This is a genomic window from Dermacoccus sp. GAS27A (assembly GCF_044909235.1).
In the GTDB taxonomy this organism is placed as follows: domain Bacteria; phylum Actinomycetota; class Actinomycetes; order Actinomycetales; family Dermatophilaceae; genus Dermacoccus; species Dermacoccus nishinomiyaensis.
The window spans coordinates 345,715-402,631 of the sequence record NZ_JBIYDW010000001.1; the positions used below are offsets into that span (position 1 = coordinate 345,715).

The following is a 56,917-nucleotide window of genomic DNA, read 5'->3' on the forward strand; positions in this document are numbered from 1 at the left end:
CGGCCCCGTGCTGACGCGACGCACCTACGGGCGACGACCCTCATGCCGTGCTTGACTGTTGCCATGACACCGACGATCGTCCGCGCGCGCCGCGAAGACGCGTTCGCCTGCGCGGCGCTGCGTCTGCAGATGGACCTCGAGGCGGGGGAGAGCAACCGCCCCGGCTTCATCGCCCAGTACGCCGATCACTGGCTCGCGCACTACGACGATCTGCCGACGTGGCTCGCCTCGAGTGCTGACGGGACGGCTCTCGGCATGGTGCAGACGTCGCTCGTGCACCGGCCCCCCGCGCTGGCGCGGCCGGCGCAGCCGTCGCTCTACATCGCGGTCGTCTTCGTCACGCCGTCGGCGCGCGGCCAGGGCCTGGCCGAGCGGATGCTGCGGATCGTCGACGCCTGGGCCGACGCGCACGACGTCGCGCGAATGATGCTCAACGCCCGTCCGCGTGCCCGCAGGCTGTACGAACGAGCCGGCTTCGGCCCGCCGGACGAACGTCACATGCAGCGTGTGGCGCCGTTCGGCCTCGACGCCCGCCGCGATGCGGAGCGTGCGTCATGAGCGACGACGTCATCTGGGCGCTCGATCAGCGAGAGCGCTGCATCGCCTGCCCGTCCAAGCCGGTCGCGAACGCCGTCGTCCTGCACCTCGGTGCTGACGGCGCCCTCGCGCGCGACGCTGTCGAGCAGTGGGCTCGTGACGGCGTCATGGCCGCCTCGGTCGCATGGCCGGGGGCGGCAGCCGCCCTCGATGACGACGACTGGCTCGACCTCGAGGACGCCGTCACGGGCCTCGCCGGGCTCGCGAGCATCGTCGCCGTCGTCGGTGACGGCGACGCGGCCGAGGTCGCGCGGACGTTGGCGGGCCGTGTCGGCGACGTCGCGCACGCGGGGGAAGCCGATCGAACCATTGTCCCGGCGCGTCTGCGCGAGATCGCGGCGGTCTGAGACCGCTCACCCGGGGGTGCGTGGTGCGCGCGAACCCACCCGCGGCCGCTGCGTCGAGGCAGGCGGGGCTCTAGGATCGGGCCATGGTCGACGAGTTCAACGCTAATTCGCAGGACGACATCCTCATCGAGCAAGGCGGCGCCTTCGCGGGTGAGGCCGACGGGTTCGGGCGGCTGTGGACGCCGCACCGCATGGCGTACATCGAGGGTGAGCGTCCGACGAAGGACGCCGGCCACGGCTGCCCGTTCTGCGCGTCGCCGACGAAGACCGACGCCGACGGCCTCATCGTCCACCGTGGTGAGCACTGTTTCGTCGTGATGAACCTGTTCCCGTACAACCCGGGCCACCTGCTCGTGTGCCCGTACCGTCACGTCGCCTCCTACATCGACCTCACCGACGACGAGACCGAGGAGTTCACGAAGCTGACGAAGGCCGGGGTGCGTGCCCTGAAGGCCGCGTCGAACCCGGGCGGGTTCAACCTCGGGATGAACCAGGGTGACGTCGCAGGTGCCGGCGTCGCCGCGCACCTGCATCAGCACATCGTGCCGCGCTGGGGTGGCGACATGAACTTCATGCCGATCATCGGGCGCACCAAGGCGCTGCCGGTGCTGCTCGAGGACAGCCGTCAGCGCATCGTCGCGAACTGGCCGAACGACTGACATCGGGCACCACGGGCAGTGCGCTGCCTCGAACGGGTATATCGAACCGCTACAGTTGAACCACCATGCTCAACAAGTACGCGCGCGCGTTTTTCTCCGCCATCTTCCGGCCCATCGCCCAGCTCCTGCTGCGTCTCGGCATCAGCCCCGACGTCGTGACGATCGTGGGCACCGCCGGTGTCGCGTTCGGTGCGCTGTGGTTCTATCCGCGCGGCGACTTCCTCGTCGGCACGTTGTTCATCACCGTCTTCGTCTTCTCGGACATGCTCGACGGCAACATGGCGCGCCTGTCGGGCCGCTCGTCGACGTGGGGTGCCTACCTCGACTCGACGCTCGACCGCGTCGGTGACGCCGCGATCTTCGGGGGCCTCGTCCTGTACTACGCGGGCAAGGGCGACAACTTCCTCATGGCGTGCCTCGCGCTCGCGTGCCTCGTGCTCGGCTCGGTCGTCTCGTACGCCAAGGCGCGCGCGGAGGGCCTCGGCATGCAGGCCAACGTCGGCATCGCCGAGCGCGCCGACCGTCTCGTCGCCGTGCTCGTCACGACCGGCCTCGTCGGCTGGTTCCTGCCCGAGATCGTGCTGACCGTCGTGCTCACGCTGCTCGCCGTCGCATCGTTCATCACGGTCGTGCAGCGCATGCTCATGGTGCGGAAGCAGGCCCTCGCCAAGCCGTTCGAGGGCTGAGCGCGTGGCCGCCGAGGGGTTGACGACGCGCGCCCGCGACGCCGTCACCGTCGCAGCGTTCAAGGGCGCCTGGTGGGGCGTGCGGGCGCTGCCCGAGCGCGCCGCCCACCGCCTCTTCGACGTCATCGCGGACGTCACGACGCGCCGCGGCGGCCCGAGCGTCGCGCGGATGCGCTCCAACTACGCGATCGCGCGCCCCGAACTCGACGACGCAGCCCTCGACGCGCTCGTCGCCGCCGGCGTGCGCTCGTACCTGCGCTACTGGTGCGAGGCGTTCCGACTGCCGTCGCTGACACGCGAGCAGATCGCCGAGAGGGTGACCACCTCGGGTGAACTCGAGGCGACCCGCAGCATGCTCGCCGATGGACGCAGCGTCGTCGCCTACCTCGGCCACCTCGGCAACTGGGATCTCGCGGGCGCCTGGTCGGCGACACAGCTCGCGCACGTGACGACGGTCGCCGAGCGACTCGAGCCCGACGCTCTCTTCCGCGCGTTCCTGCACTTCCGCGAAGAGCTGGGCATGACGATCATCCCGCTGACCAAGGGCGAGAACGTCCTCGGCCAGGTCGAGACGCTCGTGCGCGAACCGGGTGCGTTCGCGCCGCTGCTGTCGGATCGCGACCTCACGAGCCGCGGCGTCACGGTCGACCTGTGCGGCGAGCCGGCCCGCCTCGCTGCCGGCCCCGCCGTCATCGCCCGACGCACCGGTGCGGCACTCGTGCCGATCACGATCACCTACCGCCGGCGCGACGGCGGCAGCGGCTGGGGCATCGACATCCGCTTCCACCCGGCGGTCGACATCGCCCACACCGATGATGCCCGCGCCGACGTGCAGACCGCCGTCCAGGCGTGCGCCGACGCGCTCGGTGGCGCCATCCGCGAGCACACGCAGGACTGGCACATGATGCAGCGCGTGTTCGTCCGCGACCTCGACGCGCGCCGGGGCTGAGCGGTGCGGATCGGCCTCGTCAGCCCGTACTCGTTCGACGTGCCCGGCGGTGTGCAGCTGCACGTGCGCGACCTCGCGACGTACCTGCTCGCAGAAGGGCACGAGGTCAGCGTCCTCGCGCCGAGCGACGGTGACGACGCGGGTGCGCCGTACGTGACGAGTGCCGGGGGAGCGATGCCCATCCGCTACAACGGTTCCGTCGCGCGCCTGGCGTTCGGTCCGGTCGCGGCGAGCCGGACGGCGCGCTGGGTGGAGCGCGGCGACTTCGACGTCCTGCACGTCCACGAACCGATGACGCCGAGCGTGTCGCTGCTCGCGCTGCGCACGTACGACGGGCCGGTCGTCGCGACGTTCCACACCTCGATCGAGCGTTCGCGCGCGCTGCAGCTCGCCCAACCGTTCCTGCGCCCGGCGCTGGAGAAGATCACCGGGCGCATCGCCGTCTCGCGCGCCGCGCGGGACACCGTCGCGCGCCATCTCGGCGGTGACGCCGCGCTCGTGCCGAACGGCGTCTACGTCGACCGGTTCGCGACGGCTCGCCCCGAGGCGCGCTGGCAGGATGGGGGCGAGCGCCCGACGATCGCCTTTCTCGGACGCATGGGGGAGCCGCGCAAGGGCCTGCGCGTTCTGCTCGACGCCGTCCCGCTCATCGCCCGGGCGCACCCCGGGGTGCGCGTCCTCGTCGCGGGGCCGGGTGACGTCGACGCGGCGCGGCGGGAGGTGCCCGCCTCGGCTGAGGGTCACGTCGAGTTCCTCGGGCTGCTCAGCGACGCCGAGAAGGCGTCGTTGCTGGCGTCGTGCGACGCGTATGTCGCGCCCAACATCGGTGGCGAGAGCTTCGGGATCATCCTCATCGAGGCGATGAGCGCCGGCGCCCCCGTCGTCGCCAGCGATCTGGAGGCCTTCGCGCGCGTGCTCGACGACGGCCGCTGCGGCGTCCTCTTCGACACCGGCGACGCGGCGGCGCTGGCGCATGCGGTGACGGGGGTGCTCGCTGACCGCGGTGCGCGTGACGCCCTGTCCCGGGCCGGGAGAGAGCGCGCGCGGCTCTACGATTGGTCGGCCGTCGGGCAGCAGGTCATCTCCGCGTACGAGACGGTCCGCAGTTCGCATGCCGCGGCCGCCGCGGTGGCGGGACGCCGATCATGAGCGGCGTGTGGGCCGACGTCGCCGTCGTCGTCGCGCTGTTGCTCGCGCTCGCCTGGTATCTCAGCTACACCGCAGCGCGCCTCGACCGGCTGCACGCTCGCGTCGAGGGGTCGCTGGCCTCGCTCGACGCGCAGCTCGTGCGCCGCGCCGAGGCCGCGGCCGAGTACGCGCAGGCCACCGCTCTCGACCCGGCGAGCGCGCTGCTGCTCGCCTCGTCGGCGGCCGATTCGCTGCAGGCCGCCGACGGCGCCCTCATCACGGACGACGTGCAACAGGTCGGCGTACCCGTCGAGCGTGCGCAGGCCGAGACGGCGTTGACGCAGACGCTTGCGCTCGTCGTGGGTGACGCGTCGGCGACGGACGGCGCCGCGTCGCGGGCGGAAGCAGCTGGGCGCCGCCCGATCAGCACCGTGCCTGACGTCCCAGGCAGCGCGCTCGCGGAGGGTGACGACGGGGCCCGTCAGCGTCTCGCGGACGCATGCGATCGCGTCGAACTCGCCTACCGATTCCACAACGAGGCCGTACGCGACGTACGTCGCGTACGCGCCAAGGCGATCGTCCGGGCGTTGCACCTGGCTGGACGCACGCAGCTGCCGGAAGAAGTCACGTTTGCCACCCGCGTCCACGGCCTCGGTCGCACCGACGCGTGGCGCTGATTTCTGCCGGAGCAGCCGTGTTCGGGCTGGCGTCGTCGGCCCCATCATGCCGTGGCCGGTAGCTGCCATCGACGATCATCTGTCTCCTTCATGCCCGTCTCGGGGCTAGCGTGGGCTCTCGCGTCGCATCCGCGGCGCCCATCAGAAAGAGGGACGAACACATGAGCGCTGCAGGCTCCGAACAGAACACCGCCGTGGCGACCGACCGCGTCAAGCGCGGCATGGCCGACATGCTCAAGGGCGGCGTCATCATGGACGTCGTCACCCCCGATCAGGCGAAGATCGCCGAGGACGCAGGAGCCGTCGCCGTCATGGCCCTCGAACGTGTGCCCGCCGACATCCGCGCGCAGGGCGGCGTCTCGCGCATGAGTGATCCCGACATGATCGACGGCATCATCGAGGCCGTGTCGATCCCCGTCATGGCGAAGGCGCGCATCGGGCACTTCGTCGAAGCGCAGGTGCTGCAGGCGCTCGGCGTCGACTACATCGACGAATCGGAGGTGCTCTCGCCCGCCGACTACGCCAACCACATCGACAAGTGGGCCTTCGACGTGCCGTTCGTGTGCGGCGCGACCAACCTCGGTGAGGCGCTGCGACGCATCAACGAGGGCGCCGCGATGATCCGCTCCAAGGGTGAAGCGGGCACCGGCGACGTGTCGAACGCGACGACGCACATGCGCAAGATCCGCGGCGAGATCCGCCGTCTGACGTCGATGGCCGAGGACGAACTCTACGTCGCGGCCAAGGAGATGCAGGCTCCCTACGCCCTCGTGCGTGAGGTCGCCGAGAAGGGCAAGCTGCCCGTCGTCCTGTTCACCGCAGGCGGCATCGCGACGCCCGCCGACGCAGCCATGATGATGCAGCTCGGCGCTGAAGGCGTCTTCGTCGGCTCCGGCATCTTCAAGAGCGGCAACCCCGCCCAACGCGCCGAAGCGATCGTCAAGGCCACCACCTTCTACGACGACCCCGACACCCTCGCCAAGGTCTCCCGCGGCCTCGGCGAAGCCATGGTCGGCCTCAACGTCGACGAGATCCCCGAACCCCACCGCCTGTCCGAACGGGGTTGGTGATAATTCCTCGGCTCTCTTCCGGTTCGCCGTGTCCGGGGCTCGCAAGCTCGCCCCGGACACGTGCTCATTCGGTGCGATAGCACGCGGGACAACGGCTCAGATCCTTCTTTGATCCGCTCGCGGATCAGAGAAGGATCTGAGCCCCCATCATCACCGTCCGTTCCTTGGGGAGGCGGAAGTAGTCGGCGGGGACGGCGGCGTTGTGGCTCATCGCCATGAACAGCAGTTTGCGGAGCTTGGACATGCCGGGGCGGCCTGCGTCGATGAGGCCGATCTCGGAGACGAAGTAGTAGGCGGTGTCGGGGTCGATGTCGACGCCTTGGTCGGCGGCGATGCGCAGGGCGGCGGGCACGTCCTGGTCGTCCTGGAAGCCGTAGCGCAGCGTCAGGTGCGTGATGCGGTCGTAGTCGTTGCCGAGGTGGTCCAGTACGACGGTGTCCTCCGGTGCGATGTGCGGCACGTTGGCGCTCTTCGTCGTCACGATGAAGACGTTCTCGTGGATGGCGTGGTTGAAGTTGGCGTTCTCACGCATGGCGAGCGGCGTCGTCGTCCGGTCGGGGTGGAGGAACACGGCGGTGCCGGGGACCTCGCGCAGGTCACCGCAGCGGGCGGAGCGCACGAAGTCGTCGAGGGGGCCTTCGATGTCGTGGCGGCGGCGCGCGACGATGTCGCGGCCCTTCTGCCACGTCAGCATCGACAGGCCGATGCCACAGGCGATGACGACGGGCAGCCAACCGCCGTGGAACAGTTTCGCGACGTTGGCGGTGAAGAAGATCCCCTCGAACAGGTAGAGGAAGAAGCCAAGGACGGCGAGGCGCCACTTGGGCCACTTGAGCGTGCTCTGCGCGTAGACGAGGAACAGTGTCGTCGTCATGAGGAACGTGCCCGTCACGGCGAGGCCGTAGGCGACGGCGAGTTTCTCGGAGCTGCGGAACGCGAGCAGCAGCGTTATGACGCCGATGAACAGCACCCAGTTGACGCCGGGGATGTAGATCTGGCCCTCTTCCTCCTCGCCGGTGTGACGCACCGTCATGCGCGGCAGGTAGCCGGAGCGCTCCGCTTGGCGGGCGACGGAGAACGCGCCGGAGATGACGGCCTGCGAGGCGATGACGGTGGCCGCGGTCGCGAGGATGACGAGAGGGAGCTTGGCCCATTCGGGGGCGAGCAGGAAGAACGGGTTGGAGATGTTCTTCGGGTCGCTGAGGATGAGCGAGCCCTGCCCCATGTAGTTGAGGATGAGGGCGGGGAAGACGAGCACGAACCAGGCGCGCGTGATCGGCGCGCGACCGAAGTGGCCCATGTCGGCGTACAGTGCCTCGGCGCCCGTCACGCACAGGACGATCGAGCCGGCCGCGACGAACGCGATGAAGGGGTGGCCGATGACGAAGCTGCCCGCGTACGTCGGCAGCAGTGCTCGGAAGATCTCCGGGTCGCGGACGATCTGGTTGACGCCGAGCGCGGCGAGGGTGACGAACCAGACGATCATGACTGGGCCGAAGAACTTGCCGACGGCGTCCGTGCCCTTCTGCTGGATGAAGAACAGCGCCGTGATGACGATCGCGCCGATGGGGACGACGTACTCGGTGAGCCCTTCATGCACCGTCTCGAGACCTTCGATGGCCGACATGACGGAGATCGCCGGCGTGATGACGCTGTCGCCGAAGAACAGGGACGCGCCGATGACACCGAGGATCATGACGATGCCCCAGCGTTTGCCGCCCTTGGGCACGCCCTGTCGCACGAGCGCGGCGAGCGCCATGATGCCGCCCTCGCCGTCGTTGTCGGCGCGCAGGACGAACAGGACGTACTTGATCGTCACGATGATGGTGAGTGCCCAGAACATCCAGGAGATGACGCCGTAGATGTCGCTCTCGTTGGCGACGACGGCGTTGTGGTCGACGTTGAAGACGCTCTGCACCGAGTACAGCGGGCTGGTGCCGATATCACCGAAGACGACGCCCAGGGCGCCGAGCATGAGCGCGGCCATGCCCTTCTTGGCATGGCCGCCGGGGTTCGACTCGGGGGTGGACGCGCCCTCGCTCGTCACGCTCGCTTCAGTACTCACCCGGAAAGTATGGGGCAACCGCCCCTGCGCGCGCCACACGGGTACCAGATACGCCTGTGTCATAGGGTCGCGGGCATGGAATCAACGCCACGGACCGTCATCGGGGTGCTCGCGGTGCAGGGCGACGTCGTCGAGCACGTCCGCATGCTGGAGGACGTCGGCGCGCATGCCGTGCGCGTTCGTCGTGCCGCGGATCTTGCGAACGTCGACGCACTCGTCATCCCCGGCGGGGAGTCGACGGTCATGATGCGCCTCATCGCTCAGGGAGACCTCCTCGAACCGCTGCGCGAACGCATCGCCGCGGGGATGCCGGCCTACGGCTCGTGCGCCGGCATGATCCTGCTCGCCGGTCGGATCCTCGACGGGGCGGCGGGTCAGCAGACGCTCGGCGGGCTCGACGTCACGGTGCGGCGCAACGCGTTCGGTCGTCAGGTCGCCTCGTTCGAGGCGGACGTCACCGTCGACGGCGTGGACGGCGGCCCGGTCCGGGCGGTGTTCATCCGCGCGCCCTGGGTCGAGGAGGTCGGCGCCGGCGTCGAGGTGCTCTCCAGCGTCGCGCTGCCGACGGGCGGTGAGGCCGTCGTCGCCGTGCGTCAGGGCAATCTGCTCGCCACGTCGTTCCACCCGGAGGTGACGAACGACGCGCGCGTCCACGCCCTGTTCGTGCGCATGGTCGAGCACGCTCGCGGATGACGACTGGGGCCGCGGCTCGCGACGGCGCTAGACTTGCCCGCGATCCGAGCGAGCGCGCCCATCTGCCGTCGCGTTCGCCCCGCGCCCCGCATCGGGCGTGTTCGAGCACGGCAGCACGAGCATCCGAGAGGCAGACATGAGCGGTCACTCCAAGTGGGCGACGACGAAGCACAAGAAGGCTGCGATCGACGCCAAGCGCGGCAAGCTGTTCGCGAAGCTGATCAAGAACATCGAGGTCGCGGCCCGCGCCGGCGGCGGTGACCCGACGGGCAACCCGACGCTGTACGACGCCATCCAGAAGGCGAAGAAGTCGTCGGTGCCCAACGACAACATCGACCGCGCCGTCAAGCGCGGCTCCGGCGCCGAGGCCGGTGGCGCCGAGTACCAGGCCCTCACGTACGAGGGCTACGCGCCCGGTGGCGTCGCGCTGCTCATCGAGTGCCTGACGGACAACAAGAACCGCGCCGTCGCCGAGGTCCGCACCGCGTTGCAGAAGAACGGTGGCTCGATGGCGGACTCCGGTTCGGTCGCCTACCTGTTCAACCGCAAGGGCATCGTCATCGTCCCGAAGGCGCAGGGCGACAAGCCCGACACGACGGAGGACGCGCTGCTCGAGATCGTGCTCGAAGCGGGCGCGGAGGACGTCAACGACCTCGGCGAATCCTTCGAGATCGTGTCCGAGGCGGGTGACTTCGTCGGCGTGCGTGAGGCGCTGCAGGCCGCTGGCATCGACTACGACTCGGCCGAGGCATCGTTCGTGCCGTCGATGGAGGTGCCGCTCGACAAGGACGGCGCGAAGAAGATGTTCCGCGTCATCGAGGCCCTCGAGGACTCGGACGACGTGCAGAACGTCTTTGCCAACGGCCAGGTCTCTGATGAGGTTCTCGCCGAACTGGACGCCGAGGACTGATCCCGGTCGTTCCGTGAGTGATCGACGGCCGTGCCCCGCGGGGCACGGCCGTCGCGTGCATCGGGTACGGTGGATGCGAACAAGTGTTCTATCGGGTGCGTCGTTCGCACCCGTCGAGGCCGGAGGTGTGACGTGCGGGTGCTCGCTGTCGACCCCGGTCTGACGCGCTGCGGCGTGGGCGTCGTCGCGACGGGCCAGGGCTCCAAGTTGCAGATCGTGACGGTGGGGGTCATCCGTACCTCGGCAGACCTGCCGTTGCACGAACGCCTCCACGAGTTGCGCGTCGAACTGGACGCCGTGTTCGAGCGCACCCAACCCGATGCGGTCGCCGTCGAGCGGATGTTCGCGCGCCACGACGTCTCGACGATCATGGGCACCGCGCAGGCGTCGGCCGTCCCGATGCTCGCCGCGGCTGAACGCGGCCTGCCGCTCGGGCTGCACACGCCCTCGGAGGTCAAGGCGGCGGTGACGGGCAACGGGCGCGCCGACAAGGCGCAGGTGACGATGATGGTGACGCGCATCCTCGGCCTCGAGGTTGCTCCCAGACCGGCCGACGCCGCCGACGCGCTCGCCCTCGCCATCTGTCATCACTGGCGCGGTGGCGGGTTGGCACGCCGGGGTGCGAGCGCTGACGGAGCGTCGGCAGCGCCGGCCGCCGTCGCGTACCGGCAGGCTGCGGCTGCCGCGGCGCGACGTTCCCGCTCGGCCAGCAAGACATACCGTGACGCCCTCGGCGCCGCGTCCCAGAGCGCGCCTGCCACTCGACCCGCCAACAGGGGAGTTCGCCCATGATCGCCAGCCTCACCGGTGAGGTGCTCACCGCCCGTCTCGACAGCGTCGTCGTCGAGGTCGGTGGCGTGGGTCTGCTCGTCCACACGACGCCGGCAACCGCCGCCGCGGCACGCCCGGGGGAGTCGACGCGCCTCGCGACGTCCCTGGTCGTGCGTGAGGATTCGCTGACACTCTTCGGCTTCGCCGACGACGACGAACGGGCCCTGTTCGAGCAGGTCCAGACGGTCAGTGGCGTGGGGCCGCGTCTCGCCCTCGCGATGCTCGCCGTGCACCCGCCGCGGCAGCTCGCCACCGCGATCGCGGGCGGCGACGTCAAGGCGCTGACGAAGGTGCCCGGCATCGGCAAGAAGGGCGCCGAGCGCATCGTCCTCGAACTGCGGGACAAGGTCGTCTCCGCCAGTGGTGACGGCGGGCAGGCGGCGCCCCAGGCCGTCGTCCCGGCCACTGCGGGTGGCGACCAGGTCGCCGAGGCGCTCATCGGGCTCGGCTGGAGCGCGAAACAGGCCGAGGACGCCGTCGCCAAGGTGGCTTCCCGTCCTGAGGCCGAGGGTGCGAACACGCCCACCCTGCTCCGGCTGGCGCTGCGCGAGCTGGGCCGATGAGCCCGTCGCACTTCGAGGACCACAGCGCCGACGTCTCGCCGCGCCTCGTCGACCCCAACGGCACCGAGGACGAGCAGCAGCTCGAAGCGGCCCTGCGACCGAAGAAGCTGGCCGATTTCCCCGGGCAGCCACGCGTGCGCGAGCAGTTGAGCCTCGTCATCGAGGCGGCCCGGCGCCGAGCGACGCCGCCCGACCACATCCTGTTCTCCGGCCCGCCCGGCCTGGGCAAGACGTCGCTTGCGATGATCGTCGCGAGTGAGCTCGAGGCGCCCATCCGCATCACGAGCGGCCCTGCCATCCAGCACGCCGGTGACCTGGCCGCCATCCTGAGCTCGCTCAACGAGGGGGAGGTGCTCTTCCTCGACGAGATCCACCGCATGGCCCGCCCCGCGGAGGAGATGCTCTACCTCGCGATGGAGGACTTCCGGGTCGACGTCATCGTCGGCAAGGGCCCAGGGGCCACCGCGATCCCCCTCGAACTGCCGCGCTTCACCGTCGTCGGTGCGACGACGCGCGCCGGTCTGCTGCCGGCGCCACTGCGCGACCGCTTCGGCTTCACCGGCCATCTCGACTACTACGACGCGGCCGACCTCGCCGACATCCTCGCCCGCAACGCCGACCTGCTCGGCGTACCCGCGACGCGTGAGGGCATCACCGAGATCGCCGGCCGCTCCCGCGGCACGCCGCGCATCGCCAACCGGCTGCTGCGCCGGGTGCGTGACTACGCGCAGGTGCACGGGCGCCAAGTCGTCGACCTGACGTCCGCGCGTGCCGCGCTCGAGCTGTTCGACGTCGACGACGACGGCCTCGATCGCCTCGACCGCGCGGTGCTCGAAGCCCTGTGCCGACGCTTCGGGGGTGGGCCGGTCGGGCTGTCGACGTTGGCCGTCGCTGTCGGTGAAGAACCCGACACGGTCGAGACGGTGGCCGAGCCGTATCTCGTGCGCGAGGGCTACATGATCCGCACGCCGCGTGGGCGCGCCGCGTCACCGCGGGCGTGGACGCACCTCGGGCTGCGCCCGCCGGACGGGCACTTCACCGAGACATTTCAGCGCGACACCGACGACGGGGGCGGACGTTTCACCGGGTAGGGTGGTGCGGCCACCGCTCGAGTCCGCGCACCGCGCACCGGTGAGAGCGCGCGAGGCGCTTCGAGATCTGACGTGAGGACCCACATGCCGTACCTGGTCGCCGAGTCGCAGGCGGGAAGCTCGGGCTTCCCGATCCTGCTCGTGCTGCTGCCCTTCCTCCTGCTCGCGCTGATGTTCTTCACGCAGCGTCGGCGCTCCCAGGCGACGATGCGCGCGCAGGCCGCGCTTCGCGTCGGTGACGAGGTGCGCACGACGAGTGGGCTGTTCGGCACGCTGCGCGAACTCGACGACGTCAGTGGACACCTCGAGATCGCCCCCGGCACCGTGGTGAGGTTCGATCGTCGGGCCCTGCTGCCCGCAGCCCCCGACGAGATGGAGAAGGGTCGATGAGCACGCCCGCAGGCGCCGAGCGCGCCGACGAGAACCGTTATGCGGTCGATTCGAACCGCCCCGCGGCGCGCAAGAAGCCGAAGCACACCAACCCCAAGCGTGGTTTGGCCGTGCTTCTCGCCCTGTTCCTCGTCCTCGTCGGTGGCATCGCTGCGACGGGACATTGGACACCGAAGCTGGGGCTCGACCTCGAAGGTGGGCGCACCGTCGTCCTCGAACCGGTCGTCACAGGCGGCAAGAGCGTCAACTCGAGCCAGGTCAAGCAAGCCGTCGACATCATCCGCAACCGCGTCGACGCCACCGGCACGTCCGAGGCGGAGGTGACGACGCTGGGGGAGAAGGACATCGTCGTCTCCATCCCCGGAAACCCCAGCCAGCAGGTGCTCGACTCGCTCTCGCGCAGCTCGCAGCTCAACTTCCGCGCAGTCATCGCCGCCGCGCAGGGCAGCACGACGGGTACCTCGCCGTATCGCCTGCCCGAGGTCGTCAACCCCAAGAACGGCGCCTCCGGCTCGGCGTCCGCGTCGCCGTCTTCATCGGCATCCGCTTCGGGTTCTGCGTCGAGCTCGGCCTCGTCGTCACCGTCGTCCAGTTCGAAGGGCCGACTGCCGGCCGCATTCAAGACCGCCGGCCCGGCCAACGCGAGCGACCCGGCGTGGGGCAACGAGAAGGTCGACTCGGTCTGGGTCAAGGCCGGTATCGCGACCCCGTCGACGACGTACAACCAGCTGCTGCAGCTCTACGCCTGCACCCCGGCCTACCAGGAGGTGGCCGCGGCCGCCCCTGACAACAAGCCGACCGTCATGTGCGCGAAGGAGGGCAACGAGAAGCTGCTCCTCGGCCCGGTCGAGATCAAGGGTTCGCAGCTGACGGACGCGAGCAGCGGCCTCGACACGAACCAGCAGGGCAACCAGACCGGCGAGGTCGCGGTCAACCTGTCGCTCAACGGCTCGGGCAAGACGGCCCTGGCGAACGTGACGCGTCGCGTCGCCCCGCTCGAGCAGCCGCGCAACCGCTTTGCCATCGTCGTCGACGGTCAGTCGATCTCGGCGCCGACCGTGCAGGCCCCGCTGACGGACGGTCAGGCGAAGATCACCGGTGGCTTCACCGAGTCGAGCGGCAAGCTGCTCGCAGACTCGCTGAAGTTCGGTGCGCTGCCGATGTCCTTCAAGGAACTCACCTCCGACCAGGTCAGCCCCCAGCTCGGCTCCGACCAGCTGACGAAGGGCCTCATCGCGGGCGCCATCGGCTTCGGCCTCGTCGTGCTGTACTCGCTCATCCAATACCGCGCGCTCGGCCTCGTCACCGTCGCGAGCCTGCTCGTCGCCGCGGCGATGACGTACCTCGCCGTCACGCTGCTCGGCTCGCTCAACAACTTCCGCCTGTCGATGGCGGGTGTCACCGGCCTCATCGTCGCCATCGGCATCACGGCCGACTCGTTCATCGTGTACTTCGAACGCGTCAGGGACGAAGTGCGCGCCGGACGGCCATTGCGGGCCGCCGTCGAGACGGGATGGACGCGCGCGAAGCGCACCATCATCATCTCGGACGCGGTGAACTTCCTCGCCGCCGCCGTGCTGTACGTGCTGTCGGAGAGCACCGTCAAGGCGTTCGCGTTCACCCTCGGCCTCACGACGATCATCGACATCGTCGTCGTCATGTTCTTCACCCACCCGGTGCTGGCCCTGCTCGCCCGCACGAAGTTCTTCGGTGGCGGCCACCCCGCCTCCGGTCTCGACCCCGCGCGTCTGGGCGCCCGTCAGGCCGCGTACGCGGGCCGCGGTCGCGTGACGATCGCCGATCGCCGCCGCGCCGCTGCACAGGAGGAGACAGCCTGATGGCCAGCCTCGCAACATTCGGCAACGACCTGTTCACCGGTCGTCGCCAGATCGACTTCATCGGCAAGCGCAAGCGCTGGTACGCCCTGACGGCGCTGCTGCTCGCGCTCGCCGCCGTCGGTCTGTTCGGTCGGGGGCTCAACTTCGGCCTCGAGTTCACCGGTGGTTCGGAACTGCGCGTGCCCGGCGTCTCGAGCACACACGACTACGACACGCGCGCTGAGAAGGCCGTCCAGTCGGCGACCGGCTCGAACGCCGACATCGTCGTGACCAAGCTCGGCTCCGACACGATCCGCGTGCAGAGCGAGAAGCTCGGCAACGGCACCGCCGACGCGACGGACGCCGTCAAGACGTCCCTCGCGAAGGAGTTCGGCGTGTCGCCGAGCAACGTCACGTCCTCGTTCATCGGCCCCTCGTGGGGTGAGACGGTGACGCACAAGGCGATCGTCGCGCTGTTCGTCTTCCTCGCGTTCGTCTCCGTCCTGCTCGCGTTGTACTTCCGCACCTGGACGATGGCCGCCGCCGCGCTCATCGCCCTGCTGCACGACCTGTTCTTCACGGTCGGCATCTATGCCCTCACCGGGCTCGAGGTGACGCCGGCGACGATGATCGGCTTCCTCACGATCCTCGGCTACTCGATCTACGACACCGTCGTCGTGTTCGACAAGGTGCGCGAGAACACGGGCGAGGCGTTCGCGACCGGCCGCCGCAGCTTCGACCAGGCCGCGAACTACGCGGTCAACCAGACGCTCGTGCGCTCGATCAACACCTCCGTCGTGGCGTTGCTGCCGATCTCGGCCATCCTCGTCGTCGGCGCGCTGTTCATCGGCCCGAGCACGCTGCTCGACATCGCCGTCGCCCTGTTCATCGGTATCGCCGTGGGCACCTTCTCGTCGATCTTCATCGCGACGCCGGCCCTGACCGACCTGCGCCGCCGCGAGAAGGGCGTCCAGGAGCTCGCGCGTCGAGCCGGGAGCTACCAGTCGCGTGCCACGACCGACGACGAGCACGCCACCGCGGCGTCCGCCTCGGGCGTCGTGACGGCGCCGGCCCCTTCCCAGGGCGGTGGCGCGTCGCAGACGGCGCGCACGCGCGGCATCCACCCCGCTGCCAAGCGTGACGACTGAGGCCGCCGCGATGATCGAGCAGCGCATCGCCGACGTCGTCGCCCGCCACACGCGTGACATCGCCGACTTCCCGAGCCCCGGTGTCGTCTTCAAGGATCTGACGCCCCTGTTCGCCGACCCGGCGGCGTTCGGACAGGTGCTCGACCTGCTGGCCCAGCGTCATGACGGCGTCGACGTCGTCGCGGGCGTCGAGGCGCGCGGGTTCATCATCGGCGCGCCGCTGGCGCAGCGCATGGGCGTCGGTTTCGTGCCGATCCGCAAGAAGGGCAAGCTGCCCGGTGACGTCGTCTCCGCCTCCTATGACCTCGAGTACGGCTCGGCGACGATCGAGGTGCAGACGGACGCGGTGACGCCGGGTGCGAACGTCCTCGTCGTCGACGACGTGCTCGCGACCGGGGGCACGGCCGTGGCTGCGTGCGAGCTGATCGAGAAGGTCGGCGGGCGTGTGGCGTGCCTCGACGTGCTCGTCGAACTGGCCTTCCTGCCCGGCCGCGAACGGCTTGATCGGTGGGAGCTCCACACGGGCCTCGTCGTCAACTGACGCCGGGGACACTACGATCGGCGCATGGCTGAGCAGTCCGGTTCCAACGCGACCTCGCGCGTGCGCGCCCGTCTCGTCCGCTTCGGGGGCCCGCGTCCGGGCTTGAACCGCGTGCTCGACCCGCTGCTGCGCACGGTGCGTGAGACGCACCCGAAGGCCGACACCGCGCTGATCGAGCGCGCCTACGAGGTGGCGGAGCGCTGCCACCGTCATCAGGTGCGCAAGAGCGGCGACCCGTACATCACCCACCCGCTCGCCGTCGCGACCATCCTCGCCGAGCTCGGCATGACGCCGCCGACGCTCGCCGCGGCCCTCCTGCACGACACGGTCGAGGACACCGACTACTCGCTGGAGCAGCTCACCGACGACTTCGGGCCCGAGATCGCGCGTCTCGTCGACGGTGTGACGAAGCTCGACAAGGTGACGTACGGCGACGCCGCGCAGGCTGAGACGGTGCGCAAGATGGTCGTCGCGATGGCACAGGACATCCGCGTGCTCGTCATCAAGCTCGCCGACCGCCTGCACAACGCGCGCACGTGGCGGTACGTCTCCGCCGAGTCCGCCCAGCGCAAGGCGACGGAGACGCTCGAGATCTACGCACCGCTCGCGCACCGGCTCGGCATGAACACGATCAAGTGGGAGCTGGAGGATCTGTCGTTCGCGACGCTCTATCCCAAGGTCTACGACGAGATCGTCCGCCTCGTCGCCGACCGCTCACCGGCGCGCGAGTCGTACCTGCGCACCGTCAAGGAGCAGGTGTCGGCCGATCTAAGGGCCGCGCGCATCGCCGGTGAGGTGACGGGCCGGCCCAAGCACTACTACTCCGTGTACCAGAAGATGATCGTGCGCGGCCGCGACTTCGAGGACATCTACGACCTCGTCGCCGTGCGCGTCCTCGTCGAGTCGGTGCGCGACTGCTACGCCGTGCTCGGCACGCTGCACACGCGGTGGACGCCCGTCCAGGGGCGGTTCAAGGACTACATCGCGATGCCGAAGTTCAACATGTACCAGTCGTTGCACACGACGGTCATCGGCCCCGGCGGCAAACCCGTCGAGATCCAGATCCGCACCTACGACATGCACCGTCGCGCCGAGTACGGCGTCGCCGCGCACTGGAAGTACAAGGACGACGCGAAGAAGGGTGCGACGAGCGCCGACGGCACGGTCAGCGCCTCGCCGGCGACGGGCACGAACGACATGGCGTGGCTGCGTCAGCTGCTCGAGTGGCAGCGCGAGACGGAGGATCCGGGCGAGTTCCTCGAGTCGTTGCGCTTCGAGGTCGGCAGCCGCGAGATCTACGTCTTCACGCCGAAGGGCGGCGTCATCGGGTTGCCGTCCGGGTCGACGCCCGTCGACTTCGCGTACGCCGTGCACACCGAGGTCGGCCACCACTGCATCGGCGCGCGCGTCAACGGGCGTCTCGCGCCACTCGAGACGACGCTCGTCACGGGTGATTCGGTCGAGGTGCTCACCTCGAAGGCGGACGGCGCCGGGCCGAGCCGCGACTGGCTGACGTTCGTCAAGTCGCCGCGTGCCAAGAGCAAGATCAAGCAGTGGTTCACGAAGGAACGCCGCGAGGAGGCCATCGAGAAGGGCAAGGATTCCCTCGCGAAGACACTGCGCAAGCAGGGTCTGCCCCTGCAGCGCCTCATGTCGCACGAGTCGTTGACCGAGGTCGCGACGCGGATGAACCACGCCGACATCGACGCCCTGTACGCCGCGATCGGTGACGGGCACGTCTCGACCGAAGCCGTCATGCGTGCCCTCGTCAAGGCGCACGGCGGTGAGGAAGCAGCCACGGAGGACATGGCGGAGGCGACGACGCCGCGCACCGCGCCGCGCTCACGTGCGGGCGATCCGGGCGTCACCGTCGTCGGCACCGACGACGTGTGGGTCAAGCTCGCGCGCTGCTGCACACCGGTGCCGGGCGACGACATCGTCGGGTTCGTCACGACGGGCTCGGGCGTGTCCGTGCATCGCGAGGACTGCACGAACATCGAGAACCTGCGTCGCCAGCCCGAGCGGCTCATCGACGTCGCGTGGGCGCCCGGACAGGCGAGCGTGTTCCTCGTGCAGCTGCAGGTCGAGGCGCTCGATCGCAGCGGGTTGCTCTCCGACATCACGCGCGCGCTGAGCGACCAGCACGTCAACATCCTGTCGGCGAACTTGTCGACGCAAGCCAACCGCGTCGCCATCAGCAAGTTCACGTTCGAGATGGGCGATGCGAGCCACCTCGACCACGTCATGCGCGCGGTGCGCAAGGTCAGTGGCGTGTTCGACGTCTACCGCATCACCGGCACCGGCGCGCGCGCCGACCATCGCACGACGCCGGAGCAGGTGAAGCCCGCCGCGTCGCCGGCGGCCGACGAGGACGAGTGAACCGCAGCCGCTGACGGTGCCGACGGTGTGTTGCGCCCAGCGATAGGCTGACGGCGACCTGCCCCCGCACGAACGGACGCCCGCCGTGACCGACTCCGCAGCCACGCCCGACCTCGTCGAACTTGCCGAGGCGTACGGCATCACGACCGAGTACGAGGACTGGAAGAAGGCCCGCGTCAGCGTCGCGGCTGACACGCTCGTCGCCGTCCTGGCGGCGCTCGACGTCGACGCTTCGACGCCCGACGCCGTGCGCTCGGCGTTGCAGACGCGTCGGGACGCACCGTGGCGCCGCGTCGTGCCGCCGTGCGTCGTCGTGCGCGAGGGCGACGATGTCGAGTTCCCGGTGCACGTCGTTGAGTGCGACCAGGTGGCCGTGCACGTCGTCACCGAGGTCGGGACGTATGTCTCGGTGACGGTGTCGTCGCGCGCGCAGGAGACCCGCGAGGTCGACGGACGCGTCGTCGAACAGCATGTCGCGCGTGTGGACGGCGACCTGCCGCTGGGGTACCACACCGTCATCGTGTCGCCTGTTGGCCTTGCTGCGGGCGACGGCGACAGTGACGACACGCGCGTCGACGGCGAGGATTGCCCGTCCACCGAGGCCGGCGACGGGCACGACACGAGGGCCGCGGGTGCGCGCGCAAGCCTCATCGTCACCCCGCGGGTGCTCGAGGTGCCGGCGACGATGCGCGACAAGCGCGTGTGGGGCCTGGCGACGCAACTGTATTCGGTGCGTTCGCAGGGGTCATGGGGCGTGGGCGACCTCGTCGATCTGCGCGACCTCGCCGTGTGGTCGGCGGCCGAGCACGGCGCCGACTACGTCCTCGTCAATCCGCTGCACGCGGCACAACCGAGCGCGCCGATGGAGCCGTCGCCGTACCTGCCGACGTCGCGTCGGTTCGTCAACCCGCTCTACCTGCGGGTCGAGCATGTCGAGGAGTACGCGAGCGCGTCCGCCGACGTCCGCGGGGTCATCGACGACCTGGCGCGGGATGTCCACGCGCGCCTCGACGACGTCGACCGCATCGACCGCGACGCTGCGTGGGGGGCGAAGGAGCAGGCGTTGCGAGTCCTGTGGCAGATCGGGCGCACGCCGGGGCGTCAGGCCGCGTTCGATGCCTACTGCCGCGCCGGCGGCGAGCAGCTCACCCGTTTCGCGACATGGTGCGTGCTGTTCCGCACCTTCGGGCCCGACTGGCGAACCTGGCCGCACGATTATCAGGACGCGACGGCGCCCGCCGTCTCGCGGTTCGGCTCCGAGCACGCCGACGAGGTCGACTTCCACCGCTGGTTGCAGTGGTGCCTCGACGAGCAGCTGCGCGGCGTGCAGTCGGACGCCGTCGCCGCGGGCATGGCGCTCGGCGTCGTCCACGACCTCGCCGTCGGCGTCAACCCCGCGGGCGCGGACGCCTGGGCCCTGCAGGACGCGTTCGCGGCGGGCATCCACGTCGGCGCTCCGCCTGATCAGTTCACCCAGCTCGGGCAGGACTGGGGGCAGCCACCGCTGCGCCCGGATCGTCTCGCCGAGACGGCTTACGCGCCTTTCCGCGAGATCGTCGGCACCGTCCTGCGCCACGCCGGTGGGGTGCGCATCGACCACATTCTCGGGCTGTTCCGCCTGTGGTGGGTGCCGGAGAGCATGACGCCGAAGGACGGCACGTACGTGACGTACGACCACGAGGCGATGATCGGCATCCTCGTCCTCGAGGCGCAGCGCGCGGGTGCGCTCGTCGTCGGGGAGGATCTCGGCACGCTCGAGGCGTGGGTGCAGACGTTCCTCGCCGAGCGCGGCGTGTACGGCACGTCGATCCTGTGGTTCGAACAGGACTGGGATGCGCAGCGTCCGCTGCCACCCGAGGATTGGCGCGAGAAGTGCCTCGCGTCGGTGACGACGCATGACCTGCCGCCGACGGCCGGCTATCTCGACGCCGCGCACGTGCGGCTGCGTCACGAGCTGGGGCTGCTCGACGGCTCGCTCGAGGACGAGTTGGCGCGAGACGAGGCGGACCGCCGGCGGTGGCGCGAGTTTCTCGTCGCTCAGGGCCTGCTCGATGACGCCGACGCGCCGAACGAACAGGTCGTCGAGGCACTGCACGCGTTCCTCGTCACGACGCCGTCACGGATGCTCAACGTCGCGCTTGTCGACGCCGTCGGCGACGTGCGCGTGCAGAACCAGCCCGGCACGGCCGACGAGTACCCGAACTGGCGTGTGCCGCTGTCCGGCCCCGACGGTGAGCCGATCCGGCTCGAGGACGTCTTCGCGAGCGAGCGCGCCGCGCGCTTGTGCGGCATCTTCGCCGGGCTGAACGAGCACGCCGCCCAGGGTTGACCTCACGGCGGTGTACGGCGTCACCGCACGAACATCGCCCGAGAACGGGTCACGGCTGACGCGTTCTCGGGCGATGTGGCTCGAGCTGGGGACCTTTGCGGAACCTCACCGGCGGTGCTCGCCAGGCGCCGACCCGTCAGTCACGCCCCGGAGCGAGGAACGCTGCGAGGGCCGCGCCGTACATCGCCTGGTCGGCGGCGCCGACGAGTTCGCGCGCCGAGTGCATCGACAGTGTCGGGGCGCCGAAGTCGACGGTCGTCGCGCCGGTGAGCGCCGCCGTCATCGGCCCGACGGTCGAGCCGCACGGCAGGTCAGAGCGCACGACGAACTCCTGCATCGGCACGCCCGCCTCCCGACACGCTGCGGCGAAGTGGGCGGCGCCGACCGAATCCGTCGCGTAGCGCAGGTTCGTGTTGATCTTCAGCACCGGCCCGCCGTTCATCGCGATGTGGTGCGCAGGTTCGTGACGATCGGCGTAGTTCGGGTGCGTCGCGTGCGCCATGTCGCCCGAGGCGATGACGGTGTGCGCCATCGCGCGGTGCACGTCGTCACGCCCGCCGCCGAGCGTCGAGATGATGCGTTCGAAGATCGTCGGCAGCAGGTTCGAGAACGCGCCGCGCTCCGACATCGAGCCGATCTCCTCGTGGTCGAACAGCGCGATGAGCGGCACGAGCGGCACCTCACCCTCAGGTGCCGGGCGCTCGACGGCGTCGATGAGTGCCTGCGTCGCGGCGTAGCTCGTCGCGAGGTTGTCCATCCGGGCGCCCGCGACGAATTCGCGGTGCAACCCGGTGCGCGCGGCCGGCTGCACGTCGTGCGTCATCGCGTCCCAGCTCAGCACGTCGACCGGTTCGACGCGAACCTGCTCGGCGAGCCACTCGACGAACAGTGGTGCCTGCGACAGCGCCCACGACGGTTCCATGTGCAGCTGCTTGTTGAGCGTCAGAGCGTCGTTGGTCGAGCGGTCGAGGTGGATCGCGAGCTGCGAGACGCGCAGCAGCGGCTCGTCGACGGCGAACAGCCGTTCACCGACGCTGCCGTCGGCCTCGCGTACCGCGACGCGCCCCGACAGCCCGAGGTCGCGATCGAGCCACGAGTTGAGCAGCAGCCCGCCGTACGGTTCGACGCCGAGCAGTTGCCAGCCGACGCGCTCGTGGTCGGGGCGCGGTTTGATGCGCAGGTTGGGGGAGTCGGTGTGTGCACCGACGACTCGGAACGCGACCGCGCCGCGCTCGCCGCCGGCGTCACCGTCATCAGCGCCACCACCAGAGCCGTCGAACGGGCGAGTGAGCACGCGCTCCGTCGACCACGCGACGAGCGACCCGCCGCGCGTCGTGACGTAACGTCCCGGCTCGCTCGGCCAGGCGTCCCGCTCGTCGAGGGGCGTGAAGCCCGCCTCGACGAGCACCGACAGAGAGGATGCGACCGCGTGGAACGGCGAAGGGCTGGTGCGCAGGTACGCGACCAACCCTTCGGCGGCCGAATCCGTCGTGAAACGTCCGGATCCGAAACTCATGATGCCTCTCAGCCCTCCAGCTCGTTGGCGGTCGAGCGCACCTGCTCGAGCCACGACTGCTTCGCCTCGAGCTCCTGACGCAGCTTCGCGGCCTTGTTCGAGTTGCCCGCGGCCTCGGCGGCCTCGACGTCACTGCGCAGCGACGCGACGGCGTTCTCGAGCTGGGTGACCATCGAGTTGGCGCGCGCGCTCACCTCGGGGTCGGACTTCTTCCACTGCGCCTGCTCGGCGTCACGGACGGCGTTCTCGATGCGGCGCATGCCCTTTTCGATGCGGTCCATGTCCCTGCGCGGAACCTTACCCGCGGCGTCCCACTTCTCCTGCAGCGCGCGCAGCTGGGCCTTCGCGGCACCCAGGTCCTTGACCGGCAGGATCTTCTGGCCCTCGGCCAGCAGCTCCTCCTTGACCTTGGCGTTGGCCTCGAACACCTTGTTCTCCTCGGCGACGACCTCATCCTTCGCCGCGAAGAACGCATCCTGCGCCTTCTTGAAGCGCTGCCACAGCGCGTCGTCGTCGGAACGCGACGCGCGCCCGGCCTGACGCCACTCGCTCATGAGGCGCTTGAACGCCGACGCCGTGGGCCCCCAGTCGTTCGAGGTGGCGAGCTTCTCGGCCTCGGCGACGAGACGCTCCTTCTCCTTCTTCGCCGCACCGTGTTGCTCGTCGAGCTGGCTGAAGTGCGTGCGACGCGTCTTGTCGAACCCGTTGCGGGCAGCGGAGAAACGCTGCCACAGCGCCGACTCGACGTCACGGTCGAGACGTGCACCGTTCTTCTGGTGGTTCTTCCACTCGTCGAGCAGTTCGCGCATGCGCGTCGTGCTCTTCTTCCACTGCACCTTCTCGGGATCCTGTGCGGCGATCTGCTCGGCCTCGGCGACGAGCTGCTCGCGGTGGACGAGGGCCTCCTTCTTCGCCGCGGCGCGGGCCTCACCCTCCACCTGCTGCTTGACGCGCAGCGCCGTCGCGATGTCCTCGATGATGCTGTCGAGCGCGGGCAGGTCGCCGACGGCGTTCGTCTCGGCGACCTGCTTGCGCAGCGTCTTGAGCGACTCGCCGGCGTCGTGGGCGCTGATGTCGGTCTGCGTCACGCGCTGCAGCAGCAAGGCGGCCGCGGCGCGCAGTTCGTCGTACTTGCGCGCGAAGTAGGCGCGGGCCTCGTCGGCGCTCTTGCCGGGGTAGGAGCCGACGGCCTTATCGCCGTCGGGCGTGCGCACGTACACCGTGCCGTCCTCGTCGACGCGCCCGAACGAGGCGGCGTTCGAATTCGACGGCGTCTCCACCGCGGCCGACGGCGCGGGCGCCGCCTGCGTGGCCGCTGCGCTCGCCTCGGTCGCGGCGGCTGCCGGGGTGCCCGCAGGAACCGACGGCGACGTCGGTGCGGCCGGGGTCGGCGCCTTGGATGCAGCGCTCGGGGGCTTCGGCACGACGCTCGGCTTCACGGACGCGGGTGTGGGGATGGTGGAGTCCTCGGACACGGTCATGACCTTTTTCTCGACGTAGCCGACCCGCGGGTACGCGCGGACCGGACAGCAACGTCATCAGTCTAGGGGGAGGAGGTCGTCCGCGTGCCCGCAGCGGCCCGGCGTTCCTCGGGTCGGACGGCCCGTGCGCGCGCCCGATAGGCTGGGGTACGTGTTGACCGTCTCTTTCCCCGCAGCCGCGATGGGTACGAACTGCTACGTCTTCGCCCGTGAACGCGGCAGCGAGTGCGTCGTCGTCGACCCGGGCATCGGCGTCACCGACCAGCTGTTCGAGCTCCTCGGCGATCTCGATCTCAAGCCCACGGCGGTGCTGCTGACGCACGGCCATCTCGACCACACCTTCTCCGTGACGCCGGTGTGCGGCGGGCAGATCGCCGCTCACATCCACGCCGACGATCGCTACCGCCTCGTCAACCCCTACGACCAGCTCGGCCCGCAGCTGCGCGGCATGCTCGAGCAGTCGTTCGGCAAGAGCGCGACGTGGCGCGAGCCCGAGAAGGTCGTCTCCATCCACGAGGGCGAACCCCTCGAACTCGCGGGGCTGACGTTCGGCGTCACCCACGCGCCGGGGCACACCGAGGGCTCCGTCATGTTCACCGTCGACGAGGTGCCCGACGGGCTCGACGACGCCGTCGCCGCGACGGTGAACCAGAGCGTCATCACCGGGGACGTCCTGTTCGCCGGCTCGATCGGACGCACCGACCTCGAGGGCGGCAGCGACGCGGCGATGCAGCAGAGCCTGCGCACGAAGGTGCTGCCGCTGCCTGATTCGTCCCTCATCCTTCCCGGGCACGGCCCGGCCAGCACGATGGCGCGCGAGCGCGTGAGCAACCCGTACCTGCAAGCACTCCAAGGATCTGGCGCATGAGCAAACCGACCCCCATCTCCGGCTTCCTCGAATGGCTGCCGGCGCAGCGTTACACCGAGCAGCTGGTGCTCGACATCATCCGTGAGGTGTTCGAGTTGCACGGTTTCGAGCCGATCAACACGCGCGCGGTCGAGCCCGTCGAGCGCCTCACGGGCAAGGGCGGTGACGCGGACAAGGAGATCTACGCCGTCAGCCGCCTCGCTGCGGACGAGGCCGACAAGGCCGAGCCGGGCCTCGGCCTGCACTTCGACCTCACCGTGCCGTTCAGCCGCTACGTCATCGAGAACGCGGGCAAGCTGACGTTCCCGTTCCGCCGCTACCAGATCCAGCCGGTCTGGCGTGGCGAGCGCCCGCAGGCGGGGCGCTACCGCGAGTTCGTCCAGGCCGACATCGACATCGTCGACGTGGGGGAGCTGCCGTTCCACTACGAGGTCGAGCTGCCGCTCGTCATCGCGGACGTGTTCAAGCGGCTGCCGATCGGTGAGTTCCGCATCCAGGTCAACAACCGCAAGATCCCCGAGGGCTTCTACCGCGGGCTCGGCATCGACGACATCGTCGGCACGCTGCGCATCGTCGACAAGCTCGACAAGATCGGCCCGGCCAAGGTCAAGGAGCTGCTCGTCGCCGAAGGCGTCGAAGACGCCGCCGCCGACAAGATCCTCGCCCTCGCGGCGATCTCGACGACCGATACGTCCTTCGTCGAGCAGGTGCGCGCGCTGGGCGTCGAACACCCGACGCTGGAGGAGGGCCTCGAGCAGCTACGCGTCGTCGTCGAGACGGCCGCCGAGCACGCACCCGGTCTGCTCGTCGCGGAGCTGAAGATCGCACGCGGCCTCGATTACTACACCGGCACGGTCTACGAGACGCAGCTTGTCGGCGAGGAGGGCTACGGCTCGATCTGCTCCGGCGGGCGCTACGACTCGCTCGCGAGTGACGGCAAGAGGACCTACCCCGGCGTCGGCCTGTCGATCGGTGTCTCGCGCCTGCTCGCGAAGCTCATCGGTGACGGCGGCCTGCGCACGAGCCGTCCGGCGCCGACGGCCGTGCTCGTCGCCGTCAACGACGAGACCTCACGCGCCGAGTCGATGCGGATCGCGGCGGCACTGCGTGAGCGCGGCATCCCGACGCTCGTGTCGCCGAAGGCCGCCAAGTTCGGCAAGCAGATCCAGTTCGCCGACCGTCGCGGCATCCCGTACGTCTGGTTCCCAGGCGCGGGGGAGACCGGCGACCAGATCAAGGACATCCGCAGCGGTGAGCAGTTCGACGCGGACGCGGCGAGCTGGGTGCTCCCCGCGGCCGACGAGCAGGTGCGACTCGAGGTCACCGAGGCGTCACCGGCGTCGTGAGCGCCCCGGAGCCCTCGCTCGAACTGACGCAGGTGATGACGCAGTGGCTGCATCACTTGCGCGTCGAGCGGGGCCTCTCGCCGCACACGCTCGCGGCATATCGACGTGACGTCACGCGTTACCTCGGTTACCTCGCCGCCTCCGGCGTCACCTCGCTCGACGGGGTCGAGGAGACGCGCGTCGAGGCGTTCCTGCGATCGCTGCGCGAGGGCGGCCAGGGCCATCCGCCACTGGCGGCCAGTTCCGCGGCACGCGCGCTCGTCGCCGTCCGCCGCCTCCATGCGTTCGTTTCGCTCGAGACGGACGCGCCCGACGCGGCGACGGACGTCGCGCCGCCGAGGTTGCCCCGCAAACTCCCGAAGGCTATCCCTCTAGCTGACGTCGAACGTTTGCTTGCGGCTGCCGGCGATGGCGAGGACGCCGGTTCACTCCGGGATCGTGCGCTGCTCGAGGTGCTCTACGGGGTCGGTGCGCGCGTGAGTGAGGTCGTCGGGCTCGACGTCGACGACGTCGACCTGATGTCGCGTTCGCTGCGACTGTTCGGCAAGGGCAGCAAGGAGCGCATCGTCCCGCTCGGGCGCTACGCCGCCGACGCGCTCGGCTCCTACTTGACGCGTGAGCGGCCTGCTCTTGCGGCAAAGGGCAAGGCCGGGGCTGCCGTGTTCCTCAATCAGCGCGGCGGCAGGTTGAGCCGACAGAGCGTGTTCGGGCTCGTGCGTCGCGCGGCCGAGGTGGCCGGGCTCGACGGCGAGATCTCGCCGCACACGCTGCGGCATTCCTATGCGACGCACCTGCTCGAAGGCGGCGCCGACGTGCGCGTCGTGCAAGAGCTTCTCGGGCATGCCTCGGTGACGACGACGCAGATCTACACGATGGTGTCGGTGCAGCAGTTGCGCGAGACGTTCGCGGCGGCGCATCCGCGCGCCCGCTGACGGTCGACGGGCGACGGTTTGGGCGTTGCCGCACCCGGGGCGCTAATCTGGTGCTGATTGGCGTGATGCCAAACGCTCAACTATCAGTGGAGGCTTTCGAGTGACTTCCGAGAGTTCACAGAAGTCGACGAACTCTAACGTTCGACTTGACCGTTTGCCGGGAATCGACGCGACGGGCCAGTGGGGTCCAACCGGTCGACCCCTGCCCGGCTTCCCGACGCCTCGACCTCTCGAGTCGCACGGCCCCGCGCGCATCATCTCGATGTGCAACCAGAAGGGCGGCGTCGGCAAGACGACGTCGACGATCAACCTGGGTGCCGCCCTGGCCGAATACGGCCGCCGCGTCCTGCTCGTCGACTTCGACCCGCAGGGAGCCCTGTCCGTCGGCCTCGGCGTGCGCTCGCAGGATCTCGACGTGACGATCTACAACCTGCTCGTCGAGCGCGGTCACGACGCGCACGACGTCATCCAGACCACGCGGGTGCACAACCTCGATGTGCTGCCCGCCAACATCGACCTGTCGGCCGCCGAGGTACAGCTCGTCGGTGAGGTCGCCCGCGAGATGGTGCTCGCGCGCGTCCTGCGCAGCGTCGCGGACGAGTACGACGTCATCCTCATCGACTGCCAGCCGTCGCTCGGTCTGCTGACCGTCAACGCGCTGACGGCGTCGCACGGCGTCGTCATCCCGCTCGAGGCCGAATTCTTCGCGATGCGCGGCGTAGCGCTGCTCGTCGAGACGATCGAGAAGGTGCAGGATCGCCTCAACCCGCGCCTGGAGATCGACGGCATCCTCGCGACGATGTACGACGGGCGTACCCTGCACAGCCGCGACGTCGTCCGCTCCGTCGTCGACCACTTCGGCGACAAGGTGTTCCACACCGTCATCTCGCGGACCGTCAAGTTCCCCGACGCGACGCTTGCGGCCGAGCCGATCACGCAGTACGCCTCCGGGCACGGTGCCGCGGAGTCGTACCGCCAGCTCGCGCGCGAGCTCATCTCGCGCGGCGGGGCTCCCTGAGCCGCACGACGATGACGGCGACCGAGGCCGAGCCCGTCGGCGACGCGCCCGCATCGGCAGTGGCGGTCACGACCTCTGGGCCGACGGCAGCGTCGACGGCGAGCGCACCGGGCGGCGTCCTGACGCGGCGTGCGGCGGCGACGCCGTTCCACGTCCACCTGGGCGAGGTGTTCGACGGACCGTTCGACCTGCTGCTGGGCCTCATCGCGAAGCATCGTCTTGATGTCACGCAGATCTCGTTGTCGCAGGTGACGGACGAGTTCATCGCGCACATCAGGGCGGCCCGCGAGGCGAGTGACGAGTGGGATCTGTCGCAGGCGACCGAGTTCCTCCTCATCGCCGCGACGCTGCTCGACATCAAGGCAGCGCGGCTGTTGCCGAACCTCGGCGGCTCCGACGAGGAGGACTTCGAGCTCATCGAAGCGCGCGACCTGCTGTTCGCCCGGCTGCTGCAGTACCGGGCGTTCAAGGACATGGCGCAGTTCCTGGCCAATCGGATGGAGAGCGACGGGCGTCTCGTCGCACGTCAGGCCGGGTTGGAGGAACGCTTCTCGGGGCTACTGCCTGAGCTCGTCATGACGGTGACGCCCGAGTAGCTCGCGGCCGTCGCCGCGCGGGCGCTGACGCCCAAGGCGCCGCCGAGCGTCGACGTCGACCACCTGCACGCCGTGCAGGTCAGCGTGCGTGAGCAGGCGCGCATCGTGACGAGCAAGCTGCGACGCGGTGGTGAGCTGACGTTCGCGCAGCTCGTCGCGGACGCGGAGCACAACCTCGTCGTCGTCGGGCGTTTCCTCGCCATCCTCGAACTGTTCAAGGAGGCCGCGATCGCGTTCGAGCAGGACGAGCACCTGCGGCAGCTCACCGTGCGCTGGGTCGCGGCGCCCGATGCGCGCATCCTCGTCTCCGACGAGTACGACGCCGAGCCGGGCTCAGGCGGCGAGGGCGCGAGCGATGACGCTGCGTCCTGAGACAATGACACGAGCGACCTCACACTTCGCCGCGCTGCGACGACTCACGGGTGAGGACACGAGACGAACGACCCGCGCCGACGACGGCCCGGAGCAGGAGGAGGTGAACGCATGACGACGCACGATACGACGGCGCAACCACCGGCGCGGGGCGCCCGCGAGCCGGTCGTCGTGCACAACCTGCCCGGCGGCTTGCGATCGACGCTCGAGGCGGTGCTCATGGTCGTCGACGAGCCCGTCTCGGTGGCCGATCTCGCCGCGGCCTTCGGCGTCGGCGAGAGCGAGGTGCGCGCCAACCTCGAGGGCCTCGAGGTGGAATACCGCGCCCAGCAGCGGGGGTTCACCCTGCGCGAGGTCGACGGCACCTGGCGCATGTACTCGCGGGCGGCCTACGCGGATGCCGTCGAAACGTTCCTGCGGGGTGGGCAGCAGGCCAAGCTGACGCAGGCGGCACTCGAGACGCTCGCCGTCATCGCCTACCGGCAGCCGATCTCGCGTTCGCGCGTCGGCGCCATCCGCGGCGTCAACGTCGACGGCGTGACCCGCACCCTGCTCACGCGTGGGCTCGTCACGGAGGTCGGCGACGACCCCGAGACGGGCGCGACGCTCTACGGCACCACCCCGACCTTTCTCGAGCGGCTTGGGCTCGGCTCGCTGGACGAGCTTCCCGCGCTGGCGCCCTACCTGCCGGACGCCGCCATCATCGACGAACTAGTGGAACAAGGACACGGATGAACTCCAGGAAACCCCGTCAGGGTCAGCGCGACAACCGAAGCAGCCGCGTCAACCGCGGCTCCGGCGGCGGCGTCAGCCGTTACGAGGCCGACGTCCTCGGCATCGGCACGACGAAGAGCGGCCAGCCGGTCGCCCCGCCGCGCGAGCGCGCACCGAAGGCCGCGACGCGCGACGTGCACGTCGAGGAGGGCACGCGCCTGCAGAAGGTGCTCGCGCAGGCCGGCGTCGGTTCGCGACGCCACTGCGAGAACCTCATCGCCGAGGGTCGAGTCGAGGTGGACGGCCAGGTCGTCACCGAACTGGGCACGCGCATCGACCCCGAGAGCGCCGTCATCCACGTCGACGGCGATCGCATCCAGCTCGACGACACGCTCGTCTACCTCGCCTTCAACAAGCCCACGGGTGTCGTGTCGACGATGCAGGACGAAGAGGGTCGCCCGTGCGTCGGTGAGTACCTCGAGGGGCGCACCGAGCGCCTGTTCCACGTCGGCCGACTCGACTACGACACCGAGGGTCTGCTGCTGCTGACGAATGACGGCAACCTCGCCAACCGCCTGCAGCACCCGCGCTACGGCGTCGAGAAGGTCTACCTCGCGACGATCCCCGGCCCGGTGCCGCGCGACCTCGGCAAGCGGATGCGCGAGGGCATCGAGCTCGAGGACGGACCGGCCGCCGTCGACTCGTTCAAGGTCGTCGACTCTCAGCCGGGCATGGCCCTGGTCGAGATCGTGCTGCACGAGGGCCGCAACCGCATCGTGCGTCGCATGTTCGAGGAGGTCGGTCACCCCGTCATCGCGCTCGCGCGCCCGCAGGTCGGGCCCGTGAAGGTCGGCGATCTGCGCCCCGGCAAGATGCGGCCGCTCAACAAGCGCGAGGTCGCCGACCTGTACAAGGCTGCCGGTCTGTGACACTGCCGCAGCGCGTCCGCGTCGTCGGCACCGGCCTGCTCGGCACGTCGCTGGCGCTCGCGCTGCAGGCGCGAGGCGTCGACGTCACCCTCGCCGACACCTCGCCGACCGCGGCGGCGCTCGCCTCCGACATGGGCGCCGGCCGCGTCGCGCACGCCCAGGACGAGGCGCCCGACCTCGTCGTCGTCGCCGCGCCGCCTGACGTGGTCGTCGACGTCGTCGCCGCGGAGCTCACGGCGTGGCCGGACGCCACCGTGACGGATGTGACGAGCGTGAAGAACGTCGTCGTCGAAGGGGTGGCACGACGCTGCGGCGCCGAGCGGCGCCGCTTCGTGCCGGGGCATCCGATGGCCGGTCGTGAGCGCAGCGGCGCGGTCGCGGCGCGCTCCGACCTGTTCGAGGGGCGCACCTGGGTCATCTGCCCTGACGGCGCGGACGACGCCCGCGTCGCCGACGTGACAGCCGTCGCGCAGGTCTGCGGGGCACACGTCGTCACGATGAGCCCTGCCGCGCACGACGAGGCCGTCGCCGCCGTCTCGCACGTGCCGCAGGTCGCCGCGAGCCTCGTCGCCGCGCAGCTGCGTGAGCTGCCCGACGACGCCGTCGCTCTCAGCGGGCAGGGCGTGCGCGACGTCACGCGCATCGCGGCGAGCGACCCGATGCTGTGGACGCAGATCCTCGCCGGCAACGCGGCCGCGGTGCGGCCGTTGCTCGAAGGGGTGCGCGCCTCGCTCGACGATGTCATCCACGCCCTGTCGGTCATCACGTCCGGGGGCGATGCATCGGGCGGTACGCGTGGCCTGGCCGATGCGGCGGCCGTAGGCAGCACGTCGGTTGCCGTCACTGCACCGGCCACCCCCGTAACACAGGATGCCGTCGGTATCCGCGATGCGGTTGCCACCCCCGGCCCCCGGGCCGTGCTCGCGCAGACGATCGCTGGTGGCCAGGAGGGTCGTGCGCGCATCCCGGGCAAGCACGGCGCGCCGGCGCAGGCGTACGCGAGCGTCGCCGTCGTCATCCCCGACGAGCCGGGTGCGCTCGGTCGCGTGTTCACGGACGTGGGGGAGACCGGCATCAGCGTCGAGGACATGCGCCTCGAGCACGACGACGCCGTCGCCGCCGGTCTGCTCGAGCTCAGCGTCGTGCCGCTGCGCGCTCAGACCCTCGTCAGCGCGCTCAGCGCGCGGGGGTGGGCCGCCCACCTCGTCGAGACCGCCTAGAATCTGCGTTCATGGCGAGCGTGGCGAACGGCATCCGGGTAGCGATCGACGGGCCCTCGGGTTCGGGCAAGTCGAGTGTGAGCAAGAAGGTGGCGGCGCACCTCGGCATCGGCTACCTCGACACGGGCGCGATGTATCGCGCGCTCACCTGGTATTGCCTCGATCGGGGCACCGACCTCGACGACCTGGGCGCCGTCGCGGACGCCGCCACCGCGATGCCGCTCGAGATGGGCACCGACCCGAGCGCGCCGTCGATCAGCATGGGGGGTACGCGCATCGACACGGACATCCGCACGACGCGCATCGCCGAGGTCGTCTCGAAGGTCGCGACCAACCTGCAGGTGCGCCCCAAGCTGCAGCAGCGTCAGCGTGAGCTGATGGCGCAGATCGCCGCGGACCGGGGTGGCGTCGTCGCCGAGGGGCGCGACATCACGACGGTCGTCGCGCCCGACGCGGACGTGCGCATCCTCATGGTCGCGAGCGAGGCCGCACGGCTCGCGCGCCGCTCGAAGGAGCTGCACGGCGGCGCGGACGATGCCGCCATCGCGGCGACGCGGACGCAGATCGTCGACCGCGACAAGGCCGACTCGACCGTCTCGTCGTTCATGAGCGCTGCGGACGGGGTCGTCACGCTCGACACCAGCGACCTGACGTTCCAGCAGTCTGTCGAGGCGGTCCTGACGCTCGTCGAACGGGCGCGCGGCTGATGTTCCCGCGTCGTGACGTCGAGGATGCCGCGTCGCGTGATTCGACGCCGCGCGATCCGTCCGCGTGTGAGAGGCTCATGCGCCGATTGCGTCCCGCCGTCGAGGGCCTGTTCGGTGCGCTGTACCGCCTCGAGGTGACCGGGCGCGAGAACGTGCCGGTTGACGGCCCCGTCGTCGTGGTCGCGAATCATATCGGCGTCATCGACGGCCCGCTGGCCGCGTCGCTCGTGCCGCGCCCGGCGCACTTCCTCGTCAAGCGTGCGTACTTCGTCGGCCCGCTCGGGACGCTGCTGAGGCGGCTCGGGCAGATCCCCGTCACGCAGCGCAGCGCCGACCGGGAGGCGATGACGGCGGCGCGCGGCGTCCTGGCGGCGGGTGGTGTCGTCGGCGTGTTCCCCGAGGGCACGCGCGGTGACGGGTCGGTGCAGGCGGTGCACCAGGGCGCCGCGTTCCTCGCGCTCGGTGCGGATGCTCAGATCGTGCCGGTGCGTCTCGTCGGCACGGCCGGGCGCACGCGGGGACGCTGGCCGCGGCTGCGCAGTCGTCTGCAGGTGACGTTCGGGCCGGCGTTCCGCCTCGGTGACGCCGAGGCGGTGGCGGGCGCGACAGGTCGCGCTCGGCTGGCGGCCGCGACGGAGGAACTGCGTGCCCGCCTCGCCGACCACGTGGCGGGTTGAGCCGGATCGTCTCCCCGGGCGCTCGTCGCGAGGGCGTGGCTGGCCGCGAGCGCTCGACTCTGAAAAATCGTGCCCATGCGCGAGAATGGTCTTGTGACGCGCATTCGGGCGCGTCACACGAGACCTCCCCACCCGACGTCACGGCGCGAGCCGCCGCGTCGTCACGTGGCGGGGGAGAGCCTCCGAGCCCGCCGGATCCGGCGGGATACTCCACGATCTGAGGTAATCCGCGTGAGCGACGACCAGTACTTCCCCCACGACGAGCACGACGAGCGAGCCGAGCACGACGACCTGCGCCACGATGCGCCCGCCCCGGACGAGTCGGTCGAGCAGGCGCTGCGCGTCGGGCTCGAGGACTTCGACCTGAGCGACGAGGACCGTGCGCTGCTGTCCGGTGAGGTCGACGAGGACAGCGGCTACGGAGAGGCCGACCTGCGGCCCGTCGTCGCCGTCGTCGGTCGTCCCAACGTCGGCAAGTCGACGCTCGTCAACCGCATCCTCGGGCGCCGTGAGGCCGTCGTCGAGGACGTGCCGGGTGTGACGCGTGACCGTGTCGCGTACGACGCCGAGTGGGTCGGACGCCGGTTCACCCTCGTCGACACCGGCGGGTGGGAGGTCGACGCGAGCGGCATCCACCTGCGCGTCGCCGAACAGGCCGAGGTCGCGATCGAACTCGCCGACGCCGTGATGTTCGTCGTCGACGCCACGGTCGGCGCCACCGACACCGACGAGGCCGTCGTCAAGCTGCTGCGCCGCTCGAAGAAGCCAGTCGTCCTCATCGCGAACAAGGTCGACGACAACCGCTCGGAGGCCGACGCGGCCATGCTGTGGTCGCTCGGCCTCGGTGAGCCGTACCCCGTCTCGTCGCTGCACGGGCGTGGCACCGGTGACGCGCTCGACGCCGTCATCGACCTGCTGCCCGACAAGACCGCCGTCGCCGGCGCGTACCCGCGTGGCGGCCCGCGTCGCGTGGCGCTGCTCGGGCGTCCGAACGTCGGCAAGTCGTCGCTGCTCAACAAGCTCGCGGGGGAGGAGCGCGTCGTCGTCGACAACGTCGCCGGCACGACGCGTGACCCGGTCGATGAGTACATCGAACTCGGCGGCAAGACCTGGCGTTTCGTCGACACCGCCGGCATCCGACGCCGCGTGCACCAGACGCGCGGCGCCGACTTCTACGCCTCCCTGCGCACGCAGACGGCGTTGGAGAAGGCGGAGGTCGCCGTCGTCCTCATCGACGCGGAGCAGAGCATCGCCGAACAGGACGTGCGCGTCGTGCAGCAGGTCATCGACGCCGGCCGCGCGCTCGTCATCGCGTACAACAAGTGGGACAGACTCGACGAGGAGCGCCGCTACTACCTGGAGAAGGAGATCGAGCGCGAGCTCGTCCAGGTGCCGTGGGCGCCGCGCGTCAACCTGTCGGCGAAGACGGGGCGTCACACCGACCGTCTCGTTCCCGCCATCGAGGTCGCCCTCGACTCGTGGGACCAGCGCATCCCGACGGGCCGGCTCAACGCCTTCCTCGGCGAGGTCGTCGCGGCGCATCCGCACCCGGTACGCGGCGGAAAGCAGCCGCGCATCCTGTTCGCGACGCAGGCCTCGACGCGCCCGCCGCGCTTCGTCATCTTCGCCAGCGGCTTCATCGAGGCCGGGTACCGCCGCTTCATCGAGCGTCGCCTGCGCGAGGAGTTCGGTTTCGACGGGACGCCGATCGAGATCAGCGTGCGCGTGCGCGAGAAGCGCAAGCAGCGCTGAGCGGGGCCTACCTTCGAGGGGCGGGCGTGCGCTGTCGCGCGGCGCCTGCCCCAGGATGGCGAGTGACTCACGCGTCGGCGCGTAGTGCGCTGGTAACTCGTGCGTTACCTGCCATGATCGGCGTCCGGCGTCGCACGTCGGGTGAGAATCCCATTCACGGTGAGAGGCAGACGAAGCAGTGTTCGGTTGGAACCACGACTACGAGTACGTCGGCGTCACCCCCGGCATGCGCCCGGCGGACGGCGTGGGCGAGGTGCGCCGCGTCAAGGGTGCGAAGGAGTGGTCGGGTGAGCCGGCCGTGCAGTTCCATCCGCCGCAGGGCGTGAGCGCGGCGATGGCGGGCACCATCGTCGACGGGTCGGTCGACTCGCAGGACATCGGCGCGATGATGATCGACCTGTCGCTGCGCGGCTGGTTCCGCATCGAGAAGCTGCAGCCCGCTGACGGTTCGGCGCCCGCAGCGTCGCCGGCGCCGACGTCGAGGCGGGGTGCCAAGGCGCCGCAGGGTGACTGGGTGTTCATCCAGAACGAGTTTCCTGGCGGCGACGTCATCACGCAGGTCGAGGCCGACTTCCTCAACGCCCTGTTCCCGCCCGGCGTCCGTTACGTGACGCTGCCGCAGATGAAGGCGCAGTTGCGGGGGCCGTTGCGCGACATCGCCGACGGTATGTACCGCGAGACGATTCATCGGGGCTGGTACGAGCGAGACCCGCGCCGCAAGGGTTTCCTGGGGATGGGGCGCTCGCCGCGCACCGCCGACGGCACTGCAGTGCGCATCCAGACGCTCGGGTTCAAGAAATACATCGCGACGGCCGAGGCCAAGCAGATCAAGTTCGAGGAAGCGGCTGACCTGTTCAACCGGTACCTGCCGTACGCCATGGTCTTCGGTCTTGCCGACCGGTGGGCGGGCGTCATCGGTGAGGTTGCGAAGATGGCGCAGCTCGAGGGCTTCGGCAACATCATGGGCGACATCGCCTCTGACCCGTTCTTCTGGATGTTCTACGGCGACGACCTCGTCTTCCTCGGCGCGGAGGCGATCGGCGGAATGGCCGACCTACTCTCGGGCGCCGACGGGCTGTTCGACCTCGGCGGCCTGACGGACGGTCTCGGCGACGTCTTCGGCTCGATCGGTGACGCGGTCGGCGACATCTTCGACTTCTGACGCCGGCCCGTCATCCAGGGGCCGAGCCTGCCCCGATCTCCGGGCGACAGCCAGACGTCGCAGGGCCGGCCGATTGGTCGCCCGGGCCCCGCGTGGGGTATGGTTCATCACGCCCTTCGGGGCTTGCGCCGTCAGGTGCAACGGGCTGTAGCGCAGTTTGGTAGCGCACTTGACTGGGGGTCAAGGGGTCGCAGGTTCAAATCCTGTCAGCCCGACCGAGGACGTTCGGGCCTCACGCGATGGCGTGAGGCCCGAACGTTTCTGTGTTCACCCTCGAGCCTGGTACATGGTGAACCACGGCCTGACGCAGCCCACGGCTCGTCATTACCCGAGCGACGTCATGCCGGCGACGTAGAGCGCCTGGCCGAGGTGCAGCAGCGCGTCCTCCGTGCAGCTGACGAGACGCGCCCCGCGCGTCACGGGCGGATCCCACGACTCATCGACGACGTCGTCGAGGTCTGCGGCGGACATCGAGCTGATGTACGCCTTCTGCGCCGCTACGGCCGCCTCGAGGTGCTCGAACAGCAACGCGACATCCGTGACGACGACCGCCCGCGCCTGCTCAGGGCTGTGGCCGAAGCCGGTCTCGTCATCATCGACATCGAGTCCGAAGCGCGCATCGAAACCCTGTGCCGTCCAGATCGGTTCGTCGCCGGACAACTGCGCGACCTGGGCGTCGATCTCGCGCGCGGTGTGCCACAGCAGCCATGCGATCGAGTTGTCGTGCCCGCCGGGGTGGGCGTTGAGTTTCTCGTGGGTCAGCTGCGGGCGCAGGGACCCGGCCGCGTCGAGGGGGCGCTGTGCGAGGTCGAGCATGAGCGTGATGGCATCCATGGCATCAACGCTACGCCCCCGCTGCAACGACTGCCTATGCTGACGCCATGACGACGCCATCCGCCTCCGAGCGCCCGCCGCGCGACGACGCGCCCGCGTCCGACCTGCCCTGGTACCGCGAGGTGAGCGGGCCGCAGTGGAAGGCGTTCTGGGCCGCCTGGCTCGGCTACCTGCTCGACGGATTCGACTTCGTCATCATCACGCTCGTGCTGACGGAGGTCGCCGACGAGTTCCACCTGTCGACGGTGCAGGCGACGACGCTCATCAGCGCGGCGTTCGTCTCCCGCTGGTTCGGCGGGCTCGTCCTCGGCGCCGTCGCCGACACGATCGGGCGCCGGCAGGCGATGGTCGCAGCGATCGTGACGTTCTCCGTCGGCTCTGCGCTGTGCGCCGTCTCGACCGGCTACCTCATGATGTTCGTCGCGCGTCTGCTCATCGGGTTCGGCATGGCGGGGGAGTACTCGGCGAGCGCGACGTACGTCATCGAGTCGTGGCCGCAGCACCTGCGCAACAAGGCGTCCGCGTTCCTCATCAGCGGCTTCTCGATCGGCGGGGTGCTCGTCGCGCAGCTGTACCGCTTCGTCGTCCCGGCGTGGGGATGGCGGGCGCTGTTCGCGCTCGGGCTCGTGCCGATCGTCCTCGCACTGTGGCTGCGGCGCGCGCTGCCCGAACCCGCGGACTTCGAACACGCCAAGCGCAGCGGCGACCTCGACGCAGCCCCCGACATGTTCACGACGCTCTACCGCGGCCGTCGCGCGGCGCTCAATGTCGTCCTGACGCTGGTGGTGTTCGCGGCGCTGCTCGTCATCTTCACGGGCCACTCGAGCGGCGCGCTCATGACGACGGTGCTCGCGCTCATGACGGCCGCGACATTCGTGTGGTTCCTCGTCCAGTTCGAGCCCGAGCGCTGGCCGACGGCGCTCGGCGTCACGCTCGTCGTGTTCACCGTGTTCTTCTTCGCGTGGCCCATCACCGCGCTGCTGCCGACGTACCTCAAGACGGAGCTGCACCTCAGCGCCGCGACCGTCGGTGACGTGCTGTTCTGGTCTGGTTTCGGTACGGCCGCCGGCGCCGTCCTGGCTGGGTTCACCGGCGACCGCTTCGGCACGACGCGCGCCTACTGGGGCAGCCTCGCCCTGTCGATCCCGTTGCTGTGGCCCATCTTCACGATGAGCGGCTCCCACGTCGTCCTCATCGGCGTCATGCTCTTCGTCCAGCAGTGCTTCGGTTCGGGCGTCGGCGGGCTCGTGCCGAAGTGGATGGTCAGCTGGTTCACGCTCGACAAGCGCGCGGCCGGGCTCGGCTTCACCTACAACGTCGGCGCACTCGGCGGCGCCATCTCACCCGTCGTCGGAGCGCAGCTCGCCGGACGCATGCCACTCGGATCGGCGCTCATGACGCTGTCGGCGACGTTCACCGGCGTCGTCATACTGCTCGTCGCGCTCAAGTTCCCGCTGCGCCTGCAGCGACTCATCCGCCCGAGCGCCGTGCGCCCCGAGGACGGCAGCGACATCGTCACTCGCGCGACGTCACAGGCGGTCTGAGGCATCACGTGCCCCGGAGACCCGCCTCAAGCCGGGCGGCGGTAGCTCACGGAGAACGTGTCACCCGTGCGGCTGATCCCGCTGGGGACGGCGAGTGCGGCGCCGGTGCTCATCGTGATGCGTGTCGACGGCCAACCGGCGAGGTTGCGCGTGCCGTCCTTGCCCTTGGCGTAGACGCTGGAGAAGGTGGGGGAACCGACGTTCGCGAGCGCGCGGGCCCGGCCGTCCGCGCCGCTCGTGCGTTCGAGCACCGCTTCGGCCACGCCGCGCGGTGCCGCACTCGTGCGGTCCGTGCCGACGCAGTCGTTCGTGCGTCAGTTGCACAGCGTGAAGTACGAACGGCCTTCCTTCGCCGCGTAGCGCACCGTCACCTCGACCGCATCGCCGGGCGCGACCGCCAGGTTCGTGATGCGTTCCTGCGCGCGGCTCGGGTAGGTCTCGATCCACGGGTAATAGCTCGTCTTCCACTTCGTGCAGTGCCCGCGCGTGACGGCGGTGCAGACGACATCGGACTCCGTTCCTGCCTGCACGAGCTCGCCCTGCTTCGCGGTGCCTCCGCCGAGCCCGACCCACATGGCCGAGTACCCGTCGCGCCCCGGCCACGTTGCCTTGGGCACGATCCAGGTGCCGTGGATGCTCTCAGGGCCGGCGATACTCGCCTGGTATCCCGCCCAGTTCGCGTACGCGGCGGGCTTGACGGGCGCCGGGCGTACCGTCGCCTTCGGGCGGACCATGACGCTGCTGTCGGGCGTCGCCTGCTTGGGCGCGGCGTGCGCAGCTCGCGCCGTCGTCGTGGGCGTGCTCTTGGCCCCACGCACCGTCGCCGGCTTCGTCGAACCCTTCGTCGCGGTGGAGACGTGGCGCGCTGACGAGGGCGTCGCGGTCATGTTCTTCTCGCCGGTGCTCTTCGGCGTCGCCTTCTTCGGCGCAGCGTTCTTCGACGTGGCACTCGCGGCGGGCTGGGCGGGGTGCGAAGCACCCGCCATGGCGGACGGCGCGCTCAGCGCGGCGATGGCTGCGACGACGCTCGCGGAGGCGAGCGTGCGGTGGCGAATGGACAAGACCTGTCACTCCTTCGGATGGACGGCTGGTCCCCTCCAACCTATCCACGCAGGCACCGGGCGCCACCGGCGGCGCGCCGAGGCCCGAGGCGCGGATGGCGACGGCCCCCTGTTCACGGGTGGCGCGTCGTGTTCGCCTCCGGGCGTCATCGGACCTAGGGTGGCACCGTGAGCGAGACCCGGGATCCGACGAGTCGCGTGTGGACGGTGCCGAACGCGCTGTCGATGCTGCGGCTGCTCGGGGTGCCCCTGTTCGTGTGGCTGCTGCTCGCCCATCACGACGGTGTGGGTCTCGTCGTCCTCATGATCGCCGGGTTCACCGACTACGCCGACGGCAAGATCGCCCGCAGGTTCCACATGGAATCGCGTCTCGGCGCGCTGCTCGACCCTGCGGCCGACCGGCTCTACATCGCCGCGACGATCGTCTGCCTCGCGATCCGCGGCATCCTGCCGCTGTGGGTCGTGCTCGCCCTCGTGGCGCGCGAGCTGTTCATCCTCGCTCTCGCGCCGACGGTGCGCCGTCACCGGCTGCCGTTGCCGCCCGTGCACTTCATCGGCAAGGCCGCGACGTTCAACCTCCTCTACGCCTTCCCGCTGCTCGTCGTCGCACAGTTCGACGGCACCGTCGGGGATGTCGCCGCTCCGATCGCGTGGGCGTTCGTCATCTGGGGCGTGACGCTGTACTGGCTCGCCGGGCTGCTCTACGCCGTGCAGGTGAGGGAGATGGTCAACGCCGTTCGAGCCCCGCAGGCCGCACGGTGACGCGCCTTCACTGGCGCCGCCACGAACGTCCGGGCGCCGCGCCGCGCGAGGTCGAGGTGCGTGACCCCGCGGCGAGCATGGCGCTCATCTTCGATGCGATGCGTCACCCCATCGACCCCTCGTACGCCGACTCGGCGGCGCGCCGCGAGGCCCAGGGCGCGCCTGCGCGCAGCTGGCGACGCTCACCGCTGCTCATCATCTCCCTGCTGCTCATCGGCCTCATGGTCGGCGCCGCCGCGCACGCGCTGCGCGTGCCCCGCGCCGTCGCGCAGGATCGGCACGCACAGCTCGTCGACCAGATCGAGACGAAGCAGAGCGACAACGACGACGCCTCCGCCGAGCTCACGCGGCTGCGCGACGACGTCGCGTCGGCGCAGAAGGGCGCTCTCGATCGTCAGTCGCAGGCGGGGCTGAAGAAGACGCTCGACGACGCGACGCGGACGGCGGGCCTCGCCGAGGTTCGCGGCCCGGGCGTCGTCATGACGGTGTCGAACCCCGACACCAAGGGCGCCGACTCGGCTGACAGCGATCCACGCACCGGGAACGCCGCGGACGCGGTCACCTCGACCGACCTGCAGCAGCTCGTCAACGGGTGGTGGCGGGCCGGCGCCACCGGTATCGCCATCAACGGCCAGCGCGTCACGTCGATGACGGCGATCCGGTTCGCGGGCTCGGCCGTCCTCGTCAACTTCCGTCCGCTCGCGCCGCCGTACGAGATCAGCGTCATGGGACCAGACGACATGCAGAAGACCTTCACCGGCTCGTTCGCCGACCAGTACGCCGCGAGTCTGCGCAAGTCCGGTTTCGGCGTGACGAGCAACGCCTCGAACGACGTCGACCTGCCCGCCCTCGACAGCGTGCACGTCACGCACGCCCGCATCGTTCCCTGACGCACCACCCCCGAGGAGAACACGTTGTTACCTGCCATCGGACTCGCAGTCGGCCTCGCCCTCGGGCTGTGGCTGCACCCCGACGTCCCCGTGTGGATGCAGCCGTACCTGCCGATCGCCGTCATCGCCGCGCTCGATGCGCTGTTCGGTGGTCTGCGCGCGGCGCTCGACGGCATCTTCGACGACAAGGTCTTCGTCGTGTCGTTCCTGTCGAACGTCGTCGTCGCAGCGTTCATCGTCTTCCTCGGCGACCAGCTCGGCGTCGGCAGTCAGCTGTCGACGGGTGTCGTCGTCGTTCTCGGCTTGCGCATCTTCACGAACGTCGCCTCCATCCGTCGTCACATCTTCAAGGCATGAGTGCCCCCGGCATGCGCACACCTGCTGACGAGCCCGCGACCCCGCGTGAGACGACGCCCGAGGGGCAGCTCGACGCTCAGGCCCCGCACGGGTCCGAGCCTCGGGCCGAGAACCCCTGGGGCGAGAACTCCTCAGACGCGGGCTCGCCGCCCCAGGCGCACCACCGTCCGTGGAAGCGGTTCGCGTTCGGCGGCCCCGGCACCGGCGTCGGGACCCTCGCGGCGTCCGTGCTCGCGCTCGGGCTGGGCTTCGCCGTCATGACGCAGGTGCGTCAGCACGAGAAGTCCGGCCTGGACAACCTGTCGCAGTCCGACCTCGTGGCGCTGCTGTCGACCGTGCAGGATCAGTCGGCGCGCCTCGAGACGGAGCTGGGCGACCTGCGCGAGAGCAAGTCGAAGCTGGCCTCCGGCGGTGACCGCGCCGCCGTCGAGGACGCACAGAAGCGACTCGACCAGATGCGCATCCTCAACGGCAGCGTCGCCGTCAGCGGCCCCGGCATCACGATCAGCGTCGAGGGCGGTGAGAAGGTGACGTCCGCGAACGTGCTCGACGCCGTGCAGGAACTGCGGGACGCGGGCGCCGAGTCGATCGACGTCGGCGGTCACCGCGTCATCGCCTCGACGTGGTTCTCGGACGTCGACGGATCGGCCGGCGTGCAGGGCGACAAGCTGCCCTCGACGTTCACGATCACGGCCATCGGCGATCCGCACACGATGAGCACCGCAATGGCCATTCCGGGTGGTGTGACGGATACGCTGACACAAGCAGGCGCCCGGGTTAAGGTCACCGAGGGCGCCACGAACAAGATCACCTCGATCGCCGGGGCGAAGTGAACCCCACCGTGTTCGCCGACACCACGACGACCAACCAAGGAGAGTCATGAGCGATCTTCAGTACCCCGCCGACCTGCGCTACACCGAGGACCACGAGTGGGTGGCCGACAAGGGCGAGGGCACAGTGCGCGTCGGCATCACGTCGTACGCCCAGGACGCTCTCGGTGACGTCGTCTACGTCAGCCTGCCGGCCGTCGGCGACACCGTCACCGCCGGTGAGTCGTGCGGCGAGGTCGAGTCGACGAAGTCGGTCAGCGACCTGTACTCCCCGCTCGACGGCGAGATCGTCGCCGTCAACGACACGCTGGACGCCGAGCCGGGCACGGTCAACACCGACCCGTACGAGTCGGGTTGGATGTTCGAGATCCGCGTCTCCGACGCCTCCGCCGTCGAGGCCCTCATGGACGTCGAGGCCTACCGCGCCTCGCTCGACTGAGCTCCTCGAGGAGGAGATCACCCGGCGATTGCACGACGATCGCCGGGTGACGGTATTCTGACCAACAGTTCCGAGCCCTCCAGCCCTTCGCGGCTGAGGCGAGATCCACGAACGGCGTCATCGCGGCGCGGGGGTGCACACCATGGTTGACGAGCAGAACACCTACGTCGGTGACGCCACGACGATCGGCGTCCCCGGCTCGCACGAGGCCGCTGCGACCTTGTCGACGGAGGCGCCGCGCAGCCTGTCGCCCGCCGACCAGGCCATGGTCGAGGCGTTGCGCCCGAACACCGCCCTGCTCATCGCCCTCAGCGGGCCCAACGCCGGGGCGCGCTTCCTGCTCGACGCCGCCGAGGTCAGCGCCGGGCGTCACCCGAAGAGCGACATCTTCCTCGACGACATCACCGTCTCGCGACGTCACGCGATCTTCGTGCGTGACGAGGATGGCTACAGCGTGCAGGACATCGGCTCGCTCAACGGCACGTACGTCGCGCGTCAGCTCGTCGACCAGGCGAAGCTGCGCACCGGTGACGAGGTCATGATCGGCAAGTACCGTCTCACCTACTACGCGGCCCCGACGAAGGCCTGAGGGCTTCACGCATGGCGCACGGTCTCACGATCAGCGGTGTTCTCGACGAACTGCGCGAGGAGTTTCCCGACCTCACCGTCTCCAAGGTCCGTTTCCTCGACGCGCAGGGGCTCGTTTCGCCGAAGCGCTCCGATTCGGGCTACCGCCGCTACTCACACGAGGACATCGACCGCCTCCGCTTCGTGCTCCGCGCGCAGCGTGACCGCTTCTGGCCGCTCAAGGTCATCCGTGACGCCCTCGACGCCTACGATCGCGGTCTCACCCCGGACGAGGACGTCATGGCGAGTGCCGTGCCCGCCGTCCCCGCTCAACACGTCGACGAAGACGTCCCGAGCGAGGAACAGCTCACGGCCGCGCCCCGCGAGAACCTGTCGCTGACGCGCGACGAACTGGCCCGTGGGGCTCAGGCGAGCACCTCGCTCATCGACGACCTCGTGACCTTCGGCCTCATCCGCGCTGATTCCGGTGGTCACTTCGACGCCGACGCACTCGCCGTCGCGACAGCTGCTGCCGGGCTCGCTGAGTTCGGTGTGCAGGCCCGTCACCTGCGTCCGTTCCGCCTCGCCGCCGACCGTGAGGTCGGTCTCGTGGAGCAGGTGCCGCTGCGTGACACGACGCAACGCGTGACGATCGCTCAGCGCGCTCTCGCGCTGCACATCGCGCTCGTCAAGGCTGGCCTGCGTCACTGACGGTGCTCGCCACGCCCCGAGCGCGAGCGACCGGCACGCGCCGATGCGGCGTCGAGGGAGTAGCGTGGTCGTCGTGAAACGCGCTGAGATCGCCGGAATCCGCATGGACGTCCCCACCGCAAGCCCCGTGCTGCTGCTGCGGATCGAATCGGGCCCCATCCACGTCCCATTGTGGATCGGTTCGTCCGAGGCCTCCATCATCGCCCTGTACGCCGAGGGCGTCGAAGCGCCCCGCCCGCTGACGCACGATCTGCTCCTCGACGTCGCCGCCGCCTCCGGTCGCGCCCTCGACCACGTCGAGATCTCGCGTCTCGTCGACGACGTCTTCGAGGCGAGCCTCGTCTTCGACGACGGCGGCCGCGTCGATGCGCGCGCGAGTGATGCCGTGGCCCTCGCCGTGCGCGCCCAGACGCCGATCCTCGTCGATGACGCTGTCGTCACCGCCGCTGGGCTCGAGGTGGCCGACGAGCAGGAGGAAGAGGTCGAGAAATTCCGCGAATTCCTCGACCAGGTGAGCGCCGACGACTTCGAGGAACCGGGCGAATGAGTTAACCCTCAACTTAACGTTGAGCTGTAGCGCAGGGGTGGAACTCACCGTCGACTCGAACGTGAATGTTCGTGATCAGACCGTGATGGCGCGTCATGACGGGAAATCTTTCCGGCGTGTCGCGTGTCGAATCGTTGCCCGGCGCGACCCGCGCCCGTACCGTTGAGGGAGTCAAGAGGGCGTGCTGCACGTGCTCACGTCTTTGTTCTTCCAGGAGGTCGCCGTGGTCAGCACCGGCAAGGCGCACGAATCGCAGAAGCAGGTTCATGCGCCGCTCGATGCGGATGTCAGCCGTACCGCAGCGCTCGACGACGCTACGCTCGGCTACCGCGGCCCCGCCGCCTGCCGCGCGGCGGGCGTCACCTACCGTCAGCTCGACTACTGGGCCCGCACGGGTCTGCTCGAGCCGTCGGTGCGCAACGTCAGCGGCTCCGGCCACCAGCGTCTGTACTCGTTCCGCGACGTCCTCGTCCTCAAGGTCATCAAGCGCCTGCTCGACGCGGGTGTCTCCTTGCAGCAGATCCGGGTCGCCGTCGCGGCGCTACGCGACCACGGCGTGCGCGAGCTGGCGGGCATCACGCTGATGTCCGATGGCGCGTCCGTGTACGAGTGCACGAGCGACGACCAGGTCATCGACCTGCTGCGCGGCGGCCAGGGTGTGTTCGGCATCGCGCTCGGCTCGGTCTGGCGTGAGGTCGAGGGCACCCTCGCCGAACTGCCGAGCGAGCGCCCCGACGCCACCGAGATGGCCGAGCACCCCGGCGACGAGCTGCGCCGCCGTCGCGTCGCGAAGAAGGCCGGCTGACCGCCTCTTTTCGTCCGTTCGAGTACCCGATACCCGCGAGGGGTGTCGGGTACTGTGGTGTTCGCTGTCGAACCTGGCGGGAGAGACCTGTTGCCGCGAGCACGGGCGCCGAAGGGGCAAGCCTCCCCGCAACCTCTCAGGCGAAGTGGACCGTCCAGGTGAAGCAACTCTGGAGCGCGTGCGTGTGACAGAGGGGGAGTAGCCAGCCAAACGGCTGGCCGTCACCCACGACGTGTCACGGGAGTCCTCCATGACCAGCGAATCGCTCGCCCCCTTCGTCGCCCGCCACATCGGCCCCGGCGACGACGATCTCGACCACATGCTCGAAACGATCGGTGCGAGCTCGCTCGACGATCTCATCGCGCGTGCGGTGCCGCAGACGATCGCGCAGCAGCGCCCCCTCGCCCTCGACGCCGCGCCGTCGGAGGCCGCCGTCCTCGCCGAGTTGCGGGAGAAGGCGTCGCGCAACGCAGTGCTCACCTCGATGATCGGCCTCGGCTACTACGGCACGCACACCCCGGGCGTCATCAAGCGCAACATCCTCGAGAACCCGGCCTGGTACACCGCCTACACGCCGTACCAGCCGGAGATCAGCCAGGGCCGCCTCGAGGCGCTGCTCAACTTCCAGACCGTCGTCACCGACCTCACAGGGCTCGCGACGGCCGGTTCGTCGCTGCTCGACGAGGCGACCGCCGTCGCCGAGGCGATGACGCTGATGCGCCGCGTCAGCAAAGCGCCCAAGGATGCGGTGCTCCTGGTCGACGCGAAGGTCATGCCGCAGAGCATCGCCGTGACGCAAACCCGCGCGACGCCGCTCGGGCTCGACGTCATCGTCGCCGACCTGCGCGGTGTCGACTCGCCCGAGGCCCTCGTCGAGGCGGCCGGTGGTCGCAGCGTGTTCGGCGTCGTCGTCCAGTACCCGGCGGCGGACGGTCAGATCGTCGCGTGGAAGAAGCTCGCCGACGCCGCGCACGAGCACGGCGCCCTCATCACCGCCGCGACGGACCTGCTCGCGCTGACGCTGCTCGCCTCGCCCGGTTCGTGGGGAGCCGACGTCGCCGTCGGCAGCTCGCAGCGCTTCGGAGTCCCGATGGGTTTCGGTGGCCCGCACGCCGGATTCATGGCCGTCCGCTCCGGGCTGGAGCGCAACATGCCGGGTCGCCTCGTCGGCGTCTCGGTGGACGCGGACGGCAACCAGGCGTACCGCCTCGCGCTGCAGACGCGTGAGCAGCACATCCGCCGCGAGAAGGCGACGTCGAACATCTGCACCGCCCAGGTGTTGCTCGCCGTCATGGCGTCGATGTACGCCGTCTACCACGGCCCTCAGGGGCTGAAGGCGATCGCCGAGCGCGTCCACGAGACCGCTCGCCGCCTCGCGACGGCGCTGCCGAAGGCCGGCCTCGAGGTCGAGCACGACACGTTCTTCGACACCCTCGCGGTGCGCGCCGAGGGCCGCGCCCAGTCGCTCGTCGACTCGGCCCTCGAGCACGGCGTCAACGTGTGGAAGGCCGATGACGACACCGTCTACGTCAGCCTCGACGAGACGACGAGCGAGGACGAGCTCGACGCGCTCGGCGCCGCATGGGGCTTCCGCGCCCGTGAGGCGGCGGAGAACACGGCGTGGCCGAAGGAGATCGAGCGCACGGAGGAATACCTCACGCACCCGGTGTTCAACAGCCACCACAGCGAGACCGCGATGCTGCGCTACCTGCGTCGCCTCGCCGACCGCGACTACGCGCTCGATCGCGGCATGATCCCACTCGGTTCGTGCACGATGAAGCTCAACGCCACGACCGAGATGGAAGCGGTGACGTGGCCCGAGTTCGCTCACCTGCACCCGTTCGCGCCCGCCAACCAGAACGAGGGCATCCGCGAGCTCATCGCCGACCTCGAGGGCTGGCTGTGCGAGATCACCGGCTACGACGACATCTCGTTGCAGCCGAACGCCGGCTCGCAGGGTGAGTTCGCCGGCTTGCTCGCGATCCACGCCTACCACGAGGCGAACGGTGAGGGGCACCGCAACATCTGCCTCATCCCCGCCTCGGCGCACGGCACGAACGCGGCGTCGGCCGTCATGGCGGGCCTCAAGGTCGTCGTCGTCAAGACGGCCGCTTCGGGTGAGGTCGACCTCGACGACTTCAAGGCCAAGCTCAAGGAGCACGGCGAGAACCTCGCGGCCATCATGATCACCTACCCCTCGACGCACGGTGTGTTCGAGGACACGATCACCGAGATCTGCAGCCTCGTCCACGAGGCCGGTGGCCAGGTGTACGTCGACGGCGCCAACCTCAACGCGATGGTGGGGCTCGCTCAGCCGGGCAAGTTCGGCGGCGACGTGTCGCACCTCAACCTGCACAAGACGTTCTGCATCCCGCACGGCGGCGGTGGCCCCGGCGTCGGCCCGGTCGCGGTGCGTGAGCACCTCGCGCCGCACCTGCCGAACCACCCGCTGTTCGCGGAGGCCGGTCCCGCCACGGGCGTCGGCCCGATCTCGGCGGCGCCGTTCGGCTCGGCGAGCATCCTGCCGATCTCGTGGGCGTACGTGCGTCTCATGGGCGGCGAGGGGCTGACGAAGGCGACGCAGATGGCCGTCGTCAACGCCAACTACGTCGCGAAGCGTCTGCGAGAGGCCTACCCGGTGCTCTACGCGGGTTCCGACGGTCTCGTCGCGCACGAGTGCATCCTCGACCTGCGTCCGCTGACGAAGGAGTCGGGCATCACCGTCGACGATGTCGCCAAGCGCCTCATCGACTACGGCTTCCACGCCCCGACGATGAGCTTCCCCGTCGCGGGCACGCTCATGGTCGAGCCGACTGAGTCGGAGTCGCTCGAGGAGCTCGACCGCTTCGTCGACGCGATGCTCGCCATCCGCGCCGAGATCCAGGACGTCATCGACGGCAAGGTCGCCGCCGACGAGTCGGCCCTGCGTCACGCGCCGCACACCGCGGAGTCGTTGACGAGCGACTGGGAGCACCCGTACGAGCGTCGCGACGCCGTCTACCCGGGCTCGACCGACCCGCGCAGCAAGTACTGGGCGCCCGTTCGTCGCATCGACGGTGCGTACGGCGACCGCAACCTCATCTGCTCCTGCCCGGCGCCCGAGGCGTACGAGGACTGATGCCGCGCTGAGGCGCTGCCCCTGACAACGTCGCGACGAACGGCCGCTCACCCTCGGGGTGAGCGGACGTTCGTCGTCTGCTGCCGTCAGGCGCGTTCGGGCACGAGGTCGCCGGTGCCGGCGCGGTGGCGGTAGTCCTCGAGGAAGTCAGCGATGCGTCCGATGGCCTCTTCGAGCACGTCGACGTCGGGCAGCGTGACGAGTCTGAAGTGGTCGGGGGCGACCCAGTTGAAGCCCGTGCCGTGCGTGACGAGGATCTTCTTGGCCCGCAGGAGGTCGATGACGAAGTCCTGGTCGTTGTCGATCGGGTAGATCTCGGGGTCGAGGCGCGGGAAGGTGTAGAGCGAGCCCATCGGCTTGACGCAGCTGACGCCGGGGATCTCGTTGAGCATTCGCCAGGCCAGCATCGATTGCTCGTAGAAGCGGCCGTCAGGTCCGATGAGCTCGCTGATCGACTGGTAGCCGCCGAGCGCGGTCTGGATGGCGTGCTGCGCGGGCACGTTGGCGCACATGCGCATGTTGGCGAGCAGCGTCAGACCCTCGAGGAAGTCCTCGGCGAGGTGCTTCGGCCCGGAGATCATGACCCAGCCGGCGCGGTAACCGCACACGCGGTAGGCCTTGGACAGGCCGCTGAAGGTGAGGCACAGGACGTCGTCGCCCGCGAACGTCGCGGCGTGGTGGTGCACAGCGTCCTCGAACAGGATCTTCTCGTAGATCTCGTCGGCCATGACGACGAGGTCGTGGCGGCGCGCGATGTCGACGAGGCCGCGCACGACATCCTCGGAGTAGACGGCGCCCGTGGGGTTGTTCGGATTGATGATGACGATGGCGTGGGTGTTCTCGGTGATCTTCGACTCGATGTCCGCCAGATCCGGGTTCCAGCCGTTCTCCTCGTCGCACAGGTAGTGCACGGGCGTACCGCCGGTGAGGGAGACCGCACCGGTCCACAGCGGATAGTCGGGGGCGGGCACGAGGATCTCGTTGCCGTCGTCGACGAACGCCTGCAGCACCATCGTGATGAGCTCGGAGACGCCGTTGCCGATGTAGACGTCCTCGACCTGCGTGTCCTTGAGGCCGCGGCTCTGGTAGTACTGCGCGACGGCCGTGCGCGCCGAATAGATGCCGCGGCTGTCGCTGTAGCCCTGCGCGTGGTGCAGGTGGTGCTTCATGTCCGCGAGGATCGCCTCCGGCGCCTCGAATCCGAACGGCGCCGTGTTGCCGATGTTGAGCTTCAGGATCTTGTGACCCTCGGCCTCGAGCCGCTGCGCCTCCTCCAGGATCGGGCCACGCACGTCGTAGCGGACGTTCTGGAGCTTGTTCGACTGTCGGATCGCACGCATGAGCACAGGTTTTCACACCGCGTCGCTCAGGGCGTGGTAGACACGGCATTCGGGACGGCGGCGTGCCCCGGCGCGGACGTCGTCCGCACGCTCGAGCCCTCGGAGGTCTTGACGACCTCGACGTGCGTGGGGATGCGGGCGCGCAGTTCGGTGACGTGGCTGACGACGCCGACGAGCCGTCCGCCCTCTCGCAGCGAGTCAAGCACTTCCATGACCTGCTCGAGCGTGTCCTGATCGAGGCTGCCGAACCCCTCGTCGACGAACAGCGTGTGCAGTTCCAGGCCGCCTGAGTCGGCGCGCACGGCGTCGCCGAGGCCGAGGGCGAGGGCGAGGGAGGTCATGAACGCCTCGCCGCCTGAGAGCGTGGCGGTGTCGCGTGAGCGCCCCGTCCACGCGTCGACGACGAGCAGCCCGAGGCCGCTGCGCTGGTTGCCCTTGGCTCGTTCGTCGGTGTAGCGCAGCTGGTAGCGCCCGTCCGTCATCGTCGCCAGACGTTCGTTGGCCATCTGCGTGACCGTCTCGAGGTGCGCCGCGAGCACGTAGCTCGTCAGCCGCATGCGGCGGGTGTTCTCGCCGGTGCCGGTGAAGCTCGCAGCGAGTTCGGCCGTCTCTGCGGCGCGCTCGGCCATCGGCAGATAGGTGCGGACGGCGTCGGCCACCTTGTGGCGCACCGAGTCGAGCACGGCCTGAGTCTGCTGCCACTTGACGGCGACCGTCGTGGCCTCCTGGGCCCGGCGGGTCAGCACCTCGGCACGCTGGGCGAGCCGCGCCGGATCGGCGGCCGGGGTGAAGGCTGCGATGCGCACCTGCTCGTCCTCGAGGCTCGTCTGTGCCGCGGCGACCCGGCGGACGGCGTCGTTCCAGGTGGCGTCGAGGCGGGCGCGCTCGTCCTCGGGCAGGGCCAGTGCGCGCGCCTGTTCGATCGTGTCGTGCCCGGCGACGGCGAGTTCGTCCGCCACGGCCTGGGCGGCACTGCTGGCGGCCTGCTCCGCGTGCTGAGCGTCGCGCTGGGCGCGCTCGACGTCATCGATGAGGCGTCGACGCTCGGTGACGGCCGCCAGCGCCGCCGCGACGAACGACGGCTCGAGCGGTGCGGGAGAGCCGGGCTGGTCTTTCGCCTCCTCGGCGCGCGCGCCGAGCCCGTCGGCGACTGCCTCCATACGTTGCGCCGACATCAGCGACCCCGGCGGCGTCGAGACCGCCGCCGGGCTCGACGGCTGCTGCGACTGGTACGAACCCGTCCCGGAGGCCGCGCTGCGCGGCGCCCACTCGACGCCGAGAGCGGCCAGGGTGGCCGACGGGACCGCCTGTAGCGCAGTGTTGAGGACGCCGAGCGCGTGCTCCGTGGCCGTTCGAGCCTCACCAACGGCGCTCTGCGCTCCCACGGAACGCTCCTCGGCCGCGCTCAGCGCGGAAAGTTCCTTCGTGTGGGCGGCTTCTGCGCTCGAGAGCGCCGCGCGTGCTTGGGTTGCTTCAGCAGACAGTGCAGCGGCCGTCGTCGTGAGGTCGGTGAGCGCGCGCGTGACGGCGTCGGCCAAAGCCTCGCAGGCCCGCGCGTCTTCGGCCGGTGCATCGTCGTTCCGCTCATCGTCGGCTTGGGCGCCACCGTCAAGCGAAGCATCGTGGTTCTGTACGTCGCCGGCCGGCGTGCCGTTGTCGCCCGGAACGTCGGCCGCCAGGACGACGTCCTTTCGTGCGTCGTCATCATCGTCGGTTCTGAGCCATGTCCTCAGCGCGTCGGCGTGGCCCAGGCGGCGCGCGGTGGTCTCGACGTGGTCGAGGTGACGTAGCTGCGCCGGGTCATCGTGCGCGCGTGCCGTCGACAGATCGTCGGCGAGCGCCTCGACCGCGACGCGCAGTTCGTCGTGATGCACGGTCACGGCCTCGTCGAGGTGCCTCAGGCGTTCACGGGCCGCGCTCGCGGAGGCGCCGGCGCGCAGCCGGGCCGCGTCGGCCTCGCCGGCCCGCTGCTCGGCCTGCTCGATCTGCTCCGCGCCGGGAGCGTCATCGGCGGGGCTCGCCGGGCTCGGGTGCGTGGCTGAACCGCACACGGGGCACGGTTCGTCAGGTGCGAGAGCTGCACCCAGTTCGCCCGCGATGCCGGTCAGACGCGCCTCGCGCAGCCGCAGCACTTCGCGCTCCGCCGCCGCGTGGGCGCGTACGGCTTCGGTCTCGCGCTGCTCGGCCTTCGCGAGGGCGTGGGCCAGCTCAGGGCGACGCGCCGCCTCACGGCGCAGTCGCGCCAGGGCAGCCCGCGCATCTGACGGGTCAGGCAGCGTCGCCACGAGCGTCGCGACCTGGTCGTGCTGCTCGCCGGCGCGCGTCACGGCCCCTTCGGCCCGCGTGGTCGCCGCCTGGGCCTCGGCGAGCCGCGCCTCGGCGTCCTGCAGCTGCGCCACTGCACGAACCTCGCGCGTCTGCGCCGATGCCACATCGCGTGCGCTCGACTCGGCGTGACGCAGCGCGTCACTCACCGCCTCGAACCAGCCGTCGGTGAGCTCGGGGGAGGGCCAGCCACTCTCGGGCACGTGCACGCCCCGTTCGCGCAGCGCCGTCTCGGCCCGCGTGACGGCCTCCACCGCGCGTTCGGCATCCGCAGCCGCGGCGCCGGCGCGCGCGTGCAGCCTCAGCGCCCCGGCCACAGACGCCGCGTCGTCGAGGGTGCGGCGCACCGAAGCCAGCCGGTCGGCGGGCCATTCGGCGATGACGTCCGCCGCCTCCTGGGCGCGTGCGCGCAGCAGGGTGCGGGCGGCTTCGTCGTCGGCGGCACGGCTCGCACGTCGCGCGCGCACCTCACTGGTGCGCGCCGCGTGCTCGAGCGCGTCGCGGCGTTCGGTGACCTCACGGACGACGGCGCGCAGACGCTCGGGTAGCTCGGGTACGTCCGCGCTGACGGCGTCGGCGCTCGGCGCATCGACGCTGACGTCGAACGGCGCCTCGAGGGGCTCGTCGAGGCGGGCGAGCGCGTCGTCGATGATCGTCAGGTGGCTGCGGATGCGTTCGAGTGACGCGTCGCGCTCGCGGGCACGCTGATTCTTCGCCTCCGTGAACCACGTCTCGACGGCGTCGAACCGGCTGACGTCGAAGAGGCGTTCGAGCAGGACGCGGCGATCTTCCGGCTTGGCGCGCAGGAATTGAGCGAACTCGCCCTGTGGCAGCAGCACCACCTGCGCGAACTGCTCGAGTCGCATGCCCAGGGTGTCGCTCATCATGTCCGCGGCCTCGTCGATGCGCTGCGAGACGAGATGCCATGCGTTGTCGCGCCACTGGCTGAGAAGCACCGACGCCTGACGCGTCGTCGTGCCCGTGCCGCGGCGTTTGGGCGCCTCCCACTGGGGGGTGCGCTGCACCCGCCAGCGGGTGCGTCCGACGCTGAACTCGAGCTCGACGCGCGGCTCGGCGAACGGTTCGGCGTGGTGGCTGCGCAGGCTCTGACGCAGCGACTTGCGGGCGCCGGGCACGTCGCCGAACAGCGCGAACGCGATGGCGTCGAGCAGCGAGCTCTTGCCGGAGCCGGTGGGACCGTTGATGAGCAGGATGCCCTGATCGAGGGCGTCGAAGTCGATGTGCTCGCGCCCGGGGAAGGGCCCGAACGCCTCGAGGGTGAGCGAGTGCAATCTCATCGCAGGGCCTCCAGGTCGAACATCGAGCCGTCGTCGCGCATGGTCTCGGCGTCGTGGCGGTTCGCCGCGGCGACGGCGTGGCCGATGGCGGTGCGTTCAGTCGCGTTGGGACCGCGTCCCCCGCGCACGTGGGCGAGGAAGTCGCAGCACAGCTCGACGTCGTCGCGCCCGGCGAGGCGCTCGGCGTACGTGAGCGGCGCATCATCCTTGCGGGCCGATTCGAAGGAGAGCCGCAGGGTGTGCGGGAAGCGGGCTCGCAGCCGATCCATCGCCGCGGCCGGCCGAATCTCATCGGTCAGCGTCACCTGGCACCAAGCCGCCTCGGCATGGGCGAGTGCGGGCTCGGCGAGCAGGTCGTCGAGTTCGCCGACGAGCGTCGCGAGCGGGCGGTGCACGGGCGCCTCGATGAATTCCCCACGCGCGGCACCACGTGTGACGTCGATGAGCCACGTGCCCTTCGTGTGGCCTGCCTCGCTGAACGACATCGCGACGGGGCTGCCGCTGTAGCGCACGTGCTCTTCGAGCGTCTGCGGGCCGTGCAGGTGCCCGAGCGCGGCGTAGTCGAAGCCTGACACGACGGACGTGGGTACCTGGCCGAGGCCACCGACGCTGATGTCGCGCTCTGAGTCGCTCGTCGTCGCCCCGGCGAAGTACGCGTGCGCCATCGCGACGACGGGCGCGCCGTTGTCAGGCACCTGGGCTCGCGAGCGCGCGACCGCCTCGCTCAGCACCGCCCGATGCGTTCCCTCATCGAGGCCGAACACGCCCGCAGCTACCGACGGTTCGAGGTAGGGCAGCGCGACGACGTGACCGGCGATCTCGTCGCTGCCGCGCCGCGGCACCGCCACCGGCCGGGTGATGCCCTCATAGGCGGCGCGGATGTGCAGACCCGCATGCTCCATGATGCGCGAGCCGAAGTTGAGCCGGGACGCCGAGTCGTGGTTGCCGGAGGTGACGACGACGCGAGCGCCGGTGTCGAGCAACCGCCACAGGGCGTCGTCGAGCAGTTCGACGGTGCGCGGGTTGGGCAGCGCCCGGTCGTACACGTCTCCGGCGACGAGGACGGCGTCGACCTGCTCGTCGCGCGCGAGGTCGACGAGATGGTCGAAGTAGGCGGAGTGAGCCTCACCGAGGCCCTCGCCGTGGAACGAGCGGCCCAGGTGCCAGTCGGACGTGTGCAGGATGCGCATGTCTCACACGCTAGAGGTGAGCGCCGACAATCGCGGAATCCCGCGGAAGAAGCAGCCTGAATCGACGTCACACAGCTCGTGCGACCAGGGCACAGGACGCAGGTACGACCTCAGACCGACGGCAGGTGCGTCGTGTTCCACGAGGCGATCGTCGGGATTCCGTGGTGCGTGTCGAGGGCGCACACGGCGCCGGCGTCGAGCTGCAGCGACGCCGCGAAGCGCGGCTGCTGACGCAGGTACGCGGCGGCGAGGATGCGCAGCAGGTGCCCGTGGGCGACGAGGATGACGTCGCCCTGCTCCAGCAGCGGATGCACCCGTGCGAGCACGTGCGAGGCGCGCGCGGCGACGTCCTCGACCGTCTCACCCGGGGTCTCGCCAGGGATGACGCCGTCGGCGAAGATCTCCCAGTCGTACCCGACCTCCTCACGGATCTGCGGCGTCGACTTGCCCTCGTAGCCGCCGTAGTCCCACTCGCGCAGGTCGTCGTCGATCTCGAGGTTCTGCAGCCCGATGAGTTCGGCCGTGCGCCGCGCGCGCAGCAGCGGGGAGACGAACTCCGCGACGAAGTGGTGTCCGGAGAGCGCCTGCCCGGCCGCCCGCGCGACGGCCTCCCCGGCGGGCAGCAACGGCAGATCGGTGGTGCCGGTATGGCGCCCGTCACGTGACCACTGCGTCTCGCCGTGGCGCACGAGCACGAGGCGTCCGGAGTCGGGGCGGGGGGCGTTGGGGCTGGCTGCGTCGGGCACGCCTGTCAGCCTAGTGGCACGATGGTCGCATGAGCGCCAACGACCCCCACCGCAGCGTCAGCATCTCCCGCACGAGCGCTGGACGCTTCGTCGCGACGAACGCGCGCGGCGGCACCCTCGAGTTCGGCTCGGGTGACGACACCGACTTCACGCCCGTCGAGCTGTTGCTCACCGCGATCGCCGGGTGCAGCGCCATCGATGTCGACATCTTCACCACGCGCCGCAGCGAGCCGACGCAGTTCGACGTCGTCGCCGAGGGCGACAAGGTGCGCGACGAGCAGGGCAACCACATGGGCCCGATCGACGTGACGTTCACCGTCCGTTTTCCCGAGGGCGACGGCGGCGACGCCGCGCGCAAGGTCTACCCGGAGACGGTCGAGTTGTCCCACGAGAAGCTGTGCACCGTCAGCCGCACGGTCGTGCTGCCCACCGAGGTGAGGATGCACGTCGCCGAATGACGGCCGCGGTGGCGGCGGCGCCCTGACGCTGTCCCCGGACCCGCTGCCCGGACGCGTTCTTGCCGCGCGTCGTCCCACGAATCGGACCCTGCGGATCGGGTGGGTGCGAATCCCCATCCGACCTCGTCGCCCGTGCCATAGTGTGCGGGCTGCTGTCGAGAGCCAGGGAGATGCGTCGGTGGACAAGATCACGCTCACCCATGACGTCCCGGTGCCGCCGGCGGCCGCGTTCTACCTGTTCGTCGGCGAGATCGGCCAGTGGTGGCCGCCGCTGCAGACGCCTGACCCCGCGCGTCATGCGGGCGTCGTCATCGAGGCCCGTCCGGGCGGGACCGTCAGCTTCCGAATCGGCGGCGAGGATCGCGCGTGGGGCGAGGTCGTCAGCGTCGACCTGCGGTCGTCGATCGTCTTCGACTGCTGGCGCCGCGGCGAGCATCGTCATCCGAGCCGCGTCAGCGTCCGGTTCAGCGACAGCGAATGGGGCACCCGCGTCACCTTCGAGCACGACGGTTGGGACGACGACAACGCAGGCGCGCGCGCCCGGTACGGCGACTGGCCGCTCATCCTCGCCGAGTTCGTCGCCCACACCCGCCGTCATGCGCGGGGGATCAGGGTGGCGGCGCGTGATCCGCGCGGCGTAGCCTGAGGCATGGCGCTCTTCCTCGACATCCACCCCCAGAACCCGCAGCCGCGCACCGTTCGTCAGGTCGTCGACGCTCTGCGTGACGGCGCGCTCATCGCCTACCCGACGTCGTCGGGTTTCGCTCTCGGTTGCGCGCTCGGCAACGCCGAGGGCAAGGAGCGCATGGTCCGCATCCGGCACCTCGACGCCAAGCACGACTTCACGCTCGTGTGCGAGGACTTCGCACAACTCGGTCAGCTCGTACAGCTCAACAACGCCGCGTTTCGGGCGATCAAGGCCTCGACGCCGGGGC

54 protein-coding genes, 1 tRNA gene, 1 pseudogene and 1 riboswitch (1 of these 57 cut by a window edge) are annotated in these 56,917 nt (G+C 70.0%); of the genes and pseudogenes, 46 read left to right on the forward strand and 10 right to left on the reverse strand.

The window, feature by feature from the left end:
* The first annotated feature begins 63 nt into the window (after positions 1-63).
* The 8 genes from ABH936_RS01500 to pdxS all read left to right on the forward strand — a co-directional run bounded on the left by ABH936_RS01500 (position 64) and on the right by pdxS (position 6,113).
* Positions 64-558, forward strand: coding sequence for a GNAT family N-acetyltransferase (locus ABH936_RS01500; protein WP_241724599.1), 495 nt, complete (start codon positions 64-66; stop codon positions 556-558).
* On the forward strand, positions 555-944 hold the full coding sequence (locus tag ABH936_RS01505) for a hypothetical protein (RefSeq protein ID WP_241724598.1): 390 nt from the start codon (positions 555-557) through the stop codon (positions 942-944). Before ABH936_RS01500 ends, ABH936_RS01505 begins: the two co-directional genes overlap by 4 nt.
* A gap of 83 nt (positions 945-1,027) precedes the next feature.
* On the forward strand, positions 1,028-1,603 hold the full coding sequence (locus tag ABH936_RS01510; RefSeq protein ID WP_241724597.1) for an HIT domain-containing protein: 576 nt from the start codon (positions 1,028-1,030) through the stop codon (positions 1,601-1,603).
* 65 nt (positions 1,604-1,668) lie between these two features.
* Positions 1,669-2,289, forward strand: coding sequence for a phosphatidylinositol phosphate synthase (gene pgsA / locus ABH936_RS01515; RefSeq protein ID WP_404602267.1), 621 nt, complete (start codon positions 1,669-1,671; stop codon positions 2,287-2,289).
* A 4-nt stretch (positions 2,290-2,293) separates the two neighbouring features.
* Positions 2,294-3,238, forward strand: coding sequence for a phosphatidylinositol mannoside acyltransferase (locus ABH936_RS01520; protein WP_062257616.1), 945 nt, complete (start codon positions 2,294-2,296; stop codon positions 3,236-3,238).
* A 3-nt stretch (positions 3,239-3,241) separates the two neighbouring features.
* Positions 3,242-4,387 carry a glycosyltransferase family 4 protein gene (locus ABH936_RS01525; RefSeq protein ID WP_062257618.1) on the forward strand — a complete coding sequence of 382 codons (1,146 nt, stop codon included), beginning with the start codon at positions 3,242-3,244 and terminating at the stop codon, positions 4,385-4,387.
* Entirely contained in the window at positions 4,384-5,043 is a 660-nt protein-coding gene (locus ABH936_RS01530) for a hypothetical protein (RefSeq protein WP_404602270.1), read from the forward strand. The genes ABH936_RS01525 and ABH936_RS01530 overlap by 4 nt, the downstream gene beginning before the upstream one ends.
* Before the next feature lie 161 nt (positions 5,044-5,204).
* Positions 5,205-6,113 (forward strand): pyridoxal 5'-phosphate synthase lyase subunit PdxS, encoded by a 909-nt coding sequence (gene pdxS, locus ABH936_RS01535; protein ID WP_404602272.1) that lies wholly within the window; start codon positions 5,205-5,207, stop codon positions 6,111-6,113.
* A 124-nt stretch (positions 6,114-6,237) separates the two neighbouring features.
* Here pdxS and ABH936_RS01540 read toward each other — a convergent pair whose 3' ends face one another.
* Positions 6,238-8,178, reverse strand: a complete 1,941-nt coding sequence (locus tag ABH936_RS01540) for a potassium transporter Kup (protein WP_260852931.1) — start codon at positions 8,176-8,178, stop codon at positions 6,238-6,240.
* A gap of 75 nt (positions 8,179-8,253) precedes the next feature.
* Between ABH936_RS01540 and pdxT the strand changes: the two genes are divergently transcribed.
* The 11 genes from pdxT (at position 8,254) to malQ (ending at position 20,870) form a co-directional block, all read left to right on the forward strand.
* Positions 8,254-8,871, forward strand: a complete 618-nt coding sequence (gene pdxT, locus ABH936_RS01545; RefSeq protein WP_404602275.1) for a pyridoxal 5'-phosphate synthase glutaminase subunit PdxT — start codon at positions 8,254-8,256, stop codon at positions 8,869-8,871.
* 136 nt (positions 8,872-9,007) lie between these two features.
* The gene (locus ABH936_RS01550) at positions 9,008-9,781 is read left to right on the forward strand and encodes a YebC/PmpR family DNA-binding transcriptional regulator (protein ID WP_404602277.1); all 774 of its coding nucleotides are present in this window, start codon (positions 9,008-9,010) and stop codon (positions 9,779-9,781) included.
* Between the two features lie 132 nt (positions 9,782-9,913).
* Positions 9,914-10,573 (forward strand): crossover junction endodeoxyribonuclease RuvC, encoded by a 660-nt coding sequence (gene ruvC, locus ABH936_RS01555; protein WP_404602279.1) that lies wholly within the window; start codon positions 9,914-9,916, stop codon positions 10,571-10,573.
* Complete coding sequence (gene ruvA, locus ABH936_RS01560) at positions 10,570-11,175, forward strand: Holliday junction branch migration protein RuvA (protein WP_144694013.1); 606 nt, start codon at positions 10,570-10,572, stop codon at positions 11,173-11,175. Before ruvC ends, ruvA begins: the two co-directional genes overlap by 4 nt.
* Complete coding sequence (gene ruvB, locus ABH936_RS01565; protein WP_144694015.1) at positions 11,172-12,266, forward strand: Holliday junction branch migration DNA helicase RuvB; 1,095 nt, start codon at positions 11,172-11,174, stop codon at positions 12,264-12,266. Before ruvA ends, ruvB begins: the two co-directional genes overlap by 4 nt.
* Positions 12,267-12,350: 84 nt before the next feature.
* The gene (yajC, locus tag ABH936_RS01570) at positions 12,351-12,656 is read left to right on the forward strand and encodes a preprotein translocase subunit YajC (RefSeq protein ID WP_006944834.1); all 306 of its coding nucleotides are present in this window, start codon (positions 12,351-12,353) and stop codon (positions 12,654-12,656) included.
* Positions 12,653-14,494, forward strand: a complete 1,842-nt coding sequence (gene secD / locus ABH936_RS01575; protein ID WP_404602283.1) for a protein translocase subunit SecD — start codon at positions 12,653-12,655, stop codon at positions 14,492-14,494. The genes yajC and secD overlap by 4 nt, the downstream gene beginning before the upstream one ends.
* Positions 14,494-15,621 (forward strand): protein translocase subunit SecF, encoded by a 1,128-nt coding sequence (gene secF, locus ABH936_RS01580; RefSeq protein WP_404602285.1) that lies wholly within the window; start codon positions 14,494-14,496, stop codon positions 15,619-15,621. The genes secD and secF overlap by 1 nt, the downstream gene beginning before the upstream one ends.
* 10 nt (positions 15,622-15,631) lie before the next feature.
* Positions 15,632-16,162, forward strand: a complete 531-nt coding sequence (locus ABH936_RS01585; RefSeq protein WP_165583670.1) for an adenine phosphoribosyltransferase — start codon at positions 15,632-15,634, stop codon at positions 16,160-16,162.
* Between the two features lie 24 nt (positions 16,163-16,186).
* The gene (locus ABH936_RS01590) at positions 16,187-18,541 is read left to right on the forward strand and encodes a bifunctional (p)ppGpp synthetase/guanosine-3',5'-bis(diphosphate) 3'-pyrophosphohydrolase (protein WP_006944833.1); all 2,355 of its coding nucleotides are present in this window, start codon (positions 16,187-16,189) and stop codon (positions 18,539-18,541) included.
* 85 nt (positions 18,542-18,626) lie between these two features.
* Entirely contained in the window at positions 18,627-20,870 is a 2,244-nt protein-coding gene (gene malQ, locus ABH936_RS01595; protein ID WP_404602288.1) for a 4-alpha-glucanotransferase, read from the forward strand.
* Positions 20,871-21,006: 136 nt separating this feature from the next.
* Here malQ and ABH936_RS01600 read toward each other — a convergent pair whose 3' ends face one another.
* A complete protein-coding gene (locus ABH936_RS01600) occupies positions 21,007-22,386 on the reverse strand; it encodes a M18 family aminopeptidase (protein WP_404602290.1) in 1,380 nt (459 codons plus the stop codon).
* Between the two features lie 8 nt (positions 22,387-22,394).
* Positions 22,395-23,867, reverse strand: a complete 1,473-nt coding sequence (locus ABH936_RS01605) for a DUF349 domain-containing protein (protein WP_404602292.1) — start codon at positions 23,865-23,867, stop codon at positions 22,395-22,397.
* A gap of 151 nt (positions 23,868-24,018) precedes the next feature.
* Here ABH936_RS01605 and ABH936_RS01610 point away from each other — a divergent pair, with 151 nt between their 5' ends.
* The 13 genes and pseudogenes from ABH936_RS01610 (at position 24,019) to ABH936_RS01670 (ending at position 36,375) form a co-directional block, all read left to right on the forward strand.
* Positions 24,019-24,735 carry an MBL fold metallo-hydrolase gene (locus ABH936_RS01610; protein ID WP_404602294.1) on the forward strand — a complete coding sequence of 239 codons (717 nt, stop codon included), beginning with the start codon at positions 24,019-24,021 and terminating at the stop codon, positions 24,733-24,735.
* Positions 24,732-26,081: a histidine--tRNA ligase gene (hisS, locus tag ABH936_RS01615; RefSeq protein ID WP_404602296.1), complete on the forward strand. Its 1,350-nt coding sequence runs from the start codon at positions 24,732-24,734 to the stop codon at positions 26,079-26,081. Before ABH936_RS01610 ends, hisS begins: the two co-directional genes overlap by 4 nt.
* Positions 26,078-27,013, forward strand: a complete 936-nt coding sequence (locus tag ABH936_RS01620; RefSeq protein ID WP_404602298.1) for a tyrosine recombinase — start codon at positions 26,078-26,080, stop codon at positions 27,011-27,013. The genes hisS and ABH936_RS01620 overlap by 4 nt, the downstream gene beginning before the upstream one ends.
* 154 nt (positions 27,014-27,167) lie before the next feature.
* Positions 27,168-28,031 (forward strand): ParA family protein, encoded by an 864-nt coding sequence (locus ABH936_RS01625; protein WP_207623213.1) that lies wholly within the window; start codon positions 27,168-27,170, stop codon positions 28,029-28,031.
* A gap of 11 nt (positions 28,032-28,042) precedes the next feature.
* A pseudogene (locus ABH936_RS01630) lies at positions 28,043-28,999 on the forward strand (segregation and condensation protein A).
* A 111-nt stretch (positions 29,000-29,110) separates the two neighbouring features.
* Entirely contained in the window at positions 29,111-29,734 is a 624-nt protein-coding gene (gene scpB, locus ABH936_RS01635; protein ID WP_404602300.1) for an SMC-Scp complex subunit ScpB, read from the forward strand.
* Positions 29,731-30,642, forward strand: coding sequence for a pseudouridine synthase (locus ABH936_RS01640; RefSeq protein WP_136788289.1), 912 nt, complete (start codon positions 29,731-29,733; stop codon positions 30,640-30,642). Before scpB ends, ABH936_RS01640 begins: the two co-directional genes overlap by 4 nt.
* Positions 30,639-31,862, forward strand: coding sequence for a prephenate dehydrogenase (locus tag ABH936_RS01645; RefSeq protein ID WP_404602303.1), 1,224 nt, complete (start codon positions 30,639-30,641; stop codon positions 31,860-31,862). Before ABH936_RS01640 ends, ABH936_RS01645 begins: the two co-directional genes overlap by 4 nt.
* Positions 31,863-31,873: 11 nt before the next feature.
* Positions 31,874-32,569 carry a (d)CMP kinase gene (cmk, locus tag ABH936_RS01650; protein ID WP_404602305.1) on the forward strand — a complete coding sequence of 232 codons (696 nt, stop codon included), beginning with the start codon at positions 31,874-31,876 and terminating at the stop codon, positions 32,567-32,569.
* Between the two features lie 77 nt (positions 32,570-32,646).
* Positions 32,647-33,246 (forward strand): lysophospholipid acyltransferase family protein, encoded by a 600-nt coding sequence (locus ABH936_RS01655; RefSeq protein WP_404602307.1) that lies wholly within the window; start codon positions 32,647-32,649, stop codon positions 33,244-33,246.
* A gap of 291 nt (positions 33,247-33,537) precedes the next feature.
* Complete coding sequence (gene der, locus ABH936_RS01660) at positions 33,538-34,998, forward strand: ribosome biogenesis GTPase Der (protein ID WP_404602379.1); 1,461 nt, start codon at positions 33,538-33,540, stop codon at positions 34,996-34,998.
* Positions 34,999-35,176: 178 nt separating this feature from the next.
* Positions 35,177-36,160 (forward strand): DUF2207 family protein, encoded by a 984-nt coding sequence (locus ABH936_RS01665; protein WP_404602309.1) that lies wholly within the window; start codon positions 35,177-35,179, stop codon positions 36,158-36,160.
* Between the two features lie 141 nt (positions 36,161-36,301).
* Positions 36,302-36,375 (forward strand) — tRNA-Pro (locus ABH936_RS01670).
* Positions 36,376-36,484: 109 nt separating this feature from the next.
* Here the strand turns inward: ABH936_RS01670 and ABH936_RS01675 are convergent.
* Positions 36,485-36,994, reverse strand: a complete 510-nt coding sequence (locus ABH936_RS01675) for a DinB family protein (protein WP_404602311.1) — start codon at positions 36,992-36,994, stop codon at positions 36,485-36,487.
* Between the two features lie 47 nt (positions 36,995-37,041).
* On the opposite strand from ABH936_RS01675, the gene ABH936_RS01680 reads away from it, so the two are divergent.
* Positions 37,042-38,538: a sialate:H+ symport family MFS transporter gene (locus tag ABH936_RS01680; protein ID WP_404602313.1), complete on the forward strand. Its 1,497-nt coding sequence runs from the start codon at positions 37,042-37,044 to the stop codon at positions 38,536-38,538.
* Positions 38,539-38,564: 26 nt separating this feature from the next.
* Here the strand turns inward: ABH936_RS01680 and ABH936_RS01685 are convergent, their stop codons facing one another.
* Both ABH936_RS01685 and ABH936_RS01690 read right to left on the reverse strand, forming a co-directional pair.
* Positions 38,565-38,789: a hypothetical protein gene (locus ABH936_RS01685; RefSeq protein ID WP_404602315.1), complete on the reverse strand. Its 225-nt coding sequence runs from the start codon at positions 38,787-38,789 to the stop codon at positions 38,565-38,567.
* Between the two features lie 63 nt (positions 38,790-38,852).
* A complete protein-coding gene (locus ABH936_RS01690) occupies positions 38,853-39,599 on the reverse strand; it encodes a G1 family glutamic endopeptidase (protein ID WP_404602317.1) in 747 nt (248 codons plus the stop codon).
* A gap of 168 nt (positions 39,600-39,767) precedes the next feature.
* On the opposite strand from ABH936_RS01690, the gene ABH936_RS01695 reads away from it, so the two are divergent.
* From ABH936_RS01695 to gcvP, 10 genes are all read left to right on the forward strand, one after another.
* Positions 39,768-40,361 carry a CDP-alcohol phosphatidyltransferase family protein gene (locus ABH936_RS01695; RefSeq protein ID WP_038568009.1) on the forward strand — a complete coding sequence of 198 codons (594 nt, stop codon included), beginning with the start codon at positions 39,768-39,770 and terminating at the stop codon, positions 40,359-40,361.
* Positions 40,358-41,251, forward strand: a complete 894-nt coding sequence (locus ABH936_RS01700; protein WP_038568011.1) for a DUF881 domain-containing protein — start codon at positions 40,358-40,360, stop codon at positions 41,249-41,251. Before ABH936_RS01695 ends, ABH936_RS01700 begins: the two co-directional genes overlap by 4 nt.
* Positions 41,252-41,275: 24 nt before the next feature.
* Entirely contained in the window at positions 41,276-41,608 is a 333-nt protein-coding gene (locus tag ABH936_RS01705) for a small basic family protein (RefSeq protein ID WP_006943348.1), read from the forward strand.
* The gene (locus ABH936_RS01710; RefSeq protein WP_051805853.1) at positions 41,605-42,441 is read left to right on the forward strand and encodes a DUF881 domain-containing protein; all 837 of its coding nucleotides are present in this window, start codon (positions 41,605-41,607) and stop codon (positions 42,439-42,441) included. The genes ABH936_RS01705 and ABH936_RS01710 overlap by 4 nt, the downstream gene beginning before the upstream one ends.
* A 46-nt stretch (positions 42,442-42,487) precedes the next feature.
* A complete protein-coding gene (gene gcvH, locus ABH936_RS01715; RefSeq protein ID WP_006943367.1) occupies positions 42,488-42,877 on the forward strand; it encodes a glycine cleavage system protein GcvH in 390 nt (129 codons plus the stop codon).
* Positions 42,878-43,019: 142 nt separating this feature from the next.
* A complete protein-coding gene (locus tag ABH936_RS01720) occupies positions 43,020-43,466 on the forward strand; it encodes an FHA domain-containing protein (RefSeq protein WP_040014173.1) in 447 nt (148 codons plus the stop codon).
* Between the two features lie 11 nt (positions 43,467-43,477).
* Positions 43,478-44,155: a MerR family transcriptional regulator gene (locus ABH936_RS01725; RefSeq protein ID WP_281711122.1), complete on the forward strand. Its 678-nt coding sequence runs from the start codon at positions 43,478-43,480 to the stop codon at positions 44,153-44,155.
* Between the two features lie 43 nt (positions 44,156-44,198).
* Complete coding sequence (locus ABH936_RS01730) at positions 44,199-44,702, forward strand: bifunctional nuclease family protein (protein WP_404602322.1); 504 nt, start codon at positions 44,199-44,201, stop codon at positions 44,700-44,702.
* Positions 44,703-44,925: 223 nt separating this feature from the next.
* Positions 44,926-45,507, forward strand: coding sequence for a MerR family transcriptional regulator (locus ABH936_RS01735; protein ID WP_006943345.1), 582 nt, complete (start codon positions 44,926-44,928; stop codon positions 45,505-45,507).
* Between the two features lie 67 nt (positions 45,508-45,574).
* Positions 45,575-45,671, forward strand: a riboswitch (glycine riboswitch).
* Between the two features lie 86 nt (positions 45,672-45,757).
* Complete coding sequence (gene gcvP, locus ABH936_RS01740) at positions 45,758-48,625, forward strand: aminomethyl-transferring glycine dehydrogenase (protein WP_404602324.1); 2,868 nt, start codon at positions 45,758-45,760, stop codon at positions 48,623-48,625.
* 86 nt (positions 48,626-48,711) lie between these two features.
* On the opposite strand, the gene ABH936_RS01745 is transcribed toward gcvP, so the two are convergent.
* The 4 genes from ABH936_RS01745 to ABH936_RS01760 all read right to left on the reverse strand — a co-directional run bounded on the left by ABH936_RS01745 (position 48,712) and on the right by ABH936_RS01760 (position 55,524).
* Entirely contained in the window at positions 48,712-49,965 is a 1,254-nt protein-coding gene (locus ABH936_RS01745; protein ID WP_038570839.1) for a pyridoxal phosphate-dependent aminotransferase, read from the reverse strand.
* 26 nt (positions 49,966-49,991) lie between these two features.
* A complete protein-coding gene (locus ABH936_RS01750; RefSeq protein WP_404602326.1) occupies positions 49,992-53,588 on the reverse strand; it encodes an AAA family ATPase in 3,597 nt (1,198 codons plus the stop codon).
* The gene (locus ABH936_RS01755) at positions 53,585-54,778 is read right to left on the reverse strand and encodes an exonuclease SbcCD subunit D (protein WP_404602328.1); all 1,194 of its coding nucleotides are present in this window, start codon (positions 54,776-54,778) and stop codon (positions 53,585-53,587) included. The genes ABH936_RS01750 and ABH936_RS01755 overlap by 4 nt, the downstream gene beginning before the upstream one ends.
* 110 nt (positions 54,779-54,888) lie before the next feature.
* Positions 54,889-55,524 carry a histidine phosphatase family protein gene (locus ABH936_RS01760; RefSeq protein ID WP_239302939.1) on the reverse strand — a complete coding sequence of 212 codons (636 nt, stop codon included), beginning with the start codon at positions 55,522-55,524 and terminating at the stop codon, positions 54,889-54,891.
* Positions 55,525-55,553: 29 nt separating this feature from the next.
* On the opposite strand from ABH936_RS01760, the gene ABH936_RS01765 reads away from it, so the two are divergent.
* The 3 genes from ABH936_RS01765 to ABH936_RS01775 form a co-directional block, all read left to right on the forward strand.
* Complete coding sequence (locus tag ABH936_RS01765; RefSeq protein ID WP_239302940.1) at positions 55,554-55,982, forward strand: OsmC family protein; 429 nt, start codon at positions 55,554-55,556, stop codon at positions 55,980-55,982.
* A gap of 178 nt (positions 55,983-56,160) precedes the next feature.
* A complete protein-coding gene (locus ABH936_RS01770) occupies positions 56,161-56,628 on the forward strand; it encodes an SRPBCC domain-containing protein (RefSeq protein ID WP_160126199.1) in 468 nt (155 codons plus the stop codon).
* Positions 56,629-56,631: 3 nt separating this feature from the next.
* A protein-coding gene (locus ABH936_RS01775; protein ID WP_074039237.1) for an L-threonylcarbamoyladenylate synthase crosses the window boundary here: on the forward strand, positions 56,632-56,917 show its 5' portion. Its footprint extends 338 nt past the window's final position; 286 of the gene's 624 nt are visible here — the first part of the coding sequence; it begins with the start codon at positions 56,632-56,634; its stop codon lies off the right edge, out of view.

What these genes read in the sequence shown, in the direction of transcription:
- ABH936_RS01600 (WP_404602290.1), bottom strand. Translation starts at nt 22,386, where the DNA reads ATGAGTTTCGGATCCGGACGTTTCACGACGGATTCGGCCGCCGAAGGG.
- ruvB (WP_144694015.1), top strand. Translation starts at nt 11,172, where the DNA reads ATGAGCCCGTCGCACTTCGAGGACCACAGCGCCGACGTCTCGCCGCGC.
- gcvP (WP_404602324.1), top strand. Translation starts at nt 45,758, where the DNA reads ATGACCAGCGAATCGCTCGCCCCCTTCGTCGCCCGCCACATCGGCCCC.
- hisS (WP_404602296.1), top strand. Translation starts at nt 24,732, where the DNA reads ATGAGCAAACCGACCCCCATCTCCGGCTTCCTCGAATGGCTGCCGGCG.
- ABH936_RS01710 (WP_051805853.1), top strand. Translation starts at nt 41,605, where the DNA reads ATGAGTGCCCCCGGCATGCGCACACCTGCTGACGAGCCCGCGACCCCG.
- yajC (WP_006944834.1), top strand. Translation starts at nt 12,351, where the DNA reads ATGCCGTACCTGGTCGCCGAGTCGCAGGCGGGAAGCTCGGGCTTCCCG.
- secF (WP_404602285.1), top strand. Translation starts at nt 14,494, where the DNA reads ATGGCCAGCCTCGCAACATTCGGCAACGACCTGTTCACCGGTCGTCGC.
- gcvH (WP_006943367.1), top strand. Translation starts at nt 42,488, where the DNA reads ATGAGCGATCTTCAGTACCCCGCCGACCTGCGCTACACCGAGGACCAC.
- pdxS (WP_404602272.1), top strand. Translation starts at nt 5,205, where the DNA reads ATGAGCGCTGCAGGCTCCGAACAGAACACCGCCGTGGCGACCGACCGC.
- ABH936_RS01500 (WP_241724599.1), top strand. Translation starts at nt 64, where the DNA reads ATGACACCGACGATCGTCCGCGCGCGCCGCGAAGACGCGTTCGCCTGC.
- pdxT (WP_404602275.1), top strand. Translation starts at nt 8,254, where the DNA reads ATGGAATCAACGCCACGGACCGTCATCGGGGTGCTCGCGGTGCAGGGC.
- ABH936_RS01640 (WP_136788289.1), top strand. Translation starts at nt 29,731, where the DNA reads ATGAACTCCAGGAAACCCCGTCAGGGTCAGCGCGACAACCGAAGCAGC.
- ABH936_RS01755 (WP_404602328.1), bottom strand. Translation starts at nt 54,778, where the DNA reads ATGCGCATCCTGCACACGTCCGACTGGCACCTGGGCCGCTCGTTCCAC.
- ABH936_RS01750 (WP_404602326.1), bottom strand. Translation starts at nt 53,588, where the DNA reads ATGAGATTGCACTCGCTCACCCTCGAGGCGTTCGGGCCCTTCCCCGGG.
- ABH936_RS01585 (WP_165583670.1), top strand. Translation starts at nt 15,632, where the DNA reads ATGATCGAGCAGCGCATCGCCGACGTCGTCGCCCGCCACACGCGTGAC.
- secD (WP_404602283.1), top strand. Translation starts at nt 12,653, where the DNA reads ATGAGCACGCCCGCAGGCGCCGAGCGCGCCGACGAGAACCGTTATGCG.
- ABH936_RS01720 (WP_040014173.1), top strand. Translation starts at nt 43,020, where the DNA reads ATGGTTGACGAGCAGAACACCTACGTCGGTGACGCCACGACGATCGGC.
- ABH936_RS01655 (WP_404602307.1), top strand. Translation starts at nt 32,647, where the DNA reads ATGCGCCGATTGCGTCCCGCCGTCGAGGGCCTGTTCGGTGCGCTGTAC.
- ABH936_RS01675 (WP_404602311.1), bottom strand. Translation starts at nt 36,994, where the DNA reads ATGGATGCCATCACGCTCATGCTCGACCTCGCACAGCGCCCCCTCGAC.
- ABH936_RS01725 (WP_281711122.1), top strand. Translation starts at nt 43,478, where the DNA reads ATGGCGCACGGTCTCACGATCAGCGGTGTTCTCGACGAACTGCGCGAG.
- ABH936_RS01745 (WP_038570839.1), bottom strand. Translation starts at nt 49,965, where the DNA reads ATGCGTGCGATCCGACAGTCGAACAAGCTCCAGAACGTCCGCTACGAC.
- cmk (WP_404602305.1), top strand. Translation starts at nt 31,874, where the DNA reads ATGGCGAGCGTGGCGAACGGCATCCGGGTAGCGATCGACGGGCCCTCG.
- ABH936_RS01765 (WP_239302940.1), top strand. Translation starts at nt 55,554, where the DNA reads ATGAGCGCCAACGACCCCCACCGCAGCGTCAGCATCTCCCGCACGAGC.
- ABH936_RS01680 (WP_404602313.1), top strand. Translation starts at nt 37,042, where the DNA reads ATGACGACGCCATCCGCCTCCGAGCGCCCGCCGCGCGACGACGCGCCC.
- ruvA (WP_144694013.1), top strand. Translation starts at nt 10,570, where the DNA reads ATGATCGCCAGCCTCACCGGTGAGGTGCTCACCGCCCGTCTCGACAGC.
- ABH936_RS01730 (WP_404602322.1), top strand. Translation starts at nt 44,199, where the DNA reads ATGCGGCGTCGAGGGAGTAGCGTGGTCGTCGTGAAACGCGCTGAGATC.
- ABH936_RS01510 (WP_241724597.1), top strand. Translation starts at nt 1,028, where the DNA reads ATGGTCGACGAGTTCAACGCTAATTCGCAGGACGACATCCTCATCGAG.
- pgsA (WP_404602267.1), top strand. Translation starts at nt 1,669, where the DNA reads ATGCTCAACAAGTACGCGCGCGCGTTTTTCTCCGCCATCTTCCGGCCC.
- scpB (WP_404602300.1), top strand. Translation starts at nt 29,111, where the DNA reads ATGACGACGCACGATACGACGGCGCAACCACCGGCGCGGGGCGCCCGC.
- ABH936_RS01505 (WP_241724598.1), top strand. Translation starts at nt 555, where the DNA reads ATGAGCGACGACGTCATCTGGGCGCTCGATCAGCGAGAGCGCTGCATC.
- ABH936_RS01550 (WP_404602277.1), top strand. Translation starts at nt 9,008, where the DNA reads ATGAGCGGTCACTCCAAGTGGGCGACGACGAAGCACAAGAAGGCTGCG.
- ABH936_RS01530 (WP_404602270.1), top strand. Translation starts at nt 4,384, where the DNA reads ATGAGCGGCGTGTGGGCCGACGTCGCCGTCGTCGTCGCGCTGTTGCTC.
- ABH936_RS01605 (WP_404602292.1), bottom strand. Translation starts at nt 23,867, where the DNA reads ATGACCGTGTCCGAGGACTCCACCATCCCCACACCCGCGTCCGTGAAG.
- ABH936_RS01590 (WP_006944833.1), top strand. Translation starts at nt 16,187, where the DNA reads ATGGCTGAGCAGTCCGGTTCCAACGCGACCTCGCGCGTGCGCGCCCGT.